At 66.5% G+C, this 53,827-nt stretch carries 59 protein-coding genes, 1 tRNA gene and 1 pseudogene (2 of these 61 only partly in view); 43 read left to right on the forward strand and 18 right to left on the reverse strand.

Annotation, left to right across the window (positions count from 1 at the left end):
- On the forward strand, positions 1-535 hold the 3' portion of the coding sequence (gene katG / locus AC13C7_RS04305) for a catalase/peroxidase HPI (protein WP_172319323.1). Its footprint begins 1,664 nt before the window's first position; the window shows 535 of its 2,199 coding nt (coding positions 1,665-2,199); the start codon falls outside the window, past its left edge; its stop codon occupies positions 533-535.
- 75 nt (positions 536-610) lie between these two features.
- Here the strand turns inward: katG and AC13C7_RS04310 are convergent, their stop codons facing one another.
- The 3 genes from AC13C7_RS04310 to AC13C7_RS04320 form a co-directional block, all read right to left on the reverse strand.
- Entirely contained in the window at positions 611-1,108 is a 498-nt protein-coding gene (locus tag AC13C7_RS04310) for a MarR family winged helix-turn-helix transcriptional regulator (protein WP_172319324.1), read from the reverse strand.
- A gap of 87 nt (positions 1,109-1,195) precedes the next feature.
- Positions 1,196-1,456, reverse strand: a complete 261-nt coding sequence (locus AC13C7_RS04315; protein ID WP_172319325.1) for a succinate dehydrogenase assembly factor 2 — start codon at positions 1,454-1,456, stop codon at positions 1,196-1,198.
- Complete coding sequence (locus tag AC13C7_RS04320) at positions 1,453-1,866, reverse strand: helix-turn-helix domain-containing protein (protein ID WP_172319326.1); 414 nt, start codon at positions 1,864-1,866, stop codon at positions 1,453-1,455. The genes AC13C7_RS04315 and AC13C7_RS04320 overlap by 4 nt, the downstream gene beginning before the upstream one ends.
- A 159-nt stretch (positions 1,867-2,025) precedes the next feature.
- Between AC13C7_RS04320 and AC13C7_RS04325 the strand changes: the two genes are divergently transcribed.
- Complete coding sequence (locus AC13C7_RS04325) at positions 2,026-3,228, forward strand: pyridoxal phosphate-dependent aminotransferase (protein ID WP_446120036.1); 1,203 nt, start codon at positions 2,026-2,028, stop codon at positions 3,226-3,228.
- A 258-nt stretch (positions 3,229-3,486) separates the two neighbouring features.
- Here AC13C7_RS04325 and AC13C7_RS04330 read toward each other — a convergent pair whose 3' ends face one another.
- Complete coding sequence (locus AC13C7_RS04330; RefSeq protein ID WP_482866707.1) at positions 3,487-4,983, reverse strand: divergent polysaccharide deacetylase family protein; 1,497 nt, start codon at positions 4,981-4,983, stop codon at positions 3,487-3,489.
- Positions 4,984-5,174: 191 nt separating this feature from the next.
- Here AC13C7_RS04330 and AC13C7_RS04335 point away from each other — a divergent pair, with 191 nt between their 5' ends.
- The 8 genes from AC13C7_RS04335 to lexA all read left to right on the forward strand — a co-directional run bounded on the left by AC13C7_RS04335 (position 5,175) and on the right by lexA (position 10,961).
- Positions 5,175-5,771, forward strand: a complete 597-nt coding sequence (locus tag AC13C7_RS04335; RefSeq protein ID WP_172319329.1) for an anthranilate synthase component II — start codon at positions 5,175-5,177, stop codon at positions 5,769-5,771.
- Positions 5,768-6,787: an anthranilate phosphoribosyltransferase gene (trpD, locus tag AC13C7_RS04340; protein ID WP_172319330.1), complete on the forward strand. Its 1,020-nt coding sequence runs from the start codon at positions 5,768-5,770 to the stop codon at positions 6,785-6,787. The genes AC13C7_RS04335 and trpD overlap by 4 nt, the downstream gene beginning before the upstream one ends.
- A gap of 164 nt (positions 6,788-6,951) precedes the next feature.
- Positions 6,952-7,602, forward strand: coding sequence for a uracil-DNA glycosylase (locus tag AC13C7_RS04345; RefSeq protein WP_482866708.1), 651 nt, complete (start codon positions 6,952-6,954; stop codon positions 7,600-7,602).
- Positions 7,603-7,614: 12 nt separating this feature from the next.
- Positions 7,615-8,424, forward strand: coding sequence for an indole-3-glycerol phosphate synthase TrpC (gene trpC / locus AC13C7_RS04350; protein ID WP_474888052.1), 810 nt, complete (start codon positions 7,615-7,617; stop codon positions 8,422-8,424).
- The gene (gene moaC, locus AC13C7_RS04355; RefSeq protein WP_172319333.1) at positions 8,424-8,897 is read left to right on the forward strand and encodes a cyclic pyranopterin monophosphate synthase MoaC; all 474 of its coding nucleotides are present in this window, start codon (positions 8,424-8,426) and stop codon (positions 8,895-8,897) included. Before trpC ends, moaC begins: the two co-directional genes overlap by 1 nt.
- A complete protein-coding gene (locus AC13C7_RS04360) occupies positions 8,894-9,016 on the forward strand; it encodes a hypothetical protein (protein WP_482866709.1) in 123 nt (40 codons plus the stop codon). The genes moaC and AC13C7_RS04360 overlap by 4 nt, the downstream gene beginning before the upstream one ends.
- On the forward strand, positions 9,013-10,188 hold the full coding sequence (locus AC13C7_RS04365; protein WP_482866710.1) for a molybdopterin molybdotransferase MoeA: 1,176 nt from the start codon (positions 9,013-9,015) through the stop codon (positions 10,186-10,188). The genes AC13C7_RS04360 and AC13C7_RS04365 overlap by 4 nt, the downstream gene beginning before the upstream one ends.
- An 80-nt stretch (positions 10,189-10,268) precedes the next feature.
- Entirely contained in the window at positions 10,269-10,961 is a 693-nt protein-coding gene (gene lexA, locus AC13C7_RS04370; protein WP_482866711.1) for a transcriptional repressor LexA, read from the forward strand.
- 173 nt (positions 10,962-11,134) lie between these two features.
- Here the strand turns inward: lexA and AC13C7_RS04375 are convergent, their stop codons facing one another.
- The gene (locus AC13C7_RS04375) at positions 11,135-13,234 is read right to left on the reverse strand and encodes a ComEC/Rec2 family competence protein (RefSeq protein ID WP_482866712.1); all 2,100 of its coding nucleotides are present in this window, start codon (positions 13,232-13,234) and stop codon (positions 11,135-11,137) included.
- A 110-nt stretch (positions 13,235-13,344) separates the two neighbouring features.
- On the opposite strand from AC13C7_RS04375, the gene gltX reads away from it, so the two are divergent.
- From gltX to AC13C7_RS04395, 4 genes are all read left to right on the forward strand, one after another.
- Positions 13,345-14,751: a glutamate--tRNA ligase gene (gene gltX, locus AC13C7_RS04380; protein WP_482866713.1), complete on the forward strand. Its 1,407-nt coding sequence runs from the start codon at positions 13,345-13,347 to the stop codon at positions 14,749-14,751.
- Positions 14,752-14,873: 122 nt separating this feature from the next.
- The gene (gltA, locus tag AC13C7_RS04385) at positions 14,874-16,166 is read left to right on the forward strand and encodes a citrate synthase (protein WP_172319337.1); all 1,293 of its coding nucleotides are present in this window, start codon (positions 14,874-14,876) and stop codon (positions 16,164-16,166) included.
- Positions 16,167-16,401: 235 nt separating this feature from the next.
- Positions 16,402-17,340, forward strand: a complete 939-nt coding sequence (locus tag AC13C7_RS04390; protein WP_482866714.1) for a nucleoside hydrolase — start codon at positions 16,402-16,404, stop codon at positions 17,338-17,340.
- Positions 17,341-17,398: 58 nt separating this feature from the next.
- Entirely contained in the window at positions 17,399-18,832 is a 1,434-nt protein-coding gene (locus AC13C7_RS04395) for a protein adenylyltransferase SelO (RefSeq protein WP_482866715.1), read from the forward strand.
- A gap of 97 nt (positions 18,833-18,929) precedes the next feature.
- Here the strand turns inward: AC13C7_RS04395 and AC13C7_RS04400 are convergent, their stop codons facing one another.
- Positions 18,930-19,571 (reverse strand): DUF2238 domain-containing protein, encoded by a 642-nt coding sequence (locus AC13C7_RS04400; protein WP_474888059.1) that lies wholly within the window; start codon positions 19,569-19,571, stop codon positions 18,930-18,932.
- A gap of 77 nt (positions 19,572-19,648) precedes the next feature.
- Here AC13C7_RS04400 and AC13C7_RS04405 point away from each other — a divergent pair, with 77 nt between their 5' ends.
- On the forward strand, positions 19,649-20,368 hold the full coding sequence (locus AC13C7_RS04405) for an endonuclease/exonuclease/phosphatase family protein (protein WP_474888060.1): 720 nt from the start codon (positions 19,649-19,651) through the stop codon (positions 20,366-20,368).
- On the opposite strand, the gene AC13C7_RS04410 is transcribed toward AC13C7_RS04405, so the two are convergent.
- Positions 20,337-21,233, reverse strand: a complete 897-nt coding sequence (locus AC13C7_RS04410) for a DMT family transporter (protein ID WP_482866716.1) — start codon at positions 21,231-21,233, stop codon at positions 20,337-20,339. The two genes, AC13C7_RS04405 and AC13C7_RS04410, sit on opposite strands and share 32 nt — an antisense overlap.
- A 146-nt stretch (positions 21,234-21,379) precedes the next feature.
- Between AC13C7_RS04410 and AC13C7_RS04415 the strand changes: the two genes are divergently transcribed.
- From AC13C7_RS04415 to AC13C7_RS04440, 6 genes and pseudogenes are all read left to right on the forward strand, one after another.
- A complete protein-coding gene (locus AC13C7_RS04415) occupies positions 21,380-22,633 on the forward strand; it encodes a cation:proton antiporter (RefSeq protein WP_446170541.1) in 1,254 nt (417 codons plus the stop codon).
- Between the two features lie 112 nt (positions 22,634-22,745).
- Positions 22,746-22,880, forward strand: a pseudogene (locus AC13C7_RS04420) (transcriptional repressor); the annotation flags it as partial.
- A 66-nt stretch (positions 22,881-22,946) separates the two neighbouring features.
- A complete protein-coding gene (locus tag AC13C7_RS04425; protein ID WP_482866717.1) occupies positions 22,947-23,855 on the forward strand; it encodes a DMT family transporter in 909 nt (302 codons plus the stop codon).
- 79 nt (positions 23,856-23,934) lie between these two features.
- On the forward strand, positions 23,935-25,209 hold the full coding sequence (eno, locus tag AC13C7_RS04430) for a phosphopyruvate hydratase (protein ID WP_446117131.1): 1,275 nt from the start codon (positions 23,935-23,937) through the stop codon (positions 25,207-25,209).
- 105 nt (positions 25,210-25,314) lie between these two features.
- Positions 25,315-26,679 carry an ATP-binding protein gene (locus tag AC13C7_RS04435; protein ID WP_482866718.1) on the forward strand — a complete coding sequence of 455 codons (1,365 nt, stop codon included), beginning with the start codon at positions 25,315-25,317 and terminating at the stop codon, positions 26,677-26,679.
- Complete coding sequence (locus tag AC13C7_RS04440; protein WP_482866753.1) at positions 26,676-27,095, forward strand: cupin domain-containing protein; 420 nt, start codon at positions 26,676-26,678, stop codon at positions 27,093-27,095. The genes AC13C7_RS04435 and AC13C7_RS04440 overlap by 4 nt, the downstream gene beginning before the upstream one ends.
- On the opposite strand, the gene AC13C7_RS04445 is transcribed toward AC13C7_RS04440, so the two are convergent.
- Positions 27,092-28,183 carry an anhydro-N-acetylmuramic acid kinase gene (locus tag AC13C7_RS04445; protein ID WP_482866719.1) on the reverse strand — a complete coding sequence of 364 codons (1,092 nt, stop codon included), beginning with the start codon at positions 28,181-28,183 and terminating at the stop codon, positions 27,092-27,094. The two genes, AC13C7_RS04440 and AC13C7_RS04445, sit on opposite strands and share 4 nt — an antisense overlap.
- 54 nt (positions 28,184-28,237) lie before the next feature.
- Here AC13C7_RS04445 and tyrS point away from each other — a divergent pair, with 54 nt between their 5' ends.
- The gene (gene tyrS, locus AC13C7_RS04450; RefSeq protein ID WP_482866720.1) at positions 28,238-29,491 is read left to right on the forward strand and encodes a tyrosine--tRNA ligase; all 1,254 of its coding nucleotides are present in this window, start codon (positions 28,238-28,240) and stop codon (positions 29,489-29,491) included.
- Positions 29,492-29,633: 142 nt separating this feature from the next.
- Here the strand turns inward: tyrS and AC13C7_RS04455 are convergent, their stop codons facing one another.
- Positions 29,634-30,392 (reverse strand): GNAT family N-acetyltransferase, encoded by a 759-nt coding sequence (locus AC13C7_RS04455; RefSeq protein ID WP_482866721.1) that lies wholly within the window; start codon positions 30,390-30,392, stop codon positions 29,634-29,636.
- Between the two features lie 122 nt (positions 30,393-30,514).
- The gene (locus AC13C7_RS04460) at positions 30,515-30,976 is read right to left on the reverse strand and encodes an outer membrane protein assembly factor BamE (protein ID WP_482866722.1); all 462 of its coding nucleotides are present in this window, start codon (positions 30,974-30,976) and stop codon (positions 30,515-30,517) included.
- 151 nt (positions 30,977-31,127) lie between these two features.
- On the opposite strand from AC13C7_RS04460, the gene AC13C7_RS04465 reads away from it, so the two are divergent.
- The 8 genes from AC13C7_RS04465 (at position 31,128) to AC13C7_RS04500 (ending at position 36,687) form a co-directional block, all read left to right on the forward strand.
- A complete protein-coding gene (locus tag AC13C7_RS04465) occupies positions 31,128-31,718 on the forward strand; it encodes a YceD family protein (protein WP_482866723.1) in 591 nt (196 codons plus the stop codon).
- 225 nt (positions 31,719-31,943) lie between these two features.
- Positions 31,944-32,150, forward strand: coding sequence for a 50S ribosomal protein L32 (rpmF, locus tag AC13C7_RS04470; protein ID WP_446122009.1), 207 nt, complete (start codon positions 31,944-31,946; stop codon positions 32,148-32,150).
- Positions 32,151-32,180: 30 nt separating this feature from the next.
- Positions 32,181-33,272 carry a phosphate acyltransferase PlsX gene (gene plsX, locus AC13C7_RS04475; protein ID WP_482866724.1) on the forward strand — a complete coding sequence of 364 codons (1,092 nt, stop codon included), beginning with the start codon at positions 32,181-32,183 and terminating at the stop codon, positions 33,270-33,272.
- Entirely contained in the window at positions 33,269-34,258 is a 990-nt protein-coding gene (locus AC13C7_RS04480; RefSeq protein WP_172319353.1) for a beta-ketoacyl-ACP synthase III, read from the forward strand. The genes plsX and AC13C7_RS04480 overlap by 4 nt, the downstream gene beginning before the upstream one ends.
- 104 nt (positions 34,259-34,362) lie before the next feature.
- Entirely contained in the window at positions 34,363-34,665 is a 303-nt protein-coding gene (ihfA, locus tag AC13C7_RS04485; protein WP_482866725.1) for an integration host factor subunit alpha, read from the forward strand.
- Positions 34,666-34,673: 8 nt separating this feature from the next.
- Positions 34,674-35,390, forward strand: coding sequence for a MerR family transcriptional regulator (locus tag AC13C7_RS04490; protein WP_482866726.1), 717 nt, complete (start codon positions 34,674-34,676; stop codon positions 35,388-35,390).
- 80 nt (positions 35,391-35,470) lie between these two features.
- A tRNA-Pro gene (locus AC13C7_RS04495) sits at positions 35,471-35,547 on the forward strand.
- Positions 35,548-35,604: 57 nt separating this feature from the next.
- Positions 35,605-36,687: a 2'-deoxycytidine 5'-triphosphate deaminase gene (locus tag AC13C7_RS04500; protein ID WP_482866727.1), complete on the forward strand. Its 1,083-nt coding sequence runs from the start codon at positions 35,605-35,607 to the stop codon at positions 36,685-36,687.
- A gap of 74 nt (positions 36,688-36,761) precedes the next feature.
- Here AC13C7_RS04500 and AC13C7_RS04505 read toward each other — a convergent pair whose 3' ends face one another.
- Both AC13C7_RS04505 and AC13C7_RS04510 read right to left on the reverse strand, forming a co-directional pair.
- On the reverse strand, positions 36,762-37,961 hold the full coding sequence (locus AC13C7_RS04505; protein WP_172319357.1) for a class I SAM-dependent methyltransferase: 1,200 nt from the start codon (positions 37,959-37,961) through the stop codon (positions 36,762-36,764).
- On the reverse strand, positions 37,958-38,761 hold the full coding sequence (locus AC13C7_RS04510; RefSeq protein ID WP_235952648.1) for a heme-dependent oxidative N-demethylase family protein: 804 nt from the start codon (positions 38,759-38,761) through the stop codon (positions 37,958-37,960). Before AC13C7_RS04510 ends, AC13C7_RS04505 begins: the two co-directional genes overlap by 4 nt.
- Positions 38,762-38,840: 79 nt before the next feature.
- On the opposite strand from AC13C7_RS04510, the gene dddP reads away from it, so the two are divergent.
- The 3 genes from dddP to AC13C7_RS04525 all read left to right on the forward strand — a co-directional run bounded on the left by dddP (position 38,841) and on the right by AC13C7_RS04525 (position 41,866).
- Entirely contained in the window at positions 38,841-40,169 is a 1,329-nt protein-coding gene (gene dddP / locus AC13C7_RS04515; protein WP_482866728.1) for a dimethylsulfonioproprionate lyase DddP, read from the forward strand.
- A gap of 164 nt (positions 40,170-40,333) precedes the next feature.
- Positions 40,334-41,545: a bifunctional alpha/beta hydrolase/OsmC family protein gene (locus tag AC13C7_RS04520; RefSeq protein WP_482866729.1), complete on the forward strand. Its 1,212-nt coding sequence runs from the start codon at positions 40,334-40,336 to the stop codon at positions 41,543-41,545.
- Positions 41,546-41,617: 72 nt separating this feature from the next.
- On the forward strand, positions 41,618-41,866 hold the full coding sequence (locus tag AC13C7_RS04525) for a DUF6455 family protein (protein WP_446170210.1): 249 nt from the start codon (positions 41,618-41,620) through the stop codon (positions 41,864-41,866).
- On the opposite strand, the gene AC13C7_RS04530 is transcribed toward AC13C7_RS04525, so the two are convergent.
- Positions 41,863-42,324: an Lrp/AsnC family transcriptional regulator gene (locus tag AC13C7_RS04530; RefSeq protein ID WP_172319361.1), complete on the reverse strand. Its 462-nt coding sequence runs from the start codon at positions 42,322-42,324 to the stop codon at positions 41,863-41,865. The two genes, AC13C7_RS04525 and AC13C7_RS04530, sit on opposite strands and share 4 nt — an antisense overlap.
- Positions 42,325-42,462: 138 nt before the next feature.
- On the opposite strand from AC13C7_RS04530, the gene cysG reads away from it, so the two are divergent.
- From cysG to AC13C7_RS04560, 6 genes are all read left to right on the forward strand, one after another.
- Positions 42,463-43,863 carry a siroheme synthase CysG gene (gene cysG, locus AC13C7_RS04535; RefSeq protein WP_482866730.1) on the forward strand — a complete coding sequence of 467 codons (1,401 nt, stop codon included), beginning with the start codon at positions 42,463-42,465 and terminating at the stop codon, positions 43,861-43,863.
- Positions 43,853-44,152, forward strand: a complete 300-nt coding sequence (locus AC13C7_RS04540) for a DUF2849 domain-containing protein (RefSeq protein WP_172319363.1) — start codon at positions 43,853-43,855, stop codon at positions 44,150-44,152. The genes cysG and AC13C7_RS04540 overlap by 11 nt, the downstream gene beginning before the upstream one ends.
- A 4-nt stretch (positions 44,153-44,156) precedes the next feature.
- Positions 44,157-45,821 carry a nitrite/sulfite reductase gene (locus AC13C7_RS04545; protein WP_482866731.1) on the forward strand — a complete coding sequence of 555 codons (1,665 nt, stop codon included), beginning with the start codon at positions 44,157-44,159 and terminating at the stop codon, positions 45,819-45,821.
- Positions 45,811-46,560 carry a phosphoadenylyl-sulfate reductase gene (locus tag AC13C7_RS04550; RefSeq protein ID WP_328700487.1) on the forward strand — a complete coding sequence of 250 codons (750 nt, stop codon included), beginning with the start codon at positions 45,811-45,813 and terminating at the stop codon, positions 46,558-46,560. The genes AC13C7_RS04545 and AC13C7_RS04550 overlap by 11 nt, the downstream gene beginning before the upstream one ends.
- 11 nt (positions 46,561-46,571) lie before the next feature.
- Positions 46,572-46,967 carry a DUF934 domain-containing protein gene (locus AC13C7_RS04555; protein WP_172319366.1) on the forward strand — a complete coding sequence of 132 codons (396 nt, stop codon included), beginning with the start codon at positions 46,572-46,574 and terminating at the stop codon, positions 46,965-46,967.
- A gap of 73 nt (positions 46,968-47,040) precedes the next feature.
- Complete coding sequence (locus AC13C7_RS04560; protein WP_172319367.1) at positions 47,041-47,889, forward strand: ferredoxin--NADP reductase; 849 nt, start codon at positions 47,041-47,043, stop codon at positions 47,887-47,889.
- 186 nt (positions 47,890-48,075) lie between these two features.
- On the opposite strand, the gene AC13C7_RS04565 is transcribed toward AC13C7_RS04560, so the two are convergent.
- Both AC13C7_RS04565 and infC read right to left on the reverse strand, forming a co-directional pair.
- Entirely contained in the window at positions 48,076-48,384 is a 309-nt protein-coding gene (locus AC13C7_RS04565) for an EthD family reductase (protein WP_172319368.1), read from the reverse strand.
- Positions 48,385-48,599: 215 nt separating this feature from the next.
- A complete protein-coding gene (gene infC / locus AC13C7_RS04570; RefSeq protein WP_172319462.1) occupies positions 48,600-49,142 on the reverse strand; it encodes a translation initiation factor IF-3 in 543 nt (180 codons plus the stop codon).
- A gap of 194 nt (positions 49,143-49,336) precedes the next feature.
- Here infC and AC13C7_RS04575 point away from each other — a divergent pair, with 194 nt between their 5' ends.
- The 4 genes from AC13C7_RS04575 (at position 49,337) to AC13C7_RS04590 (ending at position 52,498) form a co-directional block, all read left to right on the forward strand.
- Positions 49,337-50,080 (forward strand): hypothetical protein, encoded by a 744-nt coding sequence (locus AC13C7_RS04575; protein ID WP_482866732.1) that lies wholly within the window; start codon positions 49,337-49,339, stop codon positions 50,078-50,080.
- 171 nt (positions 50,081-50,251) lie between these two features.
- Positions 50,252-50,959, forward strand: a complete 708-nt coding sequence (locus AC13C7_RS04580) for an ABC transporter permease (protein ID WP_172319371.1) — start codon at positions 50,252-50,254, stop codon at positions 50,957-50,959.
- Entirely contained in the window at positions 50,952-51,701 is a 750-nt protein-coding gene (locus AC13C7_RS04585) for an ABC transporter ATP-binding protein (RefSeq protein WP_482866733.1), read from the forward strand. Before AC13C7_RS04580 ends, AC13C7_RS04585 begins: the two co-directional genes overlap by 8 nt.
- A complete protein-coding gene (locus AC13C7_RS04590) occupies positions 51,698-52,498 on the forward strand; it encodes an ABC transporter substrate-binding protein (protein WP_172319373.1) in 801 nt (266 codons plus the stop codon). The genes AC13C7_RS04585 and AC13C7_RS04590 overlap by 4 nt, the downstream gene beginning before the upstream one ends.
- A 66-nt stretch (positions 52,499-52,564) precedes the next feature.
- On the opposite strand, the gene AC13C7_RS04595 is transcribed toward AC13C7_RS04590, so the two are convergent.
- The 3 genes from AC13C7_RS04595 to AC13C7_RS04605 all read right to left on the reverse strand — a co-directional run.
- Positions 52,565-53,110, reverse strand: a complete 546-nt coding sequence (locus tag AC13C7_RS04595; protein ID WP_328700488.1) for a sugar O-acetyltransferase — start codon at positions 53,108-53,110, stop codon at positions 52,565-52,567.
- 78 nt (positions 53,111-53,188) lie between these two features.
- Positions 53,189-53,584 carry a hypothetical protein gene (locus AC13C7_RS04600; protein ID WP_172319375.1) on the reverse strand — a complete coding sequence of 132 codons (396 nt, stop codon included), beginning with the start codon at positions 53,582-53,584 and terminating at the stop codon, positions 53,189-53,191.
- Positions 53,585-53,804: 220 nt separating this feature from the next.
- Positions 53,805-53,827: the final stretch of a molybdopterin-binding protein gene (locus tag AC13C7_RS04605; RefSeq protein WP_482866734.1), read on the reverse strand. Its footprint extends 979 nt past the window's final position; the window shows 23 of its 1,002 coding nt (coding positions 980-1,002); its start codon lies beyond the right edge, outside the window; it ends in the stop codon at positions 53,805-53,807.

The raw sequence follows: 53,827 nt of genomic DNA on the forward strand, positions 1-53,827 counted from the left end.
CCCCGGCCGCATGGATGCCAGCCAGGAGCAGACCGACGAGGAAAACATCGGCTGGCTGGAGCCGCATTCGGACGGGTTCCGCAACTACCAGAAGGCCGATTACACGGTGCCCGCCGAGGGGCTTCTGGTGGACAAGGCGCAGCTTCTGGGCCTCAGCGCACCCGAGATGACGGTGCTGGTCGGCGGCATGCGGGCCCTCGGGGCCAATCATGGCGGCACGTCCCATGGCGTTTTCACCGACCGCCCCGGCACGCTGACCAACGAGGTCTTCGCCAACCTCTTGGACATGTCCACGGTCTGGCACGCCACCAACGAGGCCGAGACCGAGTTCGAGGGCAAGGACCGCAAGACGGACGCGCCGAAATGGACCGGCAGCCGCGTCGATCTGGTTTTCGGCTCCAACTCGCAATTGCGCGCGATTGCCGAGGTCTACGCATCAGAGGATGCGGGCGGGAAATTCGTCAGGGATTTCGTCGCCGCCTGGACCAAGGTGATGGAGGCCGACCGGTTCGACCTGGCCCTGGACTTGGCCTGACGATTGGCGCGCCCGGGGGGACCCCCTCGGGCGCGCTTTTTTTCTTGGAGAGCCGCTGAACGTCGCCCGCTCTGCTCAATAGATGTAGCGGATCTGGTCGGACCAGTAGCGTTCCACCCGTTTCAGCGCGTGGTTGATCTGGTCGATCCCGTCCGGCCCCAACACCCCCTTGTCCTGCAAACCGCTGGCGTGGCGGCCGAAAAGGTCGGTCACCACGTCGCGCACATCGCGGCCCCGCTCGGTCAGCCGCACCCGGACGGACCGGCGGTCCATCTCGCAGCGCTGATGGTGCATATAGCCCATCTCGACCAGTTTCTTGAGGTTGTAGCTGACATTCGACCCCTGGTAATAGCCGCGCGATTTCAGCTCGCCCGCCGTCACCTCATTGTCGCCCACGTTGAACAGAAGCAGGGCTTGCACCGCGTTGATGTCCAGCACGCCGAGACGCTCGAATTCATCCTTGATCACATCGAGGAGCAGGCGATGCAGCCGTTCCACAAGCGAAAGCGATTCAAGGTAGCCGGACATGAAACCATGCCGGGACGATTCCGCGATGGGGCTGTGCAAACTCATGATGGTCTCCGCGTAGTGGTTGACCCAGAGATTTGCCGATAAACCCAAAGAATGCGTTAAACGCGGCGATAATTTTCGCGCAGGCCCTCAGGCGCGCAGGTCGGCGGCCAGTTCGGCGGCGAAATCGCGCATGTAATCAGGGGCCTGGCGCTGACCCGAGACCCATTGGTAGAGGTCGTGATCATCCTCGGCCAGCACCTGTTCAAAGAGGTCCAGCCCCGCATCGTCGGCCCGGTCCAGGTGCCGCGCGGCCCATCCGCCCAGGATCAGGTCCATCTCCTTGATGCCGCGATGGCCGGCCCGCATCTTGAGCCGCTTGATCCGCGTCTCGCGCGTTTCCGCCGTCATTCGGCATCCCCCGCAGCCGTGGGGCGCATGTGGCGCAGCCGCTTTTCCAGCTTGCCGAGCGTCTCGCCAAGGCGCTGGTGTTGCAGCCGCACCTGGCGCAGGTCCAGAAGCAGCGCGTCGAAATCCTGGGCCGCCTCGTTGTGATCGGGCTCCTCGGGGCCGACCCCCTCGCCGGTCAGCATCCAGCGGATCGAGACATTGAGCAGCCCGGCCAGCATCTGGAGCCGGTTGGCGCGCGGCTCGCGCATGTCGTGTTCCCAGGCCTCGATGGTGACCGGCTTCACGCCGATCCGTCGGGCCAGATCCTCCTGGGTCATCCCCATGGCCTGCCGCGCGCCTTCCAGCCGGTCGCCGAATGTCGCGGTCTCGTCGCTGAACCAGCCCTCGTTCCCAGTCTCGGCACTCGTCATCGTCTCTCCCTCATCGGCCCATCCGGGGGCCATTTCCGCGGCCAACGGGCCGTTTCGCATCTTGAACGTGTTCCGCGCGGACCCTAAGCATGGGCCCGACGATAGTAAACCGGACCAATTGCCCCGCATCCCCGCCCATCCCGAGGAGACCGCATCCCCATGACCTTCCTGTCCAAGACCCTCGCCCGCGTGAAACCCTCGCCCACCATCGCGGTCTCGACCCTCGCCGCCGAGTTGAAGGCACAGGGCAAGGATGTGATCGGCCTGGGCGCGGGCGAGCCCGATTTCGACACGCCCGAGAATATCAAGCAGGCCGCGAAGGCCGCGATCGACGCGGGGAAAACCAAATATACCGCGCCCGACGGGATCATCGAGTTGAAGCAGGCGATCTGCGCCAAGTTCAAGCGCGATAACGGGCTGGATTACACGCCGAAACAGGTCAGCGTCGGGACCGGCGGCAAGCAGATCCTCTACAATGCGCTGATGGCGACGCTGAACCCCGGCGACGAGGTCGTGATCCCCGCGCCCTATTGGGTCAGCTATCCCGACATGGTTCTGCTGGCCGGCGGCGAGCCGGTGATCGCCATGGCCAGCGCGGATAACGCCTACAAGCTGACCCCGGAGGCGCTGGAGGCGGCGATCACGCCGAAGACCAAGTGGTTCATCTTCAACTCACCCTCGAACCCCACCGGCGCGGGCTACACGGCGGCGGAGCTGAAGGGCTTGACCGATGTCCTGATGCGCCACCCCCATGTCTGGGTGATGACCGACGACATGTATGAACATCTGGTCTATGACGGGTTTCAGTTCGCCACCCCCGCCCAGGTGGAACCGGGGCTCTATGACCGGACGCTGACCTGCAATGGCGTCTCCAAGGCCTATGCGATGACCGGCTGGCGGATCGGCTATGCGGCGGGGCCGGAGGAATTGATCGGGGCGATGCGCAAGATCCAGAGCCAGAGCACCTCGAACCCCTCCTCGATCAGCCAATGGGCGGCGGTCGAGGCTTTGAACGGCACGCAAGGCTACATCGCCGAGAACAACGCGGTCTTCAAACGCCGCCGCGACCTGGTGGTGGAGATGCTGAATGCCGCCGAAGGGGTGGTCTGCCCGGTGCCGGAAGGCGCGTTCTATGTCTACCCGTCGATCGAGGGCTGCATCGGCAAGACCTCGCCCGGTGGCAAGCGGATCGGGACGGACGAGGATTTCGCAACCGCCCTGCTGGAAGAAAAGGGCGTTGCCGTGGTCTTTGGCGGGGCCTTCGGGTTGAGCCCGAATTTCCGCGTGTCCTATGCGACCTCGGATGAGAATCTAAAGACAGCCTGCACGAGGATCCAGGAATTCTGCGCCGCACTGACCTGAGCGGTTGCGCCGGGGTTTTCCCGTCGCGGGTGGGGTTGACGGGTTCAGGCCCCCAAAAGGGGGAGCCTTCACCCGCCAATTGAGGCCAGCCTCAAACTCCGAGGTATTTTCAGCAAAATGAAAGGGAAACAGGTCAACTTCTTCGACAAATTGCCTGATTTCTGCCGCCAGAGCGGGACGCGACGCTAACATGGTCGTGCTGCCGGTTACGCGCCCGTCAGGGCGCGCGGGTCGGCGCCGAAGGCGACGAAGACCCCCTCAGCGGGTCAGGACAGCCGAGAGCGGGGCCAGCGCCACCCCTTCCGAGCGCGACCCGAGGGCCCAGGAAAAGAGCGCCGTGACCGTGTCCGAATAGGTGTGGCCGACCACGATCACCTGCCCCTCCTGCCCCGCGGCAAAGGCCGCGCGGTCCAGGTAGCGGGTGATCACGGTGGCGCGCTCGCGGTCCTCGTCGATCTGGCGGAAGAGCGTTGCCGCCGGAACGTCGATGCGGGACGCGGTCTGTTCGGCCACGTTCAGGCCGCGCGGATATGCGACCAGACCGTGCCCGGTTTCGGCCAGCATCCCGACCACGCCTTCGAGCACCACCCGGTTCGCCTGGATCGCGCTGGCGGGCGTGTCGAGCAGGGCGACCGCCTCGGGCAGTGCGGCAAGCCCGGCCTGCATCGCGGGCGCGACCTGCGCCGCTTCGGTCACATCCGTGAACCCGTCGGCCAGCATCACCACCTCGAACCCGGCCGCGCGGTAATCGGCGGCGGCCTCGGCGGCGTCGGGGCGGGTCGGGTCGATGGCGAAAGTGACGGGGAAATCGAACCGCGTCAGCGCGCTGCGGCCAAGGGGGAAGCTGGGATCGTCGATCAGGATCACCGCCATCAGGGGCCGGGATTCCTCGGCATCGAACGGGGCCGCGAAGGCCTCGATGGCGGGCAGGTCCGCGGCAGGCTCGGCAGGCGTGTCGGGCACCAGGACGGGGTTGGCGACCGGGCTCGTGCCGCCCGTGGTCAGGCGCTGGAGGGGCGAGCCTTGCGGCGCGGGCGGCTCGGTGGAGGTTCCGGCTGGCGTCTCCTCCGGGGTCTGCGTCGGCGTCTCGACCGGGGCGGGCGGCGCGGCGGCGGCGGTCTCTGCCTCGGGGTCGGCCTCGATCGTCGGCAGGCCAAGCGGCGCGGGCTGGTCGCCCGTCGCCACCGGTTGCGGACCGTCGCCGGGGGCGGGCGTCGGTCCGGCGCTCTCGGGCAGCGCGGTCTCGGACGGCGGTTGCAGCGTGGCGGTCGCAACGGGCTGTGGCGCGGGCGCGGTGTTGGGCACGGGCGGCGCGCTGGGGGCTGTCAGGTCGCTGAGGACGGAGGGCGCGGCGGCGGGCGCGGTGTCGATCCCCGGCAGGGTCGCCTCGCGCTCCTCCGGCGGGCGGTTGAAGTTGGAGCCTGCGGGCAGCGGGATTTCGGAGGCCGGACCGGAAGTGGCCGGGGCCGGATCGGTTTCGGGGGTCGGGCTCGGGCCGTCCTGCGCGGCGGGATCCGTGGCAGGTTCCGGCGCCGGCCCGGTTTCCGGCGCGGGCGCGGGATCGACCTCGGGGGCCGGGGCCTGCGGATCGACCAGTGGGCCCGTTTCGGGCGCGGCCTCGGGTTCCGGCTCTGCCATGCTGCCCGCGACCGGCTCGGGCCGCTCGGGCAAGGGCGACGAGAGCGACAGCAGCGCCACCGCCATCACCGTCACCAACGCCCCCCAGATCAGACCGGAAATAAGCCCTCTGCCCATGATCCTACCCTCTGCCTTACCTTCTCGATGCGCCCATGTCCGGCGCAGATGCCAAATCTCGTTTCTCGGGCCCCCTGCTGGCCCGTGGCCGTTCTGCCTCGCAAGTCTTGACCCTGCGGCGCGGCTCTGGGCATGTATAGCGCGGGGTGCGGCCCGGACGCACCCCTTTTTCGCGACAAGGACCGCCGCCCATGCTGCTGCTGATAGATAATTACGACAGTTTCACCTACAATCTGGTCCATTATCTCGGCGAATTGGGCACGGTGCCGCATGTGGTGCGCAATGACGCGCTTACTGTGCAGGAGGCGATGGGGCTTGATCCAGAGGCAATCGTGCTGTCGCCGGGCCCCTGCGACCCGTCACAGGCGGGGATCTGCCTTGCGCTGACGGCGGCGGCGGCGGAAACCCGCACATCGCTGCTTGGCGTTTGCCTGGGTCACCAGACCATCGGCCAGGCTTTCGGCGGCAAGGTCGTGCGCTGCCATGAGATCGTGCATGGCAAGATGGGCGCGATACATCACGACGGCAAGGGCGTCTTTGCCGGGCTGCCCTCGCCCTTGTCCGCCACCCGGTATCATTCGCTGGTGGTGGAGAGGGACAGCCTGCCCGATTGCCTGGAGGTCACCGCCTGGCTGGAGGATGGCACCATCATGGGGCTGCGCCACCGCGATCTGCCCATCGAAGGCGTGCAGTTCCACCCCGAGAGCATCCGCTCGGAACACGGCCATGCGATGCTGAAGAATTTCCTCGATGGCGTCACTGCTGCCCGGGTGGAGGAACCGGCATGAGCGACCAGATGAAACCGCTGATCGCGATTGCCGCCGAGCGCAACCTGAACGGCCCCGAGGCCGAGGCCGCCTTTGACCTGCTGTTCAACGGCGAGGCCACCGATGCGCAGATCGGCGCGCTTCTGATGGCGATGCGGGTGCGCGGCGAAACGGTGGACGAGATCGCCGCCGCCGCCCGCGTGATGCGGTCGAAATGCGTGCCCGTGAAGGCGCCTGCGGAGGCGATGGATATTGTCGGCACCGGCGGCGACGGCAAGGGGACGCTGAACATCTCGACCGCCACCGCCTTTGTCGTGGCGGGTGCGGGCGTGCCGGTGGCCAAGCATGGCAACCGCAACCTCAGTTCCAAATCGGGTGCGGCGGATGCGCTTGGTGCGCTCGGGATCAACGTGATGGTGGGGGCCGCGGTCGTGGAACAGGCGCTGAAAGAGGCGGGGATCGGCTTCATGATGGCGCCCATGCACCACCCCGCGATTGCCCATGTCATGCCGACGCGCCAGCAGCTTGCCACGCGCACGCTCTTCAACGTGCTCGGGCCGCTGACCAACCCGGCGGGCGTCAAGCGGCAGTTGACCGGCGCCTTCGCGCCCTGGCTGATCCGCCCGATGGCCGAAGTGCTGGCAGCCCTCGGGTCAGACGCGGCCTGGCTGGTGCATGGTGGCGACGGCACGGATGAGATCTCCATCGCGGGGCCGTCCCATGTCGCGGCGCTAAAGGGTGGGGAAATCGAGGAATTCGAAATCGCGCCCGAAGAGGCCGGCCTGCCGCGCCATCCTTTCGAGGCCATCCTCGGCGGCACGCCCGAGGAGAATGGCGTCGCCTTCAGCGCGCTCTTGTCGGGCGAGGGCGGGGCCTATCGCGATGCCGTCTTGCTCAATTCCGCCGCCGCGCTGCTGATCGCGGGCAAGGTGGACAGCCTGCCGGACGGCGCGGAGTTAGCCGCGCAGAGCATCGACAGCGGCAGGGCCCTGACGGCCGTGGAGACCCTGGCGCGCATCACCTCCGCCGCGAAATAGCCGCACCGGATCGGCCCGGAGATCGCCTCGCATCGACGCGAGGCGCCCCGCGCGGGGTCGACCCCGCGCTGGCAAGGGCTTTCGAAAGCCCTTCCAGAAAGGCTTTTCAAAAAGCCTTCCCGCCGCCCCTTGCAACCGGGCGCACCACGGGCCACCGTCCTGATATGCCTCTCGACACCTCCCCCCTCGGCCCCTGGGCCGACCTGCCCTTCTTCCGCGACACCCTGCCCGGTATCGAGGCCGCGCTGGCCGCCGAACCGCGCCCCTGGCTGCCTGCCCCGCGCCAGGTCTTCGCCGCGCTGGCCGCCTGCCCGCCCGAGGCCACCCGCGTCGTCATCCTGGGCCAGGACCCCTACCCCACACCCGGCCACGCCCATGGCCTGGCCTTTTCCGCCGAGCGTCATGTCACGCCACTGCCCCGTAGCCTGGCCAATATCTACAAGGAGATGCAGGCCGATCTGGGGGGACACCCACCCGATGCCGATCTACGCTTCTGGGCCGCGCAGGGTGTGCTCCTGCTCAACACCATCCTCACCGTGCCCGCGCATCAGGCGGGGGGCCATGCCCGGCTCGGCTGGCAGGCGCTGACGGGCCAGGTGCTGGACCGGCTGTCGGACGCCCCCCGCGCCTACCTGCTCTGGGGGGCCGCCGCGCAGAAAGCCGCCGCGCGCGTCGATCCCGCGCAAAACCTCAAGATCGAGACCGCGCATCCCTCGCCCCTCTCGGCCCGACGCGGTTTTTTCGGCTCGCGCCCCTTCTCACGGGTGAATAACTGGTTAGAAAGCAAGGGTGAGGCCCCCATCACCTGGACCTAGAGCGGAGCAGCCATGACCCAATCCATTCTCGACAAGATCAAAGCCTACAAGCTGGAGGATGTCGCGGCCCGCAAGGCCGAGCGACCACAGGAGGCGGTCGAGGCCGATGCCCGCGCCGCCCCGCCCGTGCGCGGCTTTGCCGAAGCGCTGCACCTGGCCAGCCGCGAAGGCTATGGCCTGATCGCCGAGATCAAGAAGGCCAGCCCCTCCAAGGGTCTCATCCGCCCCGATTTCGATCCGCCCGCGCTGGCCGAGGCCTATGCGCTTGGCGGCGCCACCTGCCTTTCCGTGCTGACCGACGGGCCAAGCTTCCAGGGCGCCGACGACTACCTGATCGCGGCGCGTGCCGCCGTCGACCTGCCGGTCCTGCGCAAGGATTTCCTCTACGATCCGTGGCAGGTCGCCGAATCCCGTGCGCTCGGGGCCGATTGCATCCTGATCATCATGGCCAGCGTTTCGGACGCACAGGCCGCCGAGCTTGAGGCCGCCGCCGCCGAATGGGACATGGACGCGCTGATCGAGGTGCATAACAAGGAAGAGATGGAGCGCGCGCTGCTTCTGGACGCGCAGATGATCGGCATCAACAACCGCGACCTGAACACGTTCGAGACCTCGCTTGATGTCACCAAGGATCTCGTGCGCCGCATCCCGGGCGACAGGCTGGTGGTCTCGGAAAGCGGGCTGAGCACGGCCGAGGATCTGGCCGAGATCGCCCGCTACGGCACCCGCTGCTTCCTGATCGGCGAAAGCCTGATGCGCGAGGAGGACGTGACCGAGGCCACCCGCAAATTGCTGGCCGATCCGCTGGTGGCGGGGCGCTGATGGCGGGGCTGACGCATTTCGACAAGGACGGCCAGGCGCATATGGTCGATGTCTCCGACAAGCCCGTGACGGCGCGCATCGCGGTGGCCGAGGGGGCCGTGGTGATGGCGCCCGGGACGCTTGAGATGATCACGCAAGGCACGACGAAGAAGGGCGATGTCCTGGGCGTGGCGCGCCTGGCGGGGATCATGGGGGCCAAGAAGACCGCCGACCTCATCCCGCTGTGCCACCCGCTGCCGATCACCAAGGTCGCGCTGGACCTGACCCCGGACGAGGACCTGCCCGGCATCCGCATCACCGCGACCGTCAAGACCGGCGGGCAGACAGGCGTGGAGATGGAGGCGCTCACCGCCGTCTCGACCGCCGCGCTGACCGTCTATGACATGGTCAAGGCGGTCGACAAACGCATGGAGATCACCGGCATCCGGGTCACGCTCAAGGATGGCGGCAAGTCGGGCAGGTTCGAAGCATGAACGCGGGCCGGTCGCTGGAGCTCTACTTCGTCGATGGCAACCCGGAGGGGATGCTGACGGCGGCCTTTGGCGGGCTGCGATTTGCCGATCTCTCCAGACCATCCATGGCCCCCCCATGATCCCGGTCTCCGACGCCCTCTCCGCCTGCCTCGACCTCTGCGCGCCGCTGGAGACCGAGGAGGTGCCGCTGGCCGAGGCCGCCACCCGCACCCTCGCCCGTGCCGTCACAGCGCGGCGCGACCAGCCGCCCTTCGCCTCCTCCGCCATGGATGGCTACGCGGTGACCGAGGATGACCTCATTCCCGGTCGGTCCCTGCGGGTCGTCGGCGAGGCCGCTGCGGGGCATCACTGGGCGGGCCGGATCGGACGCGGCGAGGCGGTGCGCATCTTCACCGGCGCGCCAGTTCCCGAAGGGGCCGCCGCCGTCGTCATCCAGGAGGATGTGACGCGCGATGGCCAGCGCATCACGCTTGGCCGGCAACTCGACGACAACCGCAACATCCGCGCGGCGGGCGGCGATTTCCGCGCCGGCGACAGCCTGAGCGCGCCGCGCCGGTTGCGCCCTGCCGATATTGCACTCGCGGCCTCGATGAACCTGCCCACCCTGCCCGTCACGCGGGCGCCCGTGGTCGCGATCATCGCCACCGGGGATGAGCTGGTGCAACCGGGCGAAGACCCGCGCCCCGACCAGATCATCGCCTCGAACAGCTATGGGCTGAAGGCGATGGTCGAGGCGGAAGGGGCCGAGGCGCGTCTCTTGCCCATCGCGCGCGACACGGAGGAAAGCCTCGGCACGGTGCTGAAATTGGCCGAAGGGGCCGATATTGTCGTCACCATCGGCGGGGCCTCGGTCGGCGATCATGACCTTGTCGGCAAGGTCGCGCTCGGCGCGGGGCTGGAGCGCAGTTTCTACAAGGTCGCGATGCGCCCCGGCAAGCCGCTGATGGCGGGGCGCCTGGGCGACGCGGTGCTGCTTGGGCTGCCCGGCAACCCGGTCTCGTCGATGGTCTGCGGCCATGTCTTCCTGCTGCCGATGATCCGCGCCATGCTCGGGCTTGGCCGCGCGCCCGCGCCAAGATCGCAGGCCCCGCTGGCGGTCGATCTGCCCGAAAACGGCCCGCGGGAGCATTACATGCGGGCGCGGCTGGACCGGACGGGCCATGTGAAACCGTTCGACCGGCAGGACAGCGCATTGTTGACCGTGCTTTCGGAAGCCGACGTTCTGATGGTGCGCCCCGCCGGGCAAGGGTCGCTCAAGGCAGGCACGCTTGTGGATATCTTGCGGCTCTGATCCTGCCCCTCGTTGACACGAAGCGAGAACAGGGGTAGAACATTCCCCGAACGATGAGGATTTGAGGGGAGTGGCCCGCGATGCTGACCAAGAAGCAGCTCGACCTGTTGGAGCTTATTCACAAGCGTGTGCAGCGCGACGGTGTGCCGCCCTCGTTCGACGAGATGAAGGAGGCGCTGGACCTGCGCTCCAAATCCGGCATCCACCGGCTGATCACGGCGCTTGAGGAACGCGGTTTCATCCGCCGCCTCGCGCATCGCGCCCGCGCCATCGAGATCGTGAAACTGCCCGAAAGCCTTGAGGCCAAACTCGGCGGCTTCGCGCCGCGCGTCATCGACGGCGACCGCCGCGATCCGCCGAAGGGGGCCTTGCCCGTCGCGGCCATCGCGGCGATGGAAGTGCCGGTGATGGGCCGCATCGCGGCAGGTACACCGATCGAGGCGATCAGCGAGGTTGCCACCCATGTCGCGGTGCCGCAACAGATGCTCGGCACCGGCAAGTCGCATTACGCGCTGGAGGTCAAGGGCGACTCGATGATCGAGGCCGGGATCAACGAAGGCGATATCGTGGTGATCGAGGAAGGCCCGACGGCGGTGAACGGCGATATCGTCGTGGCCCTGATCGAAGGCCATGAGGCGACGCTGAAGCGGTTCCGCCAGAAGGGCAACATGATCGCGCTGGAGGCGGCCAACCCGGCCTACCAGACCCGGATGCTGCGCGACGACCAGGTCAAGGTGCAGGGCAAGCTGGTGGGATTGATCCGCAGCTATTGACGGTTTGGCACGAGAGATGCGCCCCGTTGACGGGGCGCGGGTGCCGTTGCGCGTGTAAGCACTCCCGGTCTTGATCGGTGGAGTCGGTGCCGCGTGGACGTTTCCTCGTGCAGAACAGTCATGCGATGCGCGCCTTGCGTCCCGCCGATGGGACGCCAACCCCCGTCCCTCAGTCACCGCACCCAGGGCCGGTCCCCTTGACGGTCGCGCGCGGTCTCGATCCGCAGCCCGCCTCGCCCGAGAACCAGCGCAATCGCGCCCGTCCCGCGCAGCACATCCGGCCCGATCAGGTGGCACCCCTGCACCCCGGACGCAACCGCCGCGCCCGCCCCGGCCTGCATCGGCAGCCCCGGCTGGCCCGCCAGCGCCGCCGGAATATCCTCGGGCGTGATGACCCAGGTATGACGGGCGCAGGCCGCGATCAACTCCTCGCCCGCGCGCCGACCGACGCCATGCCAGAGCGTGCCATCCGCCAGCACCGTCATCCGCCCCGCCCCGTCATCGGCCCATCCCGCGCGTGCCGCCGCATCTGCCTGGTCGTCCAGATCGCCATCGTTCTCCAGCCACAGCCCCGCAACAAAGCCGTCGCCCCGTGGGCGGCTGAGACTGCGCGCGCCGTCCTCCATCAGCCCGACCAGCCGCCCGGTGGAGGAGATCAGCAGCAAGGGCCGCTCCGCCCCCGTCCAGATCGCAAGTGCCACCATGACAGGGGCCAGCCCCGCCCACCGTGCCCGGCCCTGCCACAAGATCACCAGCAGCATCCCGCCCGTGATCAGCCCCAGGACCATCCCCGGTGGCATCACCACGGGCCGGATCGCGCCGGGTTGCGCCGAGATCCAGAGCGCCACCGCGATGATCCAGTCGAGCCCCGCCTCCATCACGCGAAACGCGATCCAGTCCAGCCCAAGGGGCCAGAGCAGCAGCGCGACCACGGCCGCCGGGATGACCAGCGAGCCCATCACCGGCACCGTCAGAAGGTTGGCGGCCAGCCCGTAGGCCGCGATCATGTTGAAATGCGCGGCGGCAAAGGGCGCTGTCGCCGCCCCCGCCACGACCGAGGAAATGACCAGCGCCACGGCCCCGCGCGTCCATTTCGGCAAGCCCGCCAGGAAGGTGTTTCCGCGCAGCGCGTTGAACACCGCGACCAGGGCGGTGGTGGCGGCAAAGCTCATCTGGAAGCCGGGGCCAAGCAGCGTCTCGGGCCGGTGCGCCAGCACGATCAGCGCCGCGATGGCGACCGCGCGCAAAGTGATCGCGCGCCGGTCCAGCAGCACCGCGACGAACATCACCGCAACCTGGATGAAAGCGCGCTCCGTCGCGACATTGCCGCCCGAGAGCGCGAGATAGACCGCGCCCGCGGCCAGCGCGCCGATGGCGGCGGGTTTCTTGGTCGGCACCCGCAGCGCCAGCGCCGGGATCAGCGCCAGCCCGCCGCGCAGGCAGAGGAAGACGAAGCCGGTCAACAGCCCCATATGCAGACCGGAGATTGCGAGCAGATGCGCGATGTTGGACTGACGCAGCGCCTCCAGCACGTCCTGGCTGATGCTTGAGCGGTCGCCGGTCAGAACGGCGGTGGCAAAGGCCCCGGCCTCGCCTTGCACGCGGGCGCGGATCGCGGCGCTCATGGCGTGGCGCAGGGTCGCGATGCGCATCGTGCCGGGCTCGGGCGAGGCCAGCAGCAGGGCGGGCACGCGGGTATAGCCGACCGCGCCGATCTGCTGGAACCAGGCGTGACGCTGGAAGTCGAAGCCGCGCGGCTCGCCGGGACCTTCCGGCGGGCTGAGATGCCCCGTCATCATGATCCGCGCACCCGGAACGGGATCGAGAAACCCCTGTTGCCCATGCAATGAGACACGCACCCGCGTCGGCACTCGGGCCGGGTCCATGCGGGACAGCACGACCTCATCCAGCGTGATCCGCACCCGGTCCGAGGCGGAGCGATCGACCATGACGACCCGCCCCTCGATGGGTCCGTAATAGCGAAACCCGAGGACCGGCCCCGCCACCTGGGCCGTGCGCAGCGCCGAGAGACCGAGACCGGCGAGAACGAGAACAAGCGCGAAGGCGAGCGGCCCGAAGACCTCGCGCGCGCGCCAGCCGAGGAGCAGCAGCACCAGGCCCAGAAGCCCGAGACCCGCCAGCGCAAGGCCAGACGGCTCCTCCGGAAGCGCGAAATAGAGCGCCACGCCCGCGCCCACCATGACCGGCGACCAGGGCATCAAGGCCCCGCGCTGGCCCTGTTGGGCCGCGTTGATGTGGCTGATCAGGCGCACCCTTGCCACCCTTTCCGGCCTTGCCTAAACACCGCAGTGACCCATCATTGCGCCGCGCATGGTTTCCAAACCCTTAACGCGAAGTGCCGCGAGATCCCGAAAGGCCGCTCATGTCCCCAACGCCCCCCGTCACCCGTTTCGCCCCCTCGCCCACGGGCTACCTGCATATCGGCGGCGCGCGCACGGCGCTGTTCAACTGGCTTTACGCGCGCGGGCGCGGCGGCACCTTCCTGCTGCGCATCGAGGATACCGACCGCGCGCGCTCGACCCCCGAGGCGACCGAGGCGATCCTGAAGGGGCTCACCTGGCTCGGCCTTGACTGGGACGGTGAGCCGATCAGCCAGCACGCGCGGCAGGAGCGTCACGCCGAAGTTGCGTTGCAGATGCTGGAGGCCGGCACCGCCTATAAATGCTTCTCGACGCAGGAAGAAATCGCCGCCTTCCGCGAGGCCGCGAAGGCCGAGAAACGCTCGACCCTGTTCCTCAGCCCCTGGCGCGACGCCGATCCCGCCAGCCACCCCGATACGCCCTATGCCGTGCGCCTGAAAGCGCCGCGCGACGGGGTGACGGTGATCAAGGATGAGGTGCAAGGCGACGTGACGATCCGGAACGCGGAACTGGACGACATGATCTTGCTGCGCTCGGACGGGACGCCGACCTATATGCACGCGGTGGTCGTGGATGATCACGATATGGGCGTGACCCATGTGATCCGCGGCGACGATCATCTCAACAATGCCGCGCGGCAGGCGCAGATCTACACCGCCATGGGATGGGAAATTCCGGTCTGGGCGCATATCCCGCTGATCCATGGCCCCGACGGCAAGAAGCTCTCCAAGCGCCATGGCGCGCTCGGGGTCGAGGAATACGCCGCCATGGGCTATCCGCCCGCCGCGATGCGCAACTACCTGGCGCGGCTCGGCTGGAGTCATGGCGATGACGAATTGTTCGACGATGCGCAGGCCACGGCGTGGTTCGACCTCTCCGGTATCGGCAAATCCCCTGCCCGGCTCGACTTCAAGAAGCTGGAGCATGTCGCGGGCTATCACATCTCGCGGATGGACGATGACGACCTGCTGACCGAGATTGACCGGTTTCTGGCTGCAACGCAGCAAGAGCCACTTTCGCCCGCGCAGAAAGACGGGCTGCGCGCTGCGATGTATTGCCTCAAGGATCGCGCCCGGTCCCTGCCGCAACTGATTGAAAAGGCGTATTTTGTTTTGGATTTCCATCCCATTGACCGGGATGAGAAATCGCAGGCGGCCCTAACCGATGTATCCCGTGGTATACTGAAAGAATTGACGCCGCAGTTGCAAAATGCTAGCTGGACACGCGACACGCTTGAAGCCATTGTTGGCCAGGTTTCGGAGGCACATGGAGTGAAGCTCGGCAAGGTTGCCCCGGCCCTGCGCGCCGCGCTGGCGGGCCGTCCGGTCAGCCCGAGCGTTTTTGACATGATGCTGGTTCTTGGCCGCGAGGAGACGCTGGCCCGACTGTCCGACGCGGCCGCCGCCTGAGGATCGGGACCCCCTTTCGGGGGATGTAAGTTTAGATGGGGGACGGGGACCTGGTCCCTGCCCCGCCACCAGACCACCAGACCGAACCGTTCGGGCCGGTGCGCAACAGATGAGGGACAGATATGGCAGAAAACAGAACCGCTAAACTGGAATTCGACGGCAAGACCCTCGAATTGCCCATCCTCAGCCCCAGCCTCGGCCCCGATGTCATCGACATCAGCAAGCTCTACGCCCAGGGCGGCGTCTTCACCCACGATCCGGGCTTCACCTCCACCTCGGCCTGCGAATCCACCATCACCTTCATCGACGGCAACAAGGGTGAGCTTCTGCATCGCGGCTACCCGATCGACCAGCTGGCCGAGAAATCGCATTTCCTCGAGGTCTGCTACCTGCTGCTCTATGGCGAACTGCCCTCGGTCACGGAACTGGAGGATTTCGAGCTGCGCGTGACCCGTCACACGATGGTGCATGAGCAGATGCACAATTTCTTCCGCGGTTTCCGCCGTGATGCGCACCCGATGGCCACGATGGTCGGCGTGGTCGGCGCGATGTCGGCCTTCTACCACGATTCGACCGATATCTCGGACCCCTGGCAGCGCGAGGTCGCCTCGATCCGCCTGATCGCGAAACTGCCGACCATCGCCGCGATGGCCTATAAATACTCCATCGGCCAGCCCTTCGTCTATCCGCGCAACGATTGCGACTACGCGACCAACTTCCTGCGCATGTGTTTTGCCGTGCCGGCCGAGGAATACCAGCCCGACCCGATCCTGAGCCGCGCGATGGACCGGATCTTCACGCTGCATGCCGATCACGAGCAAAACGCCTCGACCTCGACCGTGCGTCTGGCGGGCTCCTCGGGCGCCAATCCCTTCGCCTGCATCGCGGCGGGCATCGCCTGTCTCTGGGGCCCCGCGCATGGTGGCGCCAACCAGGCCTGCCTGGAAATGCTGCAGGAGATCGGCACCCCCGACCGCATCCCGGAATATATCGCGCGCGCCAAGGACAAGGACGATCCGTTCCGCCTGATGGGCTTCGGCCACCGCGTCTACAAGAATTTCGACCCCCGCGCGACGGTGATGAAGCAGAGCGCCGATGAGGTGCTGGACCTTCTGGGCATCGAGGACAACCCGACGCTGCAGGTCGCCAAGGAACTGGAGCGCCAGGCCCTGGACGACCCCTATTTCACCGAGAAGAAGCTGTTCCCGAATGTCGATTTCTATTCCGGCATCATCTTGGAGGCGATCGGCTTCCCGACCTCCATGTTCACGCCCATCTTCGCGCTTTCCCGCACCGTCGGGTGGGTCGCCCAGTGGAAGGAAATGATCGGCGATCCGGCCGGCAAGATCGGTCGCCCGCGCCAGCTCTATACCGGCGCGACGCTGCGCGACTACGTGGATATCGAGAACCGCTGAGCCGCCAGCCTTGACGGATTTCGGGCCGCTCCCCAAGGGGGTGGCCCTTTTCACGTCCCCGCTCCGTCCTCTGGCATTAACCTTAACGCGCGCGCCGTTAACCTTAACGCGCGCCCCGCCCCATCTCCGCCACTCCGCCCCATCTTCTTTGTTCCGCAAATATCCCCGCCGGAGGCATTGAATCTCTTCTCTCCAACGGCGAGGATCATCCCCTCGTTCGCAGGAAAGGCCGCCCATGCCGCGCAAGATCATCATCGACACCGATCCCGGCCAGGACGACGCGGTCGCGATCCTGCTGGCACTGGCCAGCCCCGAGGACATCACCCTTCTCGGTATCACGGCGGTTGCCGGGAACGTGCCGCTTGAGTTGACCGCGCTCAACGCGCGCAAGGTCTGCGAGGTGGCGGAGCGGTCCGATATCAAGGTCTTCGCCGGTTGCGATCGACCGTTGGCCCACAGCCTCGTGACCGCGGAGCACGTGCACGGAAAAACCGGCCTCGACGGCCCCGACCTGCCCGCGCCGAAAATGCCGCTGCAAGACGCCCACGCGGTCGATTTCATCATCGAGACACTGCGCAGTGAGGCCCCCGGCACCGTCACTCTCTGCGCGCTCGGCCCGCTGACCAATATCGCCACGGCCTTCCGGAAGGCCCCCGATATCGTGGAACGGGTCCAGGAAATCGTATTGATGGGCGGGGCCTATTTCGAGGTCGGCAACATCACCCCCGCGGCGGAGTTCAACATCTATGTCGATCCGGAAGCCGCTGATATCGTGTTAAAATCCGGCGCACCGATCACGGTGATGCCGCTTGACGTGACGCATAAGGCGCTGGTCACCGGCCCCCGCAATGACGCCTTCCGCGCGCTTGGCAGCCATGCCGGGCGCACCGTCGCCGCCTGGACCGAGTTCTTCGAGCGTTTCGACAAGGAGAAATACGGCTCGCCCGGTGCGCCGCTGCATGACCCCACCGTCATCGCCTACCTGATCGACCCCAAGCTCTTCCAGGGCCGGCATGTCAATGTCGAGATCGAGACCGTCTCGGAGCTCACCCGCGGCATGACCGTCGCCGATTGGTGGGGCGTCACCGACCGGCCCACCAATGCGATGTTCATGGGCGATCTGGATGCGGACGGGTTCTTCGACCTGCTGACGGAGCGGATCGGGCGGCTCTGACCGGCTGGAAACCGTCGCCCGCCATACCTAGGTAAGGGACGAAGGGGGGCCACTTCCCATGCAGATCGCATTCGACAACAGCTACACCACCCTGCCCGACCGATTCTACAGCGCGGTGCCGCCAAGCCCGGTCTCCGACCCGCAACTGATCGCGCTCAATGAGGGTCTGGCCGCAACACTCGGGCTGGACGCCGACGCGCTGCGCAGTCCGGAGGGGCTGGCCATGCTGGCCGGAAACGCCCTGCCCGACGGCGCCGCCGGGATCGCGCAGGCCTATGCCGGGCACCAGTTCGGCGGATGGGTGCCGCAGCTTGGCGACGGGCGGGCGCTGCTGTTGGGCGAGGTGGTGGGCCGCGACGGCAAGCGCCGCGACATTCAACTGAAAGGCTCTGGCCCGACACCCTATTCCCGCATGGGCGACGGGCGCGCCTGGCTCGGGCCGGTGCTGCGCGAATATGTCGTGTCCGAGGCGATGGCCGCGCTTGGCATCCCCACAACCCGCGCGCTGGCCGCCGTCAGCACCGGCGACCCCGTCCACCGCGAACGCGTGTTTCCGGGCGCGGTCCTGACCCGCGTGGCCTCCTCGCATATCCGCGTCGGCACCTTCCAGTATTTCGCCGCGCGCGAGGATGGCGAGGCGTTGCAGGCCCTCACTGATCACGCGATTTCGCGCCACTACCCCGAGGCGCAAAGCCCCCTCGGGCTGCTCGCATCCGTGGTCGAGGCGCAGGCCGATCTGATCGCGAAATGGATGGGGGTGGGGTTCATCCACGGCGTCATGAACACCGACAACATGTCCGTCGCGGGCGAGACCATCGACTATGGGCCCTGCGCCTTCCTCGATGCCTATCACCCGCAAACGGTGTTCTCCTCCATCGACCGGATGGGGCGTTACGCCTATGGCAAACAGCCCGAGATCGCGGTCTGGAACCTGGCGCAACTGGCCACCGCGCTGCTGCCCCTGATGGGCGCGGACCGCGATAAGGCCATCGAGCGGGCGACCGAGGTCGTGCAGGGCTTCGCCGACAGTTTTGCCGCCGCCTGGGACCGGGTCTTTGCCGCCAAGCTGGGGCTGGATACCCCGCGTGAGGGGGATGCCGCGATGGCATATGACCTGCTGCGCCGGATGGCACTGGGCGAGGCCGATTTCACCCGCACCTTCCGCGCGCTCTCGGGCCCCGATCCGAAAGCCGCGCGTGCGGAATTCAAGGATCCGACCGCCTTCGATGCCTGGGTGACCGGCTGGCAGGCGCGCATCGAGGATATCCCGCAAGCCGAACGCGTCACTGCCATGCAGGCGGTGAACCCCGCGCTGATCCCGCGCAATCACCGCATCGAGGAGGCGATCCAGGCCGCGCTGAAGGGCGATTTCGCGCCGTTCCACCGGCTGAACGCGGCCCTTGCCACGCCCTTCGCCGAGCCCGCCGATTCCGACCTGATGCAGGCCCCGGAACCCGAGGAAGAGGTGCGCGCGACCTTCTGCGGAACCTAAGGCGTTTCAGGTTCTCTTGGAATTGGGTATCGGTTTTCGCGTGCGGCCCTGAAAGGGACGTGACAGGGAAAACCGATTCCTTCGAACCTGAAACGATCTAGCCCTTGAAGCGCCGGAAGAAGCGCCGGTTGAGGTCCACGAACTCCTCGACCAGCGCCGAGACCGAGCCGAGCGCCTTGCCGCGCAGGTAGAGCGCGCCGGTCAGCCCGGCGACCCCCGCGCCGATGATGTCCACGATCAGGTCGCCCATCGTGTCGGCCAGCCCGGATTTCTGCATGTTCAGGCCGAAGGTCTGGTCCATCGCGAACTCGAACACCTCCCAGATCACGCCGATGGTGACGGCAAAGCAGAAGGCCAGGAGGCCGATCGCCCAGGCGGGCGCGGCATAGCGGTCGCCTTCGAAGAGGATGAAGACGAGGAGAAATCCGGCAAACCCGAGCCCCAGGGCCGACATCCCGTGCAGCGCGATGTCCCACCACCACAGGCGGATATAGAAATCCATCACCTCGCCCAGGAAGAGCGTGGCGAAGATGAAGACCACGATGGCCGCGACAATGCTGCGCGGCAGGCGGATGTTCAGGCGCGGGGCCAGGAAGATCGGCGTCATGGTCAGGGCCAGCGTCGCCAGCGAGACAAAGGCCACGGGCCAGCGGCCGGTGGCGACCGACAGCAACAGCTCGACCGTCAGCACGCTCCAGATCACATAGGTCAGCCCGCTCTGGCCGCGAAGCCGGTTCATGCCACTCTCCTTCTGCTCCCATCACAGATGCGCAATGGGGCTTGCCCGTGCAAGGCCGGGACGGGCAGATTGGCCCCATGTCATACCCTGCCCCGCCCGCGCCGGACCATTTGCGAGTCCTGAGCTACAATATCCACAAATGCGTCGGGCTGGACCGGCGCCGCGACCCGCATCGGGTGGCGCAGGTGATCCGTGGCATCGGCCCTTCGATTGCCGTCTTGCAGGAGGCGGACAAGCGGCTCGGGCCGCGCCCCGCCGCCCTGCCGCCGCAGGTGGTGGTGGAGGAATGCGGCATGCTGGCCGCCCCTGTCGCCACCACGCGGATCAGCCTTGGCTGGCACGGCAACGCGATCTTGATGACGCCGGGCTGGCACATGGTGGCGCTGCACCGCCTGCCCCTGCCGGGGCTGGAGCCGCGCGGCGCGGTCATTGCCGACCTCTCCGGCCCGCAGGATCTGCGAGTCGTGGCCACGCATCTGGGGCTGCGCAGGCGCGACCGGCAGCATCAGATGACGCTGATCATGGCCGAGCTGGCCCACCTGCCCCGCCGTCCCACGATCCTTCTGGCCGATTGCAACGAATGGTCGGCAACCGAGGGATTCGCGCCTCTGGATCCGTTCTTCACGCTGCACAATTCCGGCCGCAGCTTTCCCGCCCGCAGGCCGATGGCGGCCCTCGACCGGCTGGCGACGGGGCCGGGTATCGAGGTGGTGCAGCAAGGCGTCTGCCGCACCGGAATCGCGGGGCGCGCCTCCGATCACCTGCCTATCTGGGCCGACCTTTCGCTGGCCGGTTGATCAGCGTGATCCCGACCGCGACAAGCACCATCGCGGCGAGGATTTCCCAGCCGACGTCCTCGCCCAACAGGCCCCATCCGAGCAGAACCCCCAGGATCGGCGTCAGGAAGCTGAACGAGGCCACGGAGGAGGCCGGGTAGGTCATCAGGAGGTGAAACCAGAACAGGAAGCCGAAGGAGGCGACAAAGACGCTCTGGTAGAGCAGCAGGCCGAGATGAAAGAGTGTCGGCTCCCGCAGGAGCGGGCCGAAGAGCGGCGCCAACAGGGTCAACAGCACCGCCGAGACGGACAACTGCCAGAAAAGCTGCATCTCCGGGGCCTCGTGCTGAATGGGCAGAGTTCGCGCCGCCAGCGCAATCGCCCCCCAGGCCAGCGCCGCGCCAAGCGCAAGGAAATCGCCCAGGAGGGACGCCTGCCCGCCCCCGTCCCGGTCCAGCAGCGCGAGAACGACTCCCGAAAAGGCCAGAGCCAGGCCGATCAGCTTGAGCCGCCCCATTCGCTCGCCCGGAAGCAGGAAATGCGCCGCCAGCGTCAGCCAGACCGGCATGGAATAGAACAGGATCGAGGTGCGCGCGACCGTGGTGAGGTCCAGCGCGAGGAAGAGGAAGATGAACTCGACAGTGAAGAGCGCGCCCAGAAGCAGACCGGCGGGGACGCTGCGTGCGACGATTGCAAAGCGGATGCCCCGGATGCGCATCCAGACCAGCAGCACGATCAGCGCCAGCAATGACCTGAGCCCTGCCATGAAGACCGGCCCGACGCCCAGATTGCCCAGTTTGATCACGACTTGGTTGACGGCGAGAATCACCGCGATCCCGATCAGGGAGGCCGCGCCAAACGCGTCCATGCTGTCCTTGCGCGGCATGTGTCCTCCCCCACCCGGTCCGGTTCCCGCCCAGAACGCAGCCCCGCGCGGGGAAGTCAAGCAAAGCGGGCGTTTCAGGATTTGCGCGCCGTGCACCGCGTGCTACCCAAACCCGACACCCGACCCGCCGAAGGACTGCGCGCCCCATGACGATGCTTCAGGTCACCTCGCTTCTGATCGTGCTTGCGGGCGCGTTCGGGGCGATCAACTACCTCTTCCTGCGCCTGCCCGCCGCCATCGGCATCCTGGTCGTGGCGCTGGCCGCTTCGCTGGTCATCCTGGGGCTGGACCTTGTCGTGCCGGGCTTCGTCTTCGACGACGAATTGCGCGCGCTGATCGCCGATATCGACTTTTCCGAGGCGCTGCTCGACGGGATGTTGGGCCTGCTTCTCTTCGCGGGCGCCCTGCATGTGAAGCTGGAAGACTTGCGCGCCGAATGGGTCACCGTGGCGCTGATGGCGACGATCGGCGTGGGGCTGTCCACCGTCATCATCGGCGTGGGCTTTTCCTGGGTGACGGGCATGCCGCTGCTCATTGCGCTGGTCTTCGGCGTCATCGTCACCCCCACCGACCCCGTCGCGGTGCTTGGCGTGCTGCGCGAGGCCGACCTGCCGAAAGCGCTGGAGACCAAGATCGCGGGCGAGAGTCTCTTTAATGACGGGGTCGGCTATGTCGTCTTCCTGGTCCTCGTCGGAATCGCCTTTCCGGCGGGCGAGGCGCTCGGCGATAGTTCGCTGCAATCGGCGGGGCTCTTGTTCGTGCAGGAGGCGTTTGGCGGCGCGCTTCTGGGCGGTGCGCTCGGCTGGCTCACCTTCCGCGTCATGCGGCGCATCGACGATCCCTCGCTGGAGGTTCTCCTGACGCTCGGCCTTGCCTTTGGCGGTTATGAGCTGGCGATCTGGCTGCATGTCTCGGCCCCGATCATGGCCGTGGTCGCGGGGCTTCTCATTGGCGAGGTCGGCCCCAAGGGCGGCATGAGCGAGGAAACGCGCCGGCATGTCGATGCGTTCTGGTTCATGATCGACGAGATCCTGAACGCGGTCCTGTTCCTCCTGATCGGGATCGAGGTCTTCGCGGTCGCCTTCTCGGGCGATGTGCTGCTGACGGGGATCGCGGCCATCGCGCTGGCGCTGGTCGCGCGGCTGGCCGCCGTGTCCATCCCCATCCTGATCCTGCGCCCATTTCGCGAGTTTGCCAACGGCACCATCCCGGTGATGACCTGGGGCGGCCTCAAGGGCGGTATCTCGGTCGCGCTGGCACTGTCCCTGCCCGACAATGACTGGAAACCGCTGATCCTTGGGGCGACCTACCTGGTCGTGGTGTTCTCGATCATCGTGCAGGGCCTGACCGTGGCGCGCCTGGCCGCGCGCGTCAGCCGTGAGCCGGAGCTGGATGTATGAGCGCCTCCGCCCCGCGCGGCGCGTTTCCTGAAGGACGGGGCTTTCCGGCACCGGGCCAAATCGGCCAGATCGGAACACCGGATGACACAGGATAACACCGTGGGCCAATGCCATGGCGGACACCATCGAAGCGCGTTGCGCGGCCAAGGGCCTGCGCATGACCGGCCAGCGGCGCATGATCGCGCAGGTTCTGGAAGGCCCCGACGATCACCCCGATGTCGAGGAGCTTCATGGCGGCCCTACGGCGTGCCGCTGAAGAAATAGGCGCGGCCTGCGTCTGGTCTTTTCCCGCGCTTGCGGGCATGTCATTGCCATGGCCCAGGCATTTCCCCAACCGGCGCAGAACACGGATAACCTCAGCGGGATCCTGTGGATGCTGTTTTCCATGGCGACCTTCGCGGCGGGCGATGTCGGCATCAAGCTTCTGGCGGGCGTCATGCCGCCCGGCCAGATCATGGGGTCGCTCGGGTTGCTGGGAACCGCCCTCTTCGCGGCCTGGACGAAGGCCCGGGGGCTGACCGTCCTGCCACCCGCCCTGCTGCATCCCGCCGTCGCCATGCGCTATGTCTCCGAGATCGTGGCGGGCTGCGGCATGGTGCTGGCGCTGACGCTGACGCCCTTGTCGCTGGTGACCGCGATCTTGCAGGCGGCCCCGCTTGTCGTGGCAATGGGCGCGGCGCTGGTCTTCGGTGAGCGCGTGGGCTGGCGGCGCTGGTCGGCGATCCTGATTGGGCTGGCGGGTGTGCTGATCATCCTGCGCCCCGGCCTGGCAGGGTTCGACCCAAACGCGATCTGGGCCGTGATCGCAATGCTGGGGCTGGCCTCGCGCGACCTGGCCACCCGCGCCTGCCCAAAATCGCTCAGCAGCCTGCAACTCTCCACCTTCGGCATCTCGGCCCTCATTCCCACGGGCGCGATCCTGCTGGTCTTTACGGGCGCCCCGGTTGCCGCCCCCCTGCAAGCCTGGGCGATCCTTCTGGGCACGATCCTGGCCACATTGGTGGGCTACTATGCCATCACCGCCGCGATGCGCGTGGGCGAGGTCGCCGCCGTCACCCCCTTCCGCTATTCGCGGCTGATCTTCGGATTGATCCTGGGCATCGCCATCTTCGCCGAGCGCCCCGACGCGGCCACCTATCTGGGCGCGGCGCTGATCCTGGGCACCGGCCTCTATTCGGCCTGGCGCGAACATCGGGCCCGCGCCACCCTGCCGCGCTGTTAGCGCTATCATCCATCGTTTACTTTCGCCCCGTGGCTGCTATAGCAACGGGAAACCGCCCTTTGACACAAGGACCACCCCCATGAGCCTGATCATCGACATTCACGCCCGCGAAATCCTCGACAGCCGGGGCAACCCGACGGTGGAGGTCGATGTCGTGCTGGAGGATGGCACCCTGGGCCGTGCGGCCGTGCCCTCTGGCGCCTCCACCGGCGTGCATGAGGCGGTGGAAAAGCGCGACGGCGACAAGGCGCGCTATATGGGCAAGGGCGTGCTGGAGGCGGTCGAGGCCGTGAACGGCGAAATCGCCGAATCCCTCGTGGGCTATGAGGCCACCGAACAGGCCGCCATCGACGCCACCATGCGCGAGCTGGACGGAACCGAGAACAAGGGCCGGTTGGGTGCCAACGCGATCCTGGGCGTCAGTCTCGCCACCGCCAAGGCCGCCGCGGAATATACCGGCCAGCCGCTTTACCGCTATGTCGGCGGCACCTCGGCCCGCGTCCTCCCGGTGCCGATGATGAACATCATCAATGGCGGCGAACATGCCGACAACCCGATCGACATCCAGGAATTCATGATCATGCCCGTGAGCGCGGAAAACATCCGCGAGGCGGTGCGCATGGGGTCGGAAGTGTTCCACACCCTCAAGAAGGAGCTGTCGGCGGCGGGCCTTTCCACCGGGATCGGCGATGAGGGCGGCTTTGCGCCAAACTTGAACTCTACCCGAGACGCGCTTGATTTCATTCTGAAATCCATCGACAAGGCGGGCTACAAGGCGGGCGAGGACATCATGCTGGCGCTCGATTGCGCCGCCACCGAATATTTCAGGGACGGCAAATACGAGATGACCGGCGAGGGCCGCAGCCTGACGCCCGCCGAGAATGTCGACTATCTCGCCGCGCTTTGCGACGACTACCCGATCCTGTCGATCGAGGATGGCTGTTCCGAGGATGACTGGGACGGCTGGACCCTGCTGACCGAAAAGCTCGGGGACCGGGTACAGCTTGTCGGCGACGACCTCTTCGTGACCAACCCCGCGCGGCTGAAAATGGGGATCGAGAAGAAGGCGGCCAATTCGCTGCTGGTCAAGGTCAACCAGATCGGCACCCTGTCTGAAACGCTCGCCGCCGTCGACATGGCGCATCGCAACCGCATGACCTGCGTGATGAGCCACCGCTCGGGCGAAACCGAGGATGCCACCATCGCCGACCTGGCCGTTGCCACCAATTGCGGGCAGATCAAGACCGGGTCGCTGGCGCGCTCGGACCGGCTGGCGAAATACAACCAGCTGATCCGCATCGAGGAGATGTTGGGCGAGACCGCCGAATACGCGGGCCGCTCGATCCTGCGCTGAGGCCCCGGCGCGGGGCCGCCTGCCCTTTACAGCCCCGCGCGATCCTTGTCTTACTTGTTGCGAAGGGGCCGCCACGGCGGCCCGACAACGGCAGGCGCGGCTCCCTTGAAACACCCTTTTTCAAACCGCGCCGACCCCGACCCCCGATCCACCCCGTGGGAGATCATCTCGTTGATGGTCGCCACCGACGTGAAGCCGGTGCTGGAGATCGCCGCGCGCTTCGTGCTGCTGGCCATCTTCTGCATCAGCGCCGCGATCTGGCTGGACATGGCCCTCGCGGTCTACTGGCTGCTGGTCTACATGCTGGCCGAGACCGTCAACATCGCCTTCCTCGCCACCCGCCGCGCGCCTGCCAGCCGCGCCGAGGAATGGCTGGCAACCGGCCTGAACTTCGTCACCACCCTGTGGTTCGCGACCCTGCCCGTCTATCTCTGGCAGTTTGAAAGCCAGGTTCTGAAATTCGCCGCCGTCTCGCTCCTTGCGGGAATGGTGATCTACAGCGTGACGCGCTATTCCGGCCTGCGCCGCATCGTGATCTGGGACGGTCTTCTGATCTCGGCCATTGCGCTTTTTTTCGGCTATGACCTGGCACGCCACGCCGAGGGCACGGTCACGATGGCGCTGAGCATGTTGTTTTCCGTGTTGCTGGTCGCCTATTTCCTGATCTCGCTGCAAGAGAACCTGGCCGCACAGCGGGCACTGAAACAGGCCGAGAAACGCCACGTCCAGGCCCAGAAGATGGAGGCGGTGGGCCAGTTGACCGGCGGCATAGCGCATGATTTCAACAATTTGCTGACGGTCATGATCGGCAATCTCGACCTCTACCAAGAGGTCTCGGACCCGTCCGAGAAGGACATGCTGGCCGATGAGGCGCGCCAGGCCGCCCTGCGCGCCGCCACGCTGACCTCTCAATTGCTGGCTTTCTCGCACAAGGCGCGGCTCGACCCCAGGCCGGTCAACCCCGCGCGTCTGCTGGAGAATTTCACCGCGATGACCACGCGGGTGCTGCCCGATTCCGTGACCCTACAACTGGAGCTTGCGGACCCGCCGCAAAGCGTGACGGTGGATGTCCATCAGCTTGAAAACGCCCTGCTCAACCTGGTCATCAACGCCCGTGACGCGATGGAGGATAACGGCATCGTCACCATCGGCCTCGACCGGATCCAGACCCGCCACGCGCGGGAGTTTGGCGGTGTCAGGCTGTCGCCGGGGATCTATGCCCGTATCTCGGTCACCGATACCGGCCCCGGCATCGCGCCCGAGGATCTTGGCACGGTGACGGAGCCGTTCTTTACCACCAAGCAGGTCGGCAAGGGCTCGGGCCTCGGCTTGTCCATGGCCAAGGGGTTCGTGGAACAATCGGGCGGCGCGCTGGAATTGACCAGTACGCCGGGCCAGGGCGCGACATTCGCCTTCTGGCTGCCGTCGCAGACGCCAGAGGACGACGATCAGGAGGGGGCATGCCCATGACCGCAGACCAGATCATCGCAAGGCTCGACCTCGCGCCGCATCCCGAGGGCGGGCATTACCGGCAGACCTGGGCCGCCGGGACCGGGGATGGCAGACCTTCAGCCACCTGCATCCACTTCCTGCTGAAGGCGGGCGAGGTCAGCCATTGGCACAAGGTCGATGCCGCCGAGATCTGGCTTTTTCACACGGGCGCAGCGCTGGTCCTGTCGATTAGCCCGGATGCGGACGGCCCTGCAACCGATCACCTGCTGACGCCGGACCTGGACCGGGGCGCGCCGCAGATCGTGGTGCCCGCCCATCACTGCCAGGCCGCGCGCAGCACGGGCGACTGGACGCTGGTCAGTTGCGTCGTCTCGCCGGGGTTCCGCTTCGAGGGCTTCACATTGGCCGCACCCGGTTTCGACATCCCCCGCTAACGGGGTTTGCTCAGCACCCCGCCGCCGACCAGCGCGGAGACGCCAGTGGTGGATGGACCCGAGGTCGCCATGCCGCGCGCGACGCGGACGGCGAGGAAAGCGAAGGCCTGTGCCTCCAGCATGTCGCCATCCAGCCCGACGGCCTCGACCGGGTCCACGACGCATCCCGTGCGCTCGGCCAGCGCCGCCATCATCGCCGCATTGTGCCGACCGCCGCCGGTGACCAGGATACGGGTGGGCGCCGAGGGGCAATACTGGAGGCCCTGCGCCACGGCCTCGGCGCTGATTGCCACCAGCGTGGCGGCGGCATCCTCGGTGGAGAGGTCGGAGACCAGGTCGGCCAGATCTGAAAAATCGTTCCGGTCCAGAGACTTTGGCGGCATTCTTGACATGAACGGACGGGTCAGCGCAGGTCTGACGATCGCCTCATCCGCGCGGCCCGACAGCGCCAGCGCGCCCCCCTCATCGCGCGCCCCTCCCGTTCGTGCCGCGATCAGGTCATCCAGCGGCGCATTGGCCGGCCCGGTGTCGAAGGCCATCAGCGCGCCTTGGGTCTCCGGCCCCGGCGCGGACGGGTCCACCCAGGTCAGGTTGCCGACGCCGCCGAGGTTGAGGAAAACGACCGGCGCACCGGCCTTGATCCACTTGGCGCAGGCGAAATGGTAGAACGGGGCCAGCGGCGCGCCCTCACCGCCAAGCTCGACATCGGCGCTGCGGAAATCCCACATCACCGGCTTGCCAAGCACATCGGCCAGCACCTGCCCGTCGCCCGCCTGATGGGTGCCGCGCCCGCGCGGCTCATGCGCGAGGGTCTGGCCGTGAAAGCCGACCATTTCGGCCTTCGCAAACCGCGACAGCACCGCGGCATGGGCGGTCTCGACCACCTCGGCGGCATCTGCCACGCCCGCCTGCCCGTGCCATTGCCCGAGGCCCGCGCGCAGCACCGCGCGCTCCTGGGCCGAATAGGCCCGGTAGCGCGTTTCGCCAAAGGCGAAAATCCTCTGCCCGTCGGTCTGGATCAGCGCCGCATCGACCCCGTCCAGCGAGGTGCCCGACATCGCGCCCGCAACCCATATCGGCCCTTCCATCGCGTCACCCTTCCCGGTATCACGCCCCTTGCTGACAGAATGGACGGATGCCTCATGACCTACCACCCCAAATCGGACTTCATACGCGTGATGATGGAGCGCGGCTTTCTCGCCGATTGCACCGATTACCAGGGCTTCGACGAGGCGCTGAGCAGGCAGGTGGTGCCGGGTTATATCGGGTTCGACGCGACGGCGAAATCGCTGCATGTCGGCAGCCTGATCCAGATCATGACCCTGCGCTGGTTGCAGAAGACGGGCCACAAGCCGATCACCCTGATGGGCGGCGGCACCACCAAGGTGGGCGATCCGTCCTTCCGCGCCGATGAACGCCCCCTGCTGACGCCAGACCAGATCGACGAGAACATTGCCGGGATCAAATCGGTCTTTGCCAATTACGTGACCTATGGCGACGGGACGACCGATGCGCTGATGCTCAACAATGACGAATGGCTGGCCGATCTCAACTACCTCGATTTCCTGCGCGACATTGGCCGACATTTCAGCGTCAACCGGATGCTGTCCTTCGAGAGCGTCAAGTCGCGGCTGGATCGGGAGCAATCGCTCAGCTTCCTGGAATTCAACTACATGATCCTGCAAGCCTATGATTTCCTTGAGCTGAACCGGCGCTATGGCTGCCTGGTGCAATTCGGCGGCTCGGACCAATGGGGCAATATCGTCAACGGGATCGACCTGACGCGCCGGGTGCTGGACCAGGAGATCTTCGGCATGACCACGCCGCTGCTGACCACGTCCGACGGCAAGAAGATGGGCAAGACCGCCGATGGCGCGATCTGGCTCAACGCGGAGATGCGCAGCCCGTACGAGTTCTGGCAGTTCTGGCGCAACACCACCGATGCCGATGTGGGCCGGTTCCTCAAGCTCTATACCGAGCTGCCGGTCGAGGAATGCGACCGCTTGGGCGCGCTTGCGGGCTCTGAGATCAACGAGGCCAAGATCGTGCTGGCCAACGAGGTCACGGGTCTCCTGCATGGCGCGGCAGCGGCCGAGGCGGCGGCAGCGACCGCGCGCGAAGTGTTCGAGAAGGGCGGCATGGGGGATGATTTGCCGACGCTGACCCTGACGGCGGCAGACATTGGCGACGGGATCTCCGTTGTGCAACTGATCACCCGCGCGGGCCTTGCGAAATCGGGGAAGGAGGCCAAGCGGCTGATCTCCGAGAACGGCGCGCGGCTGAACGATGCGCCGCTGACCGATGCCGGGCTGATGGTCCTTGCGGGTGACCTGGCCGCGCCGATCAAGCTGAGCGCGGGCAAGAAGCGTCATGCGCTGGTGGTGTTGCAGGGGTAAGGGCCCGGGTTTGCGGGCGTGGTGCCCTGTTGCGCGGGCAGGAGCCTCCGGCGGGGATATTTTCCGGAACAAAGAAGGTGGGCGGGGGCGTCATGGTGAACGGCGCGCGCGTTAAGGTTAACGGGGCGGGTGTAAGAGTGCGTTAAGTTCCCCCCGCCATCTGGCGCAGGCGTGTCGCGCGGGCGGGGGGGATGGCGGCGATCTCCAGCCCGGTGAAGACATGCAGCGTGCCGAGGTCGCGGTCGATCACCGCGTGGTCGCTGACCCGTCCGCCCATCATCAGGTAGCTGCGCAGGAGCGAGGGCATCCGCACCAGCGCGTGGCGCGGATCGGGCTGTCGCGGCGGGGCCGTCAGGAGATCGAGTGTCTCCTGTGATCTTACCCCCGGCCGCCAGTCGGGCGGCGCGAGGTAGCGGTCGCGCAGCAGCGCCAGCGCATCGCCATGTGCCGCGGGGTCGGTGCCGGAAAACGATGAGCAGCCGAACAGCATCTCGACCCCGCCCGCGTCGACAAGGGCCGCAAGCCGCCCCCAGGCCACGCGCAGGATGTCGGGGTCCGGGTGGTCGGGGTGCAGGCAGAAGCGGCCAAGCTCCAGCATCGGGCCTCTGCGTCGGGCCAGCCCCGAAAGATCGTAGAATTGCGCCGAGTAGCTCTTGGCGATGTCCGGCCCGCCCGCCACGGACAGCAGCCGGAAACAGCAGACCAGCGCGCCGGTCGCCGCCTCCTCGATCACGATATGCTGGCAAAGATCGTCGAACCGGTCACGATCGGGGACCATGCCGCCGCGAAAGGCCAGCTTGCGCAAGGCCTGCGCCCGGTCCAGATCGCGCGCGCCCGTCGCCGCGCGCGCGCGGTAACGGCCCAGGTGCCCCGTGGATATGTCGCGCGGATCGCCGGCCAAACCTGCCTCCCGTCCCCTGCCCCGTGGCGCGGGGGGTCTCTCGCACCCGACAATGGAGCCATGACGGGCCGCCAACAAGGGCATTTCGGGTTGAAATGGCGATCACGCCCGTGGCTTGGGCGCTACAGGTTGTTCAGCGTATCGGACAGGTTGATGCGGCCGAAATTGCCGAGCAGTTGCCGCATGAAGGTGACTTCCTGGATATTCGATTCGGTCACGCGGCGCGACAGGCGGACGACCTCGCCATCTTCCAGACCCAATTCGCGGATGTTCTGCACCCGGCCCTGGCCGTCGAAGGTGATGGCGACGATGTCGCGTTCGATCACCTCGGGACGGTTATAGGTGTAGAAGCGCTGCCGCGAGGCGACGTAATACCAGGTATCGCCCGAGATGATGCCCGAAGCCGTGGGCTGGCCGACCAGTTCTGCCACGCTCTCGCGGGTGTCGGAACCCGGCGTGATCTGGGCCAGTTCGTCGGCGGGGGGCGTGTAGCCGTGATTGACGAAGGTGGGCGTGCAGGCCGCAAGACCGACGGCCAGCGCAAGCGCCACGGCGACCCTCCTGCCTTTGGGATGCGTTCTCATCTGCCCGGCCCTCTTTCGCGCCATCTGTCCAGCGTGCCCCGAATATCCTGCGGGCTCTTGCAAGGCCCGGCAAAGCTTTCTATCGGCTTACCTGACCAGAACGGACAGGGCAAGTTCCGCGTCCGCCAAGTTGAACGCGAAGAGGTTCTCGATGTCGATAGACGATCTTCCCAAGCAGCCGATCCCGGTCGCCCGCCTGCGCAGCCGCGCGCCGAACCCGTTCGATCTGGCGCCCGACGCCGCCGCCTGCGCCGCGATTGCCGCCGATCTGGATATCCGCGGGCTGCGCAAGCTGCGCTTCGCGGGCGAGATCCTGGCCGATGACAACCGCGACTGGCTGCTGGAGGGGCAGTTGGGCGCCACCGTGGTGCAGGACTGCGTGGTGACGCTGGCGCCGGTGACGACGCGGCTGGATCTGCCCGTCACCCGCCGCTTCATGCAGGAGCCGCCCGAGGCGGTGCCCGACGAAGAGGGCGAGGCCGAGATGCCCGAGGATGACACGATCGAGCCGCTCGGGAACGTCATCGACCCGGCCGCCGTGATGATCGAGGCGCTGGCGCTGAACCTGCCGCTGCATCCGCGCAGCGAGGGCGCGGATCTGGGCGATGCGGTCTATGCCGCGCCCGGTGTGACGCCGATGCAGGACGAGGACGCGCGCCCCTTCGCGGGGCTGGCCGGGTTGCGCGACCACCTGGCGGGCAAGGACAAGCCCGAGGAGGACGAGGGCGAAGACGGGGCCTGACGACCTGCGCGCATTAGGGCTTGCATGGGCAGAGAATCCCTCTATGTTCCCGGCCTCATTCGCCGCGTGAGAATGCAGCACCAACGGGTGCGCCCGGAGAGGGCCCGAATTAGGGTTGCCGAGCCGGATTTCAAGCGTTAGGCGAGGCCGAGAACCGAACCGATGACACCACTTTCCGGGGCCGCTTGAATGCAAGGTCAGCCCCATCAGACCCGAGGTTGAGACATGGCTGTCCCACAGAATAAAGTAACCCGCTCGCGTCGTAACATGCGCCGGTCGCATGACGCGCTGGTTGCGGCCAACCCCAATGAATGCCCCTCCTGCGGCGAGCTCAAGCGCCCGCATCACGTCTGCCCCTCCTGCGGCCAGTACGCGGATCGCGAAGTGATCGCACAGGCCGACGAGATCGACCTCGACGACGACGCGGCCTAGGGCGGCGGGCGCGCGCAAGGCAGGACAGGTATGGCGGACACAGCACAATCGACCGGCGCGGACGCGTCCGAGACGGTGCTGTCAATCGACGCCATGGGCGGTGACAAGGGGCCGTCGGCGGTTGTCGACGGCATTGTCATTGCTGCGAGCGCCCTGCCCTCCGCGCGCTTCATCGTGCATGGCGACGAGGCCAGGCTGACCCCGCTGATCAAGGGCAAGCCGGGCCTCGCGGATCGTTGCACGGTATTCCATGCCGACAAGATCGTCTCGATGGATGACAAGCCGAGCCAGGTGATGCGCTCGGGGCGCGACACCTCGATGTGGTCGGCCATCGAATCGGTGCGCAGCGGCGAGGCGTCTGCCGTGATCTCCTGCGGCAATACCGGCGCGCTGATGGCGATGTCGATGCTGCGCCTGCGCAAGATCGAGGGCGTGAACCGCCCCGCCATCGCCTGCCTCTGGCCCTCGCGCAATCCCGGCGGTTTCAACGTCATGCTGGATGCGGGCGCCGATATCCGCGCCGATGAAAACGACCTGCTGCAATATGCGCTGATGGGGGCGAGCTATGCCCGCAACGGCCTGGGCGTTGCGCGCCCGCGGGTCGGGCTTCTCAATGTCGGCACCGAGGAATTCAAGGGCCGGGCCGAGCTGAAGCTGGCCGCGCAGGCCATCGCGCGGGCGGCACCTGTCGGGCAGTTCGACTATGTCGGCTTTGTCGAGGGCGGCGACATGCCGTCGGACCGGGTCGATGTGATCGTGACCGACGGGTTTACCGGCAATGTCGCGCTCAAGACCGGCGAAGGCATCGCGCGGCTGGTGCGCGAATTGCTGGAGGACGCGTTCCGCAGCTCGTGGATGTCCAGGCTCGGCGCGGCGCTGGCGATGAAGCCCTTGCGGCACATGTCCACGCGGATCGACCCGCGCCAGGTCAATGGCGGATTGTTTCTGGGCTTGAACGGCACCGTGGTGAAATCGCATGGTGCGTCGGACGGGATGGGCGTGTCGGCGGGAATCAAGTTGGCCGCGCAATTGTCCGCAGCCGGGTTCAACGACCGGCTGGCCGCGCGCATCGCGGCATCGGAACGGGCATTGACCACGGAAGACGGGGATCGCGACGAATGAATGCTCAGGGACATACGCGCCGCGCGGTCGCCATCGGCGTCGGCCATTACCTGCCCGAGCGTGTCGTCGAGAACGCCGAGTTCGAGAAGACCATCGACACCAGCGATGAATGGATCCGCAGCCGCAGCGGCATCGAACGGCGCCATTTCGCAGCCGAGGGTCAGACCACATCGGACCTTGGTATCAAGGCCGCGGAGGCCGCGCTGGCCGATGCCGGGCTGACCGGGGCCGATATCGACGCGCTGATCGTTGCCACCTCGACCGCCGACCTGACATTCCCCTCGGTCGCCACCATGATCCAGCACGGGCTTGGCATGACGCATGGCTTCGCCTTCGACGTGCAGGCGGTCTGCGCGGGCTTCATCTACGCGCTGTCTTCGGCCAATGCCTATATCCAGTGCGGCCAGGCCAAACGCGTATTGGTGATCGGGGCCGAGACCTTCAGCCGCATCATGGACTGGAATGACCGCACCACTTCGGTCCTTTTCGGCGACGGGGCCGGCGCGCTGATTCTCGAGGCGCAGGACGGCGCGGGCGGGTCCGGGGATCGCGGCATCCTCTCGGTCGACCTCAATTCCGACGGCCAGTTCCGCGACCTGCTCTATGTCGATGGCGGCGTGTCGAAGACGCAGAGCACCGGCGTCTTGCGCATGGAGGGCCGCGAGGTCTTCCGCCACGCGGTCGAGAAACTGGCCAAGACCGCCGAAACCGCGCTCGAGCGGGCGGGCCTGGGCGCCGACGATGTCGATTGGATCGTGCCCCACCAGGCCAATCTGCGCATCATCAGCCGCACCGCGCAGAAGATGGGCGTCGGCATGGACCGGGTCATCGTCACGGTTCAGGATCACGGCAACACCTCCGCCGCGTCTATCCCGCTGGCGCTGTCGGTCGGTGTCGCCAGCGGAAAGATCAAGCGCGGCGATGTGCTGGTCGCCGAGGCGATCGGCGGCGGGCTTGCCTGGGGTGCGGCGGTTCTGCGCTGGTAGCCGGCGTTCACGCGCCGCCGAAACTCTGCCCGCCAAGCCCTTGATATTGACTTGGGAAACTGCAAGGCGCAGGATGCGCGTGAAACTGCGGGGGATCAAGTGACATGGCCGGTAAGACACTGACACGAATGGACCTGAGCGAAGCGGTGTTCCGCGAGGTCGGTCTGTCGCGCAACGAAAGCGCGCAACTGGTCGAAAGGGTGCTGGAACTGATGTCCGACAGCCTGGTCGATGACGCACAGGTCAAGATATCCTCCTTCGGCACGTTTTCCGTCCGCTCCAAGACCGCGCGGGTGGGCCGCAACCCGAAAACGGGCGAAGAGGCCCCGATTCCGCCGCGCCGGGTGCTGACCTTCCGCCCCTCGCACCTGATGAAGGACCGTGTCGCCTCGGGCAACAAACGGTAGACGGGGCGATGGCGTCGAAATCGCCCCAGGCGTTCCGCACCATCCGCGAAGTTGCCGACTGGCTTGAGGTCGAGGCCCATGTGCTGCGGTTCTGGGAAAGCAAGTTCAGCCAGATCAAACCCGTGAAACGCGCCGGTGGCAGGCGCTATTACCGCCCCGCCGACATGCGGCTGGTGGGCGGCATCAAGCATTTGCTGCACGACCAGGGCCTGACCATTCGCGGCGTGCAGAAGCTGATCCGCGAGGAAGGCGTGGCCCATGTCTCGGACCTCTCGCCCGCGCTGGACGACGATTTGCAGGGCGATCTGGTCGAGGCCGAAAGCACGGAGCCGGTCGAGGCGGATGCGCCCGCCGGCGGCTTCTTCGACGTGACCGCGATGGCGGGCGAGGAGGCGCAGCCCGAGGAGCGCGCCGAGGGTGAGGGCCCCACGGAAACCGAGGCCGCGCCGGAGGACCACGCGGCAGGGCCGGAGGAGGACTCGCAGAGCCCCGAACCGGCCCCGGAAGAGGCGCCCGAACCGGACCCCGCCCCGATCAAGGTCGCCGCACAGCCCGACCCCGCTACTGACAGCCCTCCCGACTCCCCAACCCCGCTCACCGACCTGCACACCCTGATCACCCAGGCCGGGCCGCTCTCCGCCGATCAATCCGCCGCCCTCGCCCCGCATCTCGCCCGGCTGGAGGCTTTGGCCGACCGGCTCACCGCCCGCAGCCGCGTCGGTTAGGGCGAAACCGGTCCCTTGTCGAAAAATCCCTCCCTTTCCTGCTTGCACCGCGCGGCAAATTCGCTAGAACCGCACGCAGTCGGGCTATGGCGCAGCCTGGTAGCGCGTCCGTCTGGGGGACGGAAGGTCGCAGGTTCGAGTCCTGCTAGCCCGACCAACCTGAAAACCGCCCCTGCCCTGACCGGCGCGGGCGGTTTTCACGTCCTTGGAGCATATGATGGCCCCTGATCTGCCCCAACGCGGCGTCCTGCCCGACCACGCCATCGAGGCGATGACGCAAGCGGGCCAGATCCGGCCCGACCGCCCCTATGCCGAGACCCAGGTGCAACCCGCCAGCCTCGACCTGAGGCTTGGCACGCAGGCCTACCGCGTGCGCGCGTCCTTCCTGGCCGGGGCCGGGAACACGGTCGCCGACCGGCTGGCCGAGTTCACCATGCACGAGGTGGACCTGACGCATGGCGCGGTGCTGGAAAAGGGCTGCGTCTACCTGGTGCCGCTGATGGAGGCGCTCAGCCTTCCCGGCACGATCAGCGCGGTGGCGAACGCGAAGAGCTCCACCGGCAGGCTGGATCTGCTGACCCGCACCATCACCGATCGCGGCACCGAGTTCGACCGCATCCCGGCAGGCTATGAGGGTCGTCTTTACGCCGAAATTTGCCCGCGCAGCTTTTCCGTGCTCGTGCGCCCCGGAATGCGCCTGAACCAGATCCGGTTCCGCGACGGGCAGGCCGTGCTCAGCGATGCCGAGTTGAAGGCGCGCCATGCCGAAACGCCGTTGGTGTCGGGCAAAGCGGTGATCAGTGACGGGCTCGGCTTTTCCGTCGATCTCAGCCCCGGCCCCGGTGGCCTCGTGGGCTTCCGCGCCAAGCCGCACACGGGCGTGATCGACCTGGACAATATCGGGCATTACGCACCGGCCGAGTTCTGGGAGCGGCTGGAAACGACGGAAGGCCGCATCATCCTCGACCCCGGTGCCTTCTACATCCTGGTCAGCCAGGAGGCGGTGACGATCCCGCCCGATTGCGCCGCCGAGATGGCGCCCTACCTGGCCATGGTGGGCGAGTTCCGGGTGCATTACGCGGGCTTCTTCGACCCCGGTTTCGGCCACGGCGTGCCTGCGCGCGGGGTGCTTGAGGTGCGCTGCCACGAGGCGCCCTTCGTGCTGGAACACGGGCAGGTGGTGGGCCGCCTGGTCTATGAACGCATGGCCGCCCTGCCCCGCACGCTCTATGGGGCGGATCTGGCGTCGAATTACCAGGGCCAGGGGCTGAAACTCTCCAAGCATTTCCGGTCCTGACGCCGGAGGCCGAAATTTCTTGCTTCAAGAAATTTCCAGCCCGAAAATTTTTCCGGAAAAACATTCGGGCGGCGTCAGCGCAAAAGCGTCGAGTAGAACAGCAGCCCGTAGCGGCAGAGCACCTCGGACACCCCGTTCCACAATGCCGAGAACGCGATCGGGTCCAGCCGTTCGGCCTGCGCGATCTCGGCCAATGTCCTGCGCCCGTTGATGTGCCGCAAAAGACCGGCGGCAGCGGCGGAGACCGGCACCTCGATCTTCTCATCGCCCAGGTTGATCGGCAGCACGCCCTCCTTGGCGATGGCAGCGGCCAGTTTCGCCGGTTGCACGCCCTTGAGATGCGGCACGGACCCAGGCGTCGGCTTGGCCACGCGCCCCTCTGCCGTTGCTTTCGGTGCGGCATAGGCCACGTGCAGCCGGATCGTGCCGCGCAGCTTTTCGGCCAGTTCCATCCGCGTCAGCTCATCCAGCCCGACCAGCATCCGCCGATCCGGCAAAAGCGGCGCGGGGTCATAGGCATGGGCCTGCGGCAGGCCGGTGATCGCGAGGCCGGCCGCTTCGAACGCGTCGGAAAGATCGCGGATCGTGAACGCCCGGTCCTGGCTGTGCAGGAGCAGATCGTAGAACCCCGCATCGCTGGCCTTGTGGTCGCTGACATGCGGGTTGCGTTTGAAGGGATGACCCTCGGGCAGGCGCTGGAAGATCGCCCTGGCATCGCGCAGCCGGTCCCTGGGCGGGCCTTGCAGAAGCGTGCCGAACGCCTCCTGCAAGGGATAGACGCCCGCGCGGCCATAGGGCGCGTAGACCATGACCCCCATGCCGCCCTGCGGTTTCAGCGCGCCCGCCAGCGCGTCGAAGCCTTCCTGCGGGTCTGGCAGATGGTGCAGCACGCCGCAGCAGTCGATATAGTCGAAGGGGCCATGATCCCCTGCCTCCAGGAGCGACCCGGTAACGAAATTGATGCCTGACAGCCCGCGCGCCTCGGCCCGCGCCTCGGCGATCCCGCGCGCCGAGGTCGAGAGGTCGAGATAGGTGATCTCGTAGGGTTTTCCGGCACTTGTCAGGATCTGCGCCATCTGGATCAGCGCGTCGCCCGTGCCACCCCCCGCGACCAAGGCGCGGAAGGGCTGCGACCAGTCACGCTTGCCCGCAAAGACGAAATGGTCGATCTCCAGCGGATGCGAAGGCGACCCGGTGATCAGGCGCCTGGCCTCGTCCTTCGGGTCGCGTTCCGGGTAGGGATAGGCGTCGTACTGGTCCTCGATCAGGCTCACGCGCCCACCCCCACCTTGTCGATCGGATGGGCGGCAAGCCCCTCGCGCTGGTCCTCGGTCAGATCGTCCCAGGCCACGACCCAGGTGTGAATGGAAAACACCACGGCGCGGGTTTCCGGCAGGCGCAGCAGGCTTTGCCGTTCCGAGCGCAGGAAGGGCGATTGGCCCTTCGGCTGCACCCGCCGGTCGGCATGGCGGCGCGGCTGGTGCAGGGCGGGGTCGGCATAGAGCAGCGCATTGGCACGCCAGAGCGGGCGGTCGGGATGCAGCGCGTCAAAGAGGCGCTGAACGCGCGCGGCAAGGTGGCCTTCGTATTCCGGCACGGGGTCGTGGATCGCGGTCAGCGGGCGGCCCAGTTTCTCGGACAGGCTCCAACTGGCGGGAAAGCACAGGACGGCCCCGGTCAGGACATGCTCATCGGCACACTCGGCCTGGTCCAGCACGCAGAGATCCTCCTGCACCAGCCGCCCCGCGACCAGCAACGGATGATCGGAGTCGCGCGCGACCGTCACGCCATCGGGGCGCGTCACCTTCCCCGCGCCGACCTCGTAGCCCGACCCCAGACGGGTCAGGATCAGCGCCAGAAGCTCCTCGGCGGCCGCCTCCTCGCCGCCCATTGTCGCGAAGACCTCCTCGCGGCGGTCCTTCAGCAGCCGGTCGCGCAGGGCCATCTGCGGGCCGAACGCCTCATCCATCACCAGCCAATCGGCCATGTCGAGCGGCTGGATCCCCGGCAGACGCCGCGTGGCGGGCTGCATCCACGGCGCGTGCGGCAGGCTCTTCTGGCAGATATGTTCCAAATTCGACCCCCATGATGCCGCAATCCCGCAAGCGCGCCCTGCCCCCGGACCTTCAGTCTGTCGCCAGGGAGGCCCCGCGATGAATGAAGCCTATCGCCCGCTCGTGCGCAAGATCGACCCATCCAAGGGCAGTCATCTGCCCGATGGCACGCTGAATGACAATGACCGGATGGAGATCGGGCCGACGCCGTTGGCATATGCCGAGTTTGCGGCCGCGGGCCTGCGCCTCCCCGACCTGCCCATGATGCGCCGCTATCGCCTGAACCGGCTGACCGAAAAGCTGATCGAGCGGGACTATGGCGGCCTCCTGGTCTTCGACCCGCTGAACATCCGCTACGCCACCGATTCGACCAATATGCAGCTTTGGAACACGCATAACCCGTTCCGCGCCTGCCTGGTTCTGCCCGATGGCTACATGGTGCTGTGGGATTACAAGAACGCGCCCTTCCTTTCGGGCCACAACCCGCTGGTGCGCGAGGTGCGGGCCGGCGCGGACCTCTTTTACTTCGACCGGGGCGACAAGCTGGACGTGGCCGCCGATGCCTTCGCCCGCGACGTGGCCGACCTGATGGCCCGACACGCGCCGGGCCTGCGCCGCCTGGCCGTCGACAAGCCGATGCTGCACGGGCTGCGCGCGCTGGAGGCGCAAGGGCTGGAGGTCATGGCGGGCGAGGAGGTCACGGAAAAGGCCCGCTCCATCAAGGGCCCCGACGAAATCCTGGCGATGCGCTGCGCCATGCTGGCCTGCGAGGCGTCGATGGCCGAGATGCAGGCCGCGACGCAACCGGGGCTTACCGAGGACGCGATCTGGGCCGAGCTGCACCGCGCCAATATCGCGCGCGGCGGCGAATGGATCGAGACGCGCCTTCTGACCACCGGGCCGCGCACCAACCCGTGGTTCCAGGAATGCGGGCCAAGGGTGCTGCAAAACAACGAAATTCTCGCCTTCGACACCGACCTGATCGGCTGTTACGGCATCTGCGCCGACATCTCGCGCACCTGGTGGATCGGCGACCTGCCCCCGCGCCCCGACATGATCCACGCGATGCGCCACGCGCATGAGCACATCATGACCAATATGGAGATGCTGAAACCCGGCGTCGGGTTGGAGGAATTGACGGCAAGAACCCATGTTCTGGAGCCACAGTACCAGAGGCTCAAATATGGCTGCCTGATGCACGGTGTCGGGCTCTGCGATGAATGGCCCCTTGTGGCCTATCCCGACCACGCGGTGAAGGGCGCGTTCGATTACGTGCTGGAACCGGGCATGACGCTATGCGTCGAGGCGCTGGTCAGCCCCGAGGGGGGCGATTTCTCGATCAAGCTGGAGGATCAGGTGCTGATCACCGAGGATGGCTATGAGAACCTGACGCGGTATCCGTTCGATCCGGCGCTGATGGGGGCATGACGCCGGAAAAATCTTCCAGAAGATTTTTCGGCGCGGGAAGAATTCTCGGGCGAAATTCATTCGCCACCCGCCCACGCCGCAACACGCCCGCGTGATCGGGGTTGCGGCGCGGGGGCCGCGGCCACATTCTCTTGAGGCACCGCCCCCCGCGCAAGGAACGGCCCATGCCCACCGAAAAATTCACCTTCCCCGGCCATGACGGCATCGAGCTGGCCGCGCGGCTGGACCTGCCCGACGGTCCGCACCTGGCCACGGCGCTGATGGCGCATTGCTTCACCTGCGGCAAGGATATCGCGGCGTCCCGGCGCATCGCGGCGCGGCTGGCGGGAATGGGCATCGCGGTGCTGCGGTTCGATTTTACCGGGCTCGGCCATTCGCAGGGCGAGTTCGAGAACACCTCGTTCTCCTCCAACGTCGCCGACCTGCACGCCGCCGCCAGCGCCCTGGCCGAGCGTGACATGGCCCCCGACCTCATTATCGGCCATTCGCTTGGCGGCGCGGCGGTGCTGCGCGCGGCCCCTGATATGGACAGTGTCAAGGCCGTCATCACCATCGCCGCCCCCTTCGACCCCGGCCATGTGACGCATAATTTCGGCGACGCGCTGGAACGGATCGAGGCCGACGGCTCCAGCGAGGTCATGCTTGGCGGGCGCAAGATCACGATCGGCAAGGGCTTTGTCGAGGATGTCCGCGCGGAAAAGCTTGCCCCGGCCATCGCCAACCTGCACAGGGCGCTTCTGGTGCTGCACGCCCCCCGCGACGCGCTGGTCGGGATCGAGAATGCCACCCGGATCTTCACCGCCGCGAAACACCCGAAAAGCTTTGTCACTCTGGATGACGCCGATCATCTGATCAGCCATCCCGACGATGCCGAATACGCCGCCGAGGTGATCGCGGCCTGGGCCGGCAAGTATATCGACCTGCGCCCGCCCGCGCCGCCCATCGGCGCGCCTGAAGGCGTGACCCGCGTGACCGAGGCCGACCCCGACGGCTTCCGCCAGGACGTGCAGGCCGGCCCCTTCCACCATGCCGTCGCGGATGAGCCGCGCGCCTATGGCGGCACCAACCAGGGCTTTACCCCCTACCAGTTCCTCGCCGCCGGTCTTGGCGCCTGCACCTCGATGACGATCCGCATGTATGCGCGGCGCAAGGACTGGCCCCTGACCGGCGTGTCCGTCGATGTGACGCATGACAAGGTTCACGCCCAGGATGCCAGCGGGCGCGGCGACAAGATCGACACCTTCACACGGCGCATCACGCTGGAGGGCGACCTCGACGCAAGCCAGCGCAAGCGCCTGTTGGAGATCGCCAACAAATGCCCGGTCCACCGGACGCTCGAATCAGGCGCTGCGGTCAGGACCGAGCTGGTGGGCTGACTTGACATAAATCAAGGCGCGCAATTCTGGCTGGCCCATCATGACCTTGCGTAAACCAGAAAGGACCGCGCCATGGGCCTGCTCTCCAAGCTCGATACTTCCGCGACCCTCGTTCAGGACATGGCCGGACGGCTCGATGTCGATCTCGAAGGCTCGCTGTTCAGGGACGTCGAAACCGGCGCCTACCAGTTCCGCAACATGATCCTGTCCTGCACCGCCTGTTCCGATCAGGAAGGCTGCCGCAAGCTGTTGGATGAAAACGACAAACTGGACGCGGCACCGGAGTATTGCCGTAACGGCCACCTGCTGAAGCGCGGCTAGATCGGCAACATCGTCGTCGACTTGATCTGCTCCATCGAGAGCAGGGCGGTGACGTTGTAGATGCGCACCTCTGAGATCAGCGCCTGGTAGAACACGTCATAGGCGCGCGCATTGGCCACGCGCACCTTGAGGATATAGTCGATATCACCCGCCAGCCTGTGCGCCTCCATCACCTCGGGTCGCGCTTGCAGGGTGGCAAGAAATTTCTGCTGCCATTCCGCCTCATGTTCCGACGTGCGGATGAGGACGAAGAAACACGCCTCCAGCCCCAGGGCCTCGGCATCCAGCAGCACCGTCTGCTGGCCGATGATCCCCGCTTCGCGCATTTTCTTGATCCGGGTCCACACCGGCGTCTTGGACGAGCCCACCTTCTTGGCAATTTCATCCAGCGATTGGCCTGCATCCGCTTGCAGGGCTTGAAGGATCTTCCGATCCAGCGCGTCGATCTGAACAGACATTTGGCAAACTTCCCATGGATGGAACGGCAAACGGGTTTCGACCCTCCATAGCGAACAAATGTCCTTATCAGCAAGCCCATCTGGCCAAAAACCGGGAAAATATCCTATGTTTGGGGCAGGAACTTGGAACAGGCTAATATGAAACATTTCCCGATCTTTCTGGCCATGGAGGGCCAAAAGCTGGTGCTGTCGGGCGGCGGGGACGCCGCGCTGGCCAAGCTGCGCCTGCTGATGAAGACCGAGGCGCGGATCGAGGTCTTCACGGCAGATCCCGCGCCCGAGATCGTGACCTGGGCCGGGGAAGACCGCCTCAACCTCACGGCCCGCGCGCTTCAACCCGGTGACGTGGCCGGGGCTGTCCTCTTCTATGCCGCCGATGAGGATGCGCGCGAGGATGCCCGCACCAGTGCCATCGCACGGGCCGAGGGCGCGCTGGTCAATATCGTGGACAACCTTGCCGACAGCCAGTTCATCACCCCCGCCATCGTCGATCGCGACCCGGTGACGGTCGCCATCGGGACCGAGGGCGCGGCCCCGGTGCTGGCGCGCGCCATCAAGCGCGACCTGGAGGAGCGTCTGCCGGTGACCCTGGGCGCGCTGACCCGGATCGGCAAACGGTTTCGCCGCGCCGCCGAGGCGCTGCCCTTTGGCCGCAAACGCCGCGATTTCTGGGCCGATTACTATTTCGCCACCGGCCCCCGCGCGCTGGCCGAGGACGGCCCGCAAGGGGCGGAAGAGGCGCTGAATACGCTCCTCGACACGCACCTGAACGCGGCCCCGCGGGCAGGCCATGTCGCCCTTGTGGGTGCAGGCCCCAGCGATCCGGAACTGCTGACCCTCAAGGCCCGCCGCGCGCTGGATGAGGCCGATGTCATCATCCATGACCGCCTGATCGCGCCCGAAATCCTGGAGCTTGCCCGGCGCGAGGCCACGCTGATCGACGTCGGCAAGGAGGGTTTCGGCCCCTCCACCGACCAGACCAGGATCGCCGCCCTCATGATCCGACACGCCAGAACCGGCGCGCAGGTCGTGCGGCTGAAATCCGGCGATCCCGCGATCTATGGCCGGTTGGACGAGGAATTGACCGCATTGGACGCGGCAGGCGTCGGTTGGTCCATCATCCCCGGCCTCACCGCCGCCTCGGCCGCTGCCGCCAGCATCGGGCAGAGCCTGACGCAGCGCGGGCGCAATTCCAGCCTGCGCATCCTGACGGGCCACGACACGAAAGGCTTCGCCGAGCAGGATTGGGCCGCGCTGGCCCGCCCCGGCACCGCTGCCGCCATCTACATGGCCAAGCGCGGTGCGCGGTTCCTGCAAGGGCGCTTGCTGATGCACGGGGCGTCGCCGCAAACCCCCGTCACCATTGTCGAAAACGCCTCGCGCGCCGATCAGACCGTGCTGCAATCCTGTCTGGCCACGCTGGCCGCCGACCTTGACCGGGCCGAGATGTCCGGCCCCGCCATCCTTCTCTACGGCCTCGCCCCGCGCGCGGCCCTTGCCGAAATCCCTCAAGTCCCGGAGGCTGCACATGGCCCGTAATTTCACGCCCAAAGTCGTCACCGCAAACCACCTGCTGGAGGGCGATGTCGTCTACCTGACCGTCGATGACCGCTGGACCCGCCGCATCGAGGAGGCCGAACTGCTGGAGGACGAGGCCCATGCCACGATCCGCCTGCTTGATGCCGAGCGGCAGGCAGCAGAGATCGTCGGGGCCTATCTGGCCGATGCCAAGCGCGGGCCTCATGGTCCCACGCCCACGCATTTCCGCGAGGTGTTCCGCACCCAAGGCCCCTCCAACTACGCCCATGGCAAACAGGCGGAGCTGTAAACTCATGTATGAATACAATGACTTCGACCACGCGTTCCTGGCAGAGCGCAATGCCCAGTTTCGCGCCCAGGTCGAGCGCCGGATCGACGGCAGCCTGACCGAGGATGAGTTCAAGCCGCTCAGGCTGATGAACGGGCTCTACCTGCAACTGCACGCCTACATGCTGCGCGTGGCGATCCCCTATGGCACGCTCAATTCGGCCCAGATGGACCGCATGGCCCATGTCGCCCAGACCTGGGACAAGGGCTATGGCCATTTCACCACGCGCCAGAACATCCAATATAACTGGCCGAAACTGCGCGACGTGCCGGACATGCTGGACAGCCTGGCAGAGGTCGGTATTCACGCCATCCAGACCAGCGGCAACACCATCCGCAACGTCACCGCCGACCATTTCGCGGGCGCGGCAGCCGATGAGATCGCCGATCCGAGGCCCCTGGCCGAGCTGCTGCGGCAATGGTCGACCGATCACCCCGAATTCCAGTTCATGCCGCGCAAGTTCAAGATCGCCATCACCGGCGCCCCCAATGACCGCGCGGTGACGGCGGCGCATGACCTCGCCCTGCGGATTGTCGAGCGTGACGGGCAGATCGGCTACCAGGTCTGGGTTGGCGGCGGGCTTGGCCGCACGCCCATGATCGGCAAGGTGCTGGCCGATTTCGTGACGCTCGATGACCTTCTGCCCTACCTGGAGGCCACGGTCGCGGTCTGGAACGTGATCGGGCGCCGCGACAACAAGTTCAAGGCGCGCATCAAGATCCTGGTGCATGAGTTCGGGCTGGAGAACCTGCGCGAGGAGGTCGAGAAGGAGTTCGCGCTGCGCAAGACCCAGTTCGATGCCGGGCAGACCAGCATCCTGTTGGACGAGATCAGCAGGCACTTCGCCCCGCCCGCGTTTGAAACCGCCGGATCCGAGCCGTTCGATGCGGCTTACCAGGTTGATCCGGTCTTCCGCTCCTGGGTCGATACCAACCTGACCGCGCATCGCGCCGAGGGCTATGCCATCGTCAGTGTGTCCCTGAAAAAACAGGGCGCGACACCGGGCGATGCGACGGCGGACCAGATGCGGGTGCTGGCCGGGATCGCGCGCGAATTCGGCCATGATGAGCTGCGCATTTCCCATGAGCAGAACGTGATCCTGCCCCATATCCACAAGCGCCACCTGCCGCAGATCCACGCGCGCCTGAAATCCGCTGATCTCGCCACCGCCAATATCGGGCTGATCTCGGACATCATCGCCTGCCCCGGCATGGATTACTGCGCGCTGGCGACGGCCCGTTCCATCCCCGTCGCGCAGGAGATCGCGACGCGGTTCGACGCGCTGAAGCTGGAGCATGATATCGGCCCGCTCAAGATCAAGATCTCGGGCTGCATCAATGCCTGCGGGCATCATCACGTGGGTCATATCGGCATTCTCGGCCTCGACCGCGCGGGCGTGGAAAACTACCAGATCACGCTTGGCGGCGACGGCACCGAGGATGCGGTGATCGGCACCCGGACAGGGCCCGGTTTCGCCTATGACCAGATCGTGCCCGCGATCGAGCGTATCGTGCAGGCCTATCTGGACCTGCGCGAAAGCCGCAATGAGACCTTCCTCGACGCCTACAAACGCGTCGGCATGGAGCCGTTCAAATCGGCGCTTTATCCGGAGGCCCAACGTGCCGCTTGATGCCACCCTCACCGACCTCACAGAATGGGTCGCGGGCCTCAACGCCCGCTACAAGCACCATTCCGCCACGGCGGTGATGGAGCGGGCGCTCAGCGATTCCGATCTGGGGCGGATCGCGCTGGTCTCGTCTTTCGGGGCGGAATCTGTGGTGCTCTTGCACATGGTTTCGGTGATCGACAAGGCCACGCCGGTCCTGTTCGTGGACACGAATATGCTGTTTGCGGAAACGCTGACCTACCAGCAGGAGGTGAGCCAACACCTGGGCCTGACGGATGTGCGCACCATCCATGCCAGCCAGATCGCCACCATCGCGGGCGACCCCGACGGCACCTTGCATGAGCGCGATACCGATGCCTGCTGCAGCCTGCGCAAGGTGGCCCCGATGGAGGCCGCCCTCGCCCCTTTCGACAGCTGGATCACGGGCCGCAAACGGTTCCAGTCCGGCAGCCGCGCAAGCCTGGAATTCTTCGAGACCGAAGGCCAGAAACGCATCAAGATCAATCCCTTGGCGCATTGGGCGCCCGAGGATGTGCGCGATTACATGATCAACAACCGCCTGCCGCGTCACCCGCTTGTGGCGAAGGGCTACCCCTCGATCGGCTGCGCGCCCTGCACCGCGAAAGTGGCCCCCGGCGAGGATCCCCGATCCGGCCGCTGGAAGGGGCAGGACAAGGAAGAATGCGGCATCCATTTCATCGACGGGCGCATGGTGCGTGGGCCCCTGAAACAAGCCTCCTGAAGGAACCCGATATGAAAGACCTGATCACCGAAACCGCCGCCCTCGAGGCCGTTCTCGTCACCGATGCGGGCTTTGCGCCCGCTCCCGCCGAGGATGCGCTCGACATCGCGCCCGACGCCGATCTCGACGCGCTGGACCTTGCCACCCCCGCGATTCGCGTCGATTTCGCCAGCTTCGCCGACGGGCGCGGCTTCACCATTGCGCGGCGGCTGCGCCTGAGGGGCTATACCGGGCGGCTTGTTGCCTCCGGTCATGTCCTCGCCGACCAATACGCGATGGCGCGCCGGTCGGGCTTCGATGCGGTGCAGATCAACGCCGACCTCGCCGCGCGCCAGCCCGAGGATCAGTGGCTTGCGCGCGCCGACTGGCAGGCGCATGACCACCGGGCGCGGCTGCGCGCCGCCTGAACGCCCCCTTTTCCTTACCCAGATCAACGTCTAGTTAGAAGGACGACCCCATTGCGGGGCCGCATGTATTCCGATGACCGAGCAATCCCCCGTGACCCAGACCAGCGCCGTCAAAGTGCCCACCCTGCCCGATGCCCAGACCGTCACCGAGGTCACGCATTACACCGACCGGCTGTTTTCCTTCCGGGTGACACGGCCCGCATCGCTGCGCTTTCGCTCGGGCGAATTCGTGATGATCGGCCTGATGGGCGATGTGAACCCGAAGACCGGCAAGCAGAAGCCGCTGCTGCGCGCCTATTCCATCGCCTCGCCCTCCTGGGACGAGGAGCTGGAATTCTACTCGATCAAGGTGCAGGACGGCCCGCTGACCTCGCGGCTCCAGCATATCCAGCCGGGCGACGAGATCATCCTGCGCCCCAAACCCGTCGGCACGTTGGTCCATGACGCGCTGCTGCCCGGCAAGCGGCTCTGGTTCTTCGCCACCGGCACCGGATTCGCGCCCTTCGCCAGCCTCCTGCGCGAGCCGCAGACCTACGAGGATTACGACGAGGTCATCATCACCCATACCTGCCGCGAGGCGGGCGAGTTGACCTATGGCCGCGAGATCATCGAAAGCCTCAAGACGGATGAGCTGCTCAATGACGTGATCGGCGAGGGGTTCTGGAAGAAGATCAAGTACTACCCGACAACGACGCGCGAAGAGAGTGCCAGGATGGGCCGGATCACCGACCTGATGCGCTCGGGTCAGGCCTTTGTCGATCTGGGTGTCGAACCGCTCAATGCCGAGACCGACCGCGCGATGATCTGCGGCAACCTCGCCTTCAACCTGGAATTGAAGGAGATGCTGGAGGAATACGGGCTTGAGGAAGGCGCCAATTCCAAGCCCGCGCAATATGTGGTGGAAAAGGCGTTCCTGGATTGAACGTCCAATCGGGGTCGCGGTGAATTTGCGGTCCTGATCAGGTCATTACGCCCTTCCGAAAATGCGACGGGGATCGCGAGAGATACAGCGCATTCCAGACGCTATCACGTTGCTGAAATTGTCGCTGGAACCGGCCCCCGCCAGTCAGGTTGGATCCAGCTCATTCCCTTCGGCAGGCCAGTGCCGCTACCCTTGAACTTCGCCAATCAGCATTTGCGGTTGCCCGCTGTAGAAGTTGGGAATATCAGCCAGGGCAGGCCCCGCGGCACCCATAGCGGAGTCCAGCGCGGCTTGATCCCTGAACGTCATTGTCGCAATTGCGTGGAACCCCGCGGGGACATCCGGACCGCCTGCCAATCCCTTGATAATCATTACATTCTCGATATGTGGCCCCATATGCTGGTCGACAATCGGCATATGCTTACCGGCATAGTAAGCGTGATCAAACGTGGTGCCGTTGTCCGTCGGATAGAGAACTTGCAGTGAAACTGTCATTTTGAAATCCTTTGGGCCGTCCAGAATTGGACGATCCTTAGGACGTTAGGGTCACATATTGCCGATAGCCAGCCAATTCGGCCGACCTTGATCTGGCAGCGCATCAAGAGCCGTGCGACAAAAGAAAAGAGGCGCGCCCGGGTGGCGCGCCCCTTTTTTGTCTTCATCCTGCACCCGAAGTCTCCCGACTTTCCGTGCAACAGCAAGTGGAAAGCTTACTTCGTCGGCCCGATCATCATCACCATCTGACGGCCTTCCATCTTCGGCATGTTCTCGATCTTGCCGACCTCCTTGACGTCCTCGGCCACCCGCTCAAGCAATTCGCGGCCCAGGTTCTGGTGCGCCATCTCGCGCCCGCGGAAACGCAGGGTCACCTTGACCTTGTCGCCACCTTCCAGGAACCGCAGCACGTTGCGCATCTTGACGTCATAGTCATGCGTATCGGTATTGGGGCGGAACTTGACTTCCTTGACGTCGATCGTCTTTTGCTTCTTGCGCGCCTCGCTCTCGCGTTTCTGCTGTTCGTATTTGAACTTGCCGAAATCCATGATCTTGCACACGGGCGGATTGGCATTGGGCGAGATCTCGACCAGGTCCAGGCCCGCCTCGGCGGCCATGTCCATGGCGCGTTCGGGGCTGACCACCCCGACATTGTCACCGTCTGCGCCAATAAGGCGGATTTCTGCGGCCCGGATGCGTTCATTGACGCGGGGGCCGGTGTCGCGCGTTGGCGGCGCGTTATGGGGTCTGCGGGCTATCGGCGAATTCCTTCTGTTGCCACTGTTCTCGTCTGATTGAAATTAACCTTGCCCCTCTGACGGTTCAAGGCGAATCCCCGCCTGTTTTGCCAATGTTTGGCGATTGTTGGCCGGGATGGCGTTGCACTACCCCATCAGGCGGCGTATTTGAAGGAGAGAAACAAAAAACAGCATTTCAAGACTGGAGAACCCCCATGTCCCGCGCGTTGATCATCATCATTGCCCTGGCCGCCATCGGCGCCATCGGCTATTTCATGAGCCCGCTGAGCCAGGAGACCGCAGAGGAACCCGCCCCCGCCGAAGAGGTGATGGAAGACACCACCGAGGCGGCCGCGGAAGCGGAAGCCGAAGCTGCCGCCGCCGAGGAAGCCGCTGCCGAAGCGGAAGCCGCCGCTGCCGAAGAAGCCGCAGCCGCTGAAGAGGCCGCCGCCGCAGAAGAGGCCGCCGCCGCAGAAGCCGCAGCCGAAGAGGCCGCTGCAGCCGCAGAGGCAGAGGCCGCTGAAGCTGCCGAAGCCGTCGAAGAGGCCGCCGAGGCCGCAGCGGAGGGCACCGAAGAGGCCGTCGACGCCACGGCCGAAACCGCAGTCGAGGCCGCCGAAGCGGCGGAAGAACCCGCAACCGAGGCCGCAGAAGCCGCAGGCGAAGCTGCCCAGGCTGTCGGCGAGGCTGCGACGGAAGCCGCCGAGGTCGTCACCGACACGGTCGAGGAGGCTGTTGACGCGGCAACCGGCACCGAAACCGCCGAGACGCCCGACCCCGCGCAGGTCCTGACCGTCGACGGGTTCGAGCCCGACGCGGCGCTGCAACTGGTCAACGAGGCCGATGGCCTCTCCGATGTCTCCCGCGTCGCCCTGCGCGCCGCCATCGAACAGGCCCGCAACAATCCCGGCATGGTCGATGAGGTCGTGGCCCGCCTGCAAAACGCGCTCGGCAACTGACGCGCGCCCGCCAAGGGCTGACAGATCGACGCCCCCGGATCACTTCCGGGGGCGTCTTTCGTTTGAGAGACCTGGCAGGACCGGCATTTCGCAGCCCGATCCCACCTGGTCGCTTTCGGGGCTTCCCTCCTGGCAGTTCTCGCGCCAATTTGGGCCGAGAGGACCCCGCCCATGCCCACGCTTTCCGACAGCTTCCTGACCGCGCTCGGCCTCATCGTCTCGGGCGATGCCGACCTGATCGAGATCGTCGCCCTGTCGCTGCGCGTCTCGCTGACCGCCGTTCTGCTGGCGGCGCTGATCGGGCTGCCGCTCGGCGCGGTGCTGGCGGTGGTCCGCTTTCCCGGTCGCGGGCTGCTGATCGTGGTGGTCAACGCGCTGATGGGGCTGCCGCCGGTGGTGGTGGGGCTTGTGGTCTACCTGACCTTCTCAGCCTCCGGCCCGCTTGGCGTGCTGGAGTTCCTCTACACCCCCGCCGCCATGATCGTGGCGCAGACCGTGCTGGTCACGCCGATCATCGCGGCGCTGGCGCGCTCTACCCTCGCCGATCTGCTTGGCGAATATGACGAGACGCTGCGCGTTCTGGGGGCAAACCGCTTCGATGTCGTGGCAACCCTGCTTTGGGACGGACGGTTTTCGCTGGCCACGGCGCTGCTGGCCGGGCTTGGTCGGGCGCTGGCCGAGGTTGGCGCGGTGATGCTGGTCGGCGGCAATATCGACCATGTCACGCGGGTGATGACCACGGCCATCGCGCTGGAGACATCGCGCGGCGCGCTGCCGCTGGCGCTCGGGCTCGGCATCGTGCTGCTTTTGATCACGCTGGTGCTGAATGCCGTGGTCCTGGGCGTCCGCAACCGGATGGAGGCGCATGCGCATGCCTGATCCCACCCCGCGCGTCATCCCGTTCCAGCCACCCCGTCCCGCCGACCCGCCCGCATTGCGCATCGAGGGGCTTTGCCTCAGCCGCTCCGGCGCGGCGCTTTTGAACGGGGTCGAGATGACGCTGTCGCCCGGAGGTGTCACCGCGCTTCTGGGGCCGAACGGGGCCGGGAAATCGCTGCTCCTGCGGGTCATCGCGGGGCTGATCGCGCCGGACGCGGGCCGGGTGATCGTGCCGCGCGCCATGCAGGGACGGATCGGGCTGGTGCTGCAACGCCCCGTGCTTCTGCGCCGCTCGGTCGCGGCCAACCTGCGCCATGCCCTCGCGCTGGCCCGTGTCCCGCGCCGGGACCGCGCGCCCCGCGTGGGGGAATTGCTGGCGCTCGGCAACCTGGAGGCGCTGGCCGACCGGCCCGCCCGCAGGCTCTCGGGCGGCGAACAGCAACGCCTCGCCATCATCCGGGCGCTGGCCGCCAATCCGCTGCTCCTGATGCTGGACGAACCGACCGCCCATCTCGACCCGCAGGCGACCCATGCCATCGAGGCGCTGGTCGCCCGCGTCACCGAGGGCGGCACCAAGGTCATCCTCGTCACCCATGACACCGGTCAGGTCCAGCGCCTGGCGGATGAGGTCGCGTTCCTGCACCAGGGGCGCTGCCACGAAATCGCCGGGAAATCCGCCTTCCTGACCCATCCCGAAAGTGCTGCCGCGCGTGCCTACCTGACCGGAAAGCTGTTGCTATGAGTATCTTGCGTGCCGCCCTCCTGACCCTTGCCGCCACCCCGGCCCTCGCCAACGACCCCGTCGTGCTGGTGCAATCCACCACGTCGACGCAGAACTCCGGCCTCTACGCCCATATCCTGCCGGTCGCGTCCGAGGCGCTCGGCCTCGATATCCGCGTCGTGGCGGTCGGCACCGGCCAGGCGCTCGGCAATGCGCAGCGCTGCGATGGCGACATGCTGATCACTCATGCCCGCGCGGCGGAGGAAGCCTTCGTCGCCGCAGGCTACGGCACGGCGCGCCATGACCTAATGTATAATGACTTCGTCATCGTGGGGCCGTCGGATGATCCTGCCGGTGTCGCCGGGGCCGACAGCGCGACCGAGGCGCTCTCCCGCATCGCCGCTGCCGAGTCCCCCTTCGCCAGCCGTGGTGATGACAGCGGCACGCATCAGAAGGAGTTGAACCTCTGGGACGGCATCGCCGATGTCGCCGCGGCCTCGGGCGGGTGGTATCGTGAGACCGGCTCGGGCATGGGGGCGACGCTGAACCTCGCCGTGGGCATGGGGGCCTACACGCTGACCGACCGCGCCACCTGGCTGGCCTTCGAGAACCGGGGCGATCACGTGATCCTGAACCAGGGCGACCCGGCGCTGTTCAACCAATATGGCGTCATCCCCGTGAACCCCGCGCATTGCCCGAATGTGAACGCGGAGGGCGCGCGGGCCTTCACCGACTGGCTGCTGGAGGATGGCCAGGCGGTGATCGCGGGTTTCATGCTGGACGGAGAGCAGTTGTTCTTCCCCAACGCGGGCGACTGAGCGCGGGGAAGAATTTTCCTTCAAAATTCTTCGGGCCCGAAAAATCTTGGCACAAGATTTTTCTCCCTATCCGATGGCGCGCGCCGGGATGCCGATGACGGTCGCGCCGGGGGCCACGTCCCGCGTCACCACGCTGCCCGCGCCCACGATCGCGCCCGCGCCGACGCGCACCCCCGGCATCACGATCGCGCGCCCGCCGATCCAGGCTCCGGGGCCGATGCTGACGGGATGCGCGCGCTCCTGTCCCGCCATGCGTTTCGCGGCGTCCTTGTGGTGTTCGGCGCAATAGATCTGCACCCCCGGCCCGATCATCACATCATCGCCGATCTCGACCCGCCCCGAGTCCAGCACCGTGCAGCCCGCGTTCAGGTAGACCCGGTCGCCGAGGTGGATATTCATCCCGTAGGAGCAATGAAACGGCGCTTCGACAAAGACATCCCGACCGATCCTGGCAAAGAGCGCGGCCAATTCCGGCGCCATGCCCCCGCGCGCATCGGGCGCGGTCGTGTTATGGGCATGAACCGCGCGGCGGGCGCGCTGGCGCAGGGCCTCCAGCCCGTCATCGAGGCATGAGTACCAGTCCCCCGCCGCCATCCTGTCCTGCTCGGACATGCCCATCCCCTTGAAACGAAACGACCGGCATGGAGAGGGTCTCCTCCACGCCGGTCCAATCTCGCGGTTCGATCCGCCTTACTTGTTGCCAGTCGGCGGATTGGTCGGCAATGCGGGCGCGAAGGTGCCGTTGATGCGGTCGATCATCGTCTGCACCGTCTCCAGCCTCGTGCCGTTCTCGACCAGCGAATAACCCGTCACCGTCGCCACGACCGAGCCGTCATGCTCCGAGCAGACAATGGCCACCTGGGTGATCCCCGGCGGCACGTCGAAGCCGTAGATGGAATAGCTGCCCTCGCCGGTATCGGGCGTGCCGCCGTTCTCGCGGAAATGCGCGTCGAGCGAGTTTCGCGCGGTGTCCATGCACTCGGCCTCGGAGTTGAATCCGGTCACGTAGCCCGAGGAAAACCCTTCCGCCGAGGCGGCAAACGGGGCCAGGGCAACGGCGACAAGCGGTAGGAAAATGCGGTTCATGATATGATCTCCTTGGTTTCAATCTCCGGACGCGGGGGCAGGCCGGAGCGCCTGAACGAATGCGCGAATCGCGCCTGTCGCAGATCGGGCAAACTGGCGCGGGGCACTCTGGCGCCGTCTCCGCGCGGGCCGTGATCCGCCCTTGGGCCTCCATCCAAGCATGAAATCGGCCGTCGGAAAACGAAAACTTTCGTGTCGAGCGATCGTGGGGCCGTCCGTCTCAGCGCGGCTGCGGGCGGGTCG

It is taken from the genome of Alterinioella sp. B-7, assembly GCF_056857775.1.

What these genes read in the sequence shown, in the direction of transcription:
- AC13C7_RS04310 (WP_172319324.1), bottom strand. Translation starts at nt 1,108, where the DNA reads ATGAGTTTGCACAGCCCCATCGCGGAATCGTCCCGGCATGGTTTCATG.
- AC13C7_RS04315 (WP_172319325.1), bottom strand. Translation starts at nt 1,456, where the DNA reads ATGACGGCGGAAACGCGCGAGACGCGGATCAAGCGGCTCAAGATGCGG.
- AC13C7_RS04320 (WP_172319326.1), bottom strand. Translation starts at nt 1,866, where the DNA reads ATGACGAGTGCCGAGACTGGGAACGAGGGCTGGTTCAGCGACGAGACC.
- AC13C7_RS04325 (WP_446120036.1), top strand. Translation starts at nt 2,026, where the DNA reads ATGACCTTCCTGTCCAAGACCCTCGCCCGCGTGAAACCCTCGCCCACC.
- AC13C7_RS04330 (WP_482866707.1), bottom strand. Translation starts at nt 4,983, where the DNA reads ATGGGCAGAGGGCTTATTTCCGGTCTGATCTGGGGGGCGTTGGTGACG.
- AC13C7_RS04335 (WP_172319329.1), top strand. Translation starts at nt 5,175, where the DNA reads ATGCTGCTGCTGATAGATAATTACGACAGTTTCACCTACAATCTGGTC.
- trpD (WP_172319330.1), top strand. Translation starts at nt 5,768, where the DNA reads ATGAGCGACCAGATGAAACCGCTGATCGCGATTGCCGCCGAGCGCAAC.
- AC13C7_RS04345 (WP_482866708.1), top strand. Translation starts at nt 6,952, where the DNA reads ATGCCTCTCGACACCTCCCCCCTCGGCCCCTGGGCCGACCTGCCCTTC.
- trpC (WP_474888052.1), top strand. Translation starts at nt 7,615, where the DNA reads ATGACCCAATCCATTCTCGACAAGATCAAAGCCTACAAGCTGGAGGAT.
- moaC (WP_172319333.1), top strand. Translation starts at nt 8,424, where the DNA reads ATGGCGGGGCTGACGCATTTCGACAAGGACGGCCAGGCGCATATGGTC.
- AC13C7_RS04360 (WP_482866709.1), top strand. Translation starts at nt 8,894, where the DNA reads ATGAACGCGGGCCGGTCGCTGGAGCTCTACTTCGTCGATGGCAACCCG.
- AC13C7_RS04365 (WP_482866710.1), top strand. Translation starts at nt 9,013, where the DNA reads ATGATCCCGGTCTCCGACGCCCTCTCCGCCTGCCTCGACCTCTGCGCG.
- lexA (WP_482866711.1), top strand. Translation starts at nt 10,269, where the DNA reads ATGCTGACCAAGAAGCAGCTCGACCTGTTGGAGCTTATTCACAAGCGT.
- gltX (WP_482866713.1), top strand. Translation starts at nt 13,345, where the DNA reads ATGTCCCCAACGCCCCCCGTCACCCGTTTCGCCCCCTCGCCCACGGGC.
- gltA (WP_172319337.1), top strand. Translation starts at nt 14,874, where the DNA reads ATGGCAGAAAACAGAACCGCTAAACTGGAATTCGACGGCAAGACCCTC.
- AC13C7_RS04390 (WP_482866714.1), top strand. Translation starts at nt 16,402, where the DNA reads ATGCCGCGCAAGATCATCATCGACACCGATCCCGGCCAGGACGACGCG.
- AC13C7_RS04395 (WP_482866715.1), top strand. Translation starts at nt 17,399, where the DNA reads ATGCAGATCGCATTCGACAACAGCTACACCACCCTGCCCGACCGATTC.
- AC13C7_RS04400 (WP_474888059.1), bottom strand. Translation starts at nt 19,571, where the DNA reads ATGAACCGGCTTCGCGGCCAGAGCGGGCTGACCTATGTGATCTGGAGC.
- AC13C7_RS04405 (WP_474888060.1), top strand. Translation starts at nt 19,649, where the DNA reads ATGTCATACCCTGCCCCGCCCGCGCCGGACCATTTGCGAGTCCTGAGC.
- AC13C7_RS04410 (WP_482866716.1), bottom strand. Translation starts at nt 21,233, where the DNA reads ATGCCGCGCAAGGACAGCATGGACGCGTTTGGCGCGGCCTCCCTGATC.
- AC13C7_RS04415 (WP_446170541.1), top strand. Translation starts at nt 21,380, where the DNA reads ATGACGATGCTTCAGGTCACCTCGCTTCTGATCGTGCTTGCGGGCGCG.
- AC13C7_RS04425 (WP_482866717.1), top strand. Translation starts at nt 22,947, where the DNA reads ATGGCCCAGGCATTTCCCCAACCGGCGCAGAACACGGATAACCTCAGC.
- eno (WP_446117131.1), top strand. Translation starts at nt 23,935, where the DNA reads ATGAGCCTGATCATCGACATTCACGCCCGCGAAATCCTCGACAGCCGG.
- AC13C7_RS04440 (WP_482866753.1), top strand. Translation starts at nt 26,676, where the DNA reads ATGACCGCAGACCAGATCATCGCAAGGCTCGACCTCGCGCCGCATCCC.
- AC13C7_RS04445 (WP_482866719.1), bottom strand. Translation starts at nt 28,183, where the DNA reads ATGGAAGGGCCGATATGGGTTGCGGGCGCGATGTCGGGCACCTCGCTG.
- tyrS (WP_482866720.1), top strand. Translation starts at nt 28,238, where the DNA reads ATGACCTACCACCCCAAATCGGACTTCATACGCGTGATGATGGAGCGC.
- AC13C7_RS04460 (WP_482866722.1), bottom strand. Translation starts at nt 30,976, where the DNA reads ATGAGAACGCATCCCAAAGGCAGGAGGGTCGCCGTGGCGCTTGCGCTG.
- AC13C7_RS04465 (WP_482866723.1), top strand. Translation starts at nt 31,128, where the DNA reads ATGTCGATAGACGATCTTCCCAAGCAGCCGATCCCGGTCGCCCGCCTG.
- rpmF (WP_446122009.1), top strand. Translation starts at nt 31,944, where the DNA reads ATGGCTGTCCCACAGAATAAAGTAACCCGCTCGCGTCGTAACATGCGC.
- plsX (WP_482866724.1), top strand. Translation starts at nt 32,181, where the DNA reads ATGGCGGACACAGCACAATCGACCGGCGCGGACGCGTCCGAGACGGTG.
- AC13C7_RS04480 (WP_172319353.1), top strand. Translation starts at nt 33,269, where the DNA reads ATGAATGCTCAGGGACATACGCGCCGCGCGGTCGCCATCGGCGTCGGC.
- ihfA (WP_482866725.1), top strand. Translation starts at nt 34,363, where the DNA reads ATGGCCGGTAAGACACTGACACGAATGGACCTGAGCGAAGCGGTGTTC.
- AC13C7_RS04490 (WP_482866726.1), top strand. Translation starts at nt 34,674, where the DNA reads ATGGCGTCGAAATCGCCCCAGGCGTTCCGCACCATCCGCGAAGTTGCC.
- AC13C7_RS04500 (WP_482866727.1), top strand. Translation starts at nt 35,605, where the DNA reads ATGATGGCCCCTGATCTGCCCCAACGCGGCGTCCTGCCCGACCACGCC.
- dddP (WP_482866728.1), top strand. Translation starts at nt 38,841, where the DNA reads ATGAATGAAGCCTATCGCCCGCTCGTGCGCAAGATCGACCCATCCAAG.
- AC13C7_RS04520 (WP_482866729.1), top strand. Translation starts at nt 40,334, where the DNA reads ATGCCCACCGAAAAATTCACCTTCCCCGGCCATGACGGCATCGAGCTG.
- AC13C7_RS04525 (WP_446170210.1), top strand. Translation starts at nt 41,618, where the DNA reads ATGGGCCTGCTCTCCAAGCTCGATACTTCCGCGACCCTCGTTCAGGAC.
- AC13C7_RS04530 (WP_172319361.1), bottom strand. Translation starts at nt 42,324, where the DNA reads ATGTCTGTTCAGATCGACGCGCTGGATCGGAAGATCCTTCAAGCCCTG.
- cysG (WP_482866730.1), top strand. Translation starts at nt 42,463, where the DNA reads ATGAAACATTTCCCGATCTTTCTGGCCATGGAGGGCCAAAAGCTGGTG.
- AC13C7_RS04540 (WP_172319363.1), top strand. Translation starts at nt 43,853, where the DNA reads ATGGCCCGTAATTTCACGCCCAAAGTCGTCACCGCAAACCACCTGCTG.
- AC13C7_RS04545 (WP_482866731.1), top strand. Translation starts at nt 44,157, where the DNA reads ATGTATGAATACAATGACTTCGACCACGCGTTCCTGGCAGAGCGCAAT.
- AC13C7_RS04555 (WP_172319366.1), top strand. Translation starts at nt 46,572, where the DNA reads ATGAAAGACCTGATCACCGAAACCGCCGCCCTCGAGGCCGTTCTCGTC.
- AC13C7_RS04560 (WP_172319367.1), top strand. Translation starts at nt 47,041, where the DNA reads ATGACCGAGCAATCCCCCGTGACCCAGACCAGCGCCGTCAAAGTGCCC.
- AC13C7_RS04565 (WP_172319368.1), bottom strand. Translation starts at nt 48,384, where the DNA reads ATGACAGTTTCACTGCAAGTTCTCTATCCGACGGACAACGGCACCACG.
- AC13C7_RS04575 (WP_482866732.1), top strand. Translation starts at nt 49,337, where the DNA reads ATGTCCCGCGCGTTGATCATCATCATTGCCCTGGCCGCCATCGGCGCC.
- AC13C7_RS04580 (WP_172319371.1), top strand. Translation starts at nt 50,252, where the DNA reads ATGCCCACGCTTTCCGACAGCTTCCTGACCGCGCTCGGCCTCATCGTC.
- AC13C7_RS04585 (WP_482866733.1), top strand. Translation starts at nt 50,952, where the DNA reads ATGCCTGATCCCACCCCGCGCGTCATCCCGTTCCAGCCACCCCGTCCC.
- AC13C7_RS04590 (WP_172319373.1), top strand. Translation starts at nt 51,698, where the DNA reads ATGAGTATCTTGCGTGCCGCCCTCCTGACCCTTGCCGCCACCCCGGCC.
- AC13C7_RS04595 (WP_328700488.1), bottom strand. Translation starts at nt 53,110, where the DNA reads ATGTCCGAGCAGGACAGGATGGCGGCGGGGGACTGGTACTCATGCCTC.
- AC13C7_RS04600 (WP_172319375.1), bottom strand. Translation starts at nt 53,584, where the DNA reads ATGAACCGCATTTTCCTACCGCTTGTCGCCGTTGCCCTGGCCCCGTTT.